The 57,671-nt window shown below is 58.8% G+C and carries 44 protein-coding genes (2 of these 44 cut by a window edge); 28 read left to right on the top strand and 16 right to left on the bottom strand.

Going from position 1 to position 57,671, the window contains the following annotated elements; all coding sequences use genetic code 11:
* Positions 1-364: the beginning of a M61 family metallopeptidase gene (locus B8783_RS17025; RefSeq protein ID WP_169711835.1), read on the bottom strand. It extends 1,385 nt beyond the left edge of the window; only the first 364 of its 1,749 coding nucleotides appear in the window; the start codon lies at positions 362-364; its stop codon lies beyond the left edge, outside the window.
* Between the two features lie 294 nt (positions 365-658).
* On the opposite strand from B8783_RS17025, the gene B8783_RS17030 reads away from it, so the two are divergent.
* From B8783_RS17030 to B8783_RS17055, 6 genes are all read left to right on the top strand, one after another.
* Positions 659-2,260, top strand: coding sequence for a M61 metallopeptidase family protein (locus B8783_RS17030; RefSeq protein WP_139792409.1), 1,602 nt, complete (start codon positions 659-661; stop codon positions 2,258-2,260).
* A 183-nt stretch (positions 2,261-2,443) separates the two neighbouring features.
* Positions 2,444-3,619, top strand: coding sequence for a pyridoxal phosphate-dependent aminotransferase (locus B8783_RS17035; protein WP_084421406.1), 1,176 nt, complete (start codon positions 2,444-2,446; stop codon positions 3,617-3,619).
* A gap of 15 nt (positions 3,620-3,634) precedes the next feature.
* Positions 3,635-4,954 carry an APC family permease gene (locus B8783_RS17040; protein WP_084421409.1) on the top strand — a complete coding sequence of 440 codons (1,320 nt, stop codon included), beginning with the start codon at positions 3,635-3,637 and terminating at the stop codon, positions 4,952-4,954.
* A gap of 201 nt (positions 4,955-5,155) precedes the next feature.
* Complete coding sequence (locus B8783_RS17045; protein ID WP_084421412.1) at positions 5,156-8,149, top strand: TonB-dependent receptor domain-containing protein; 2,994 nt, start codon at positions 5,156-5,158, stop codon at positions 8,147-8,149.
* Between the two features lie 88 nt (positions 8,150-8,237).
* A complete protein-coding gene (locus B8783_RS17050) occupies positions 8,238-9,716 on the top strand; it encodes a S10 family peptidase (protein WP_084421415.1) in 1,479 nt (492 codons plus the stop codon).
* Between the two features lie 6 nt (positions 9,717-9,722).
* Positions 9,723-10,676, top strand: a complete 954-nt coding sequence (locus tag B8783_RS17055) for an ornithine cyclodeaminase family protein (protein WP_084421417.1) — start codon at positions 9,723-9,725, stop codon at positions 10,674-10,676.
* On the opposite strand, the gene B8783_RS17060 is transcribed toward B8783_RS17055, so the two are convergent.
* Positions 10,668-11,927 (bottom strand): aminotransferase class V-fold PLP-dependent enzyme, encoded by a 1,260-nt coding sequence (locus tag B8783_RS17060; protein WP_084421419.1) that lies wholly within the window; start codon positions 11,925-11,927, stop codon positions 10,668-10,670. The two genes, B8783_RS17055 and B8783_RS17060, sit on opposite strands and share 9 nt — an antisense overlap.
* Before the next feature lie 200 nt (positions 11,928-12,127).
* Between B8783_RS17060 and B8783_RS17065 the strand changes: the two genes are divergently transcribed.
* Together B8783_RS17065 and B8783_RS17070 are read left to right on the top strand one after the other, a co-directional pair.
* The gene (locus B8783_RS17065) at positions 12,128-13,642 is read left to right on the top strand and encodes a S10 family serine carboxypeptidase-like protein (RefSeq protein WP_169711836.1); all 1,515 of its coding nucleotides are present in this window, start codon (positions 12,128-12,130) and stop codon (positions 13,640-13,642) included.
* On the top strand, positions 13,639-16,194 hold the full coding sequence (locus tag B8783_RS17070; protein WP_233355843.1) for a Rid family hydrolase: 2,556 nt from the start codon (positions 13,639-13,641) through the stop codon (positions 16,192-16,194). Before B8783_RS17065 ends, B8783_RS17070 begins: the two co-directional genes overlap by 4 nt.
* Here the strand turns inward: B8783_RS17070 and B8783_RS17075 are convergent.
* Positions 16,191-16,673, bottom strand: coding sequence for an Lrp/AsnC family transcriptional regulator (locus tag B8783_RS17075; protein WP_084421428.1), 483 nt, complete (start codon positions 16,671-16,673; stop codon positions 16,191-16,193). The two genes, B8783_RS17070 and B8783_RS17075, sit on opposite strands and share 4 nt — an antisense overlap.
* Before the next feature lie 218 nt (positions 16,674-16,891).
* On the opposite strand from B8783_RS17075, the gene B8783_RS17080 reads away from it, so the two are divergent.
* The gene (locus B8783_RS17080; protein WP_233355844.1) at positions 16,892-18,481 is read left to right on the top strand and encodes a S10 family peptidase; all 1,590 of its coding nucleotides are present in this window, start codon (positions 16,892-16,894) and stop codon (positions 18,479-18,481) included.
* Between the two features lie 75 nt (positions 18,482-18,556).
* Here B8783_RS17080 and B8783_RS17085 read toward each other — a convergent pair whose 3' ends face one another.
* From B8783_RS17085 to B8783_RS17095, 3 genes are read right to left on the bottom strand one after another with little or no spacing between them, the layout of a single operon-like run.
* Positions 18,557-19,993 (bottom strand): glycosyltransferase family 2 protein, encoded by a 1,437-nt coding sequence (locus B8783_RS17085; protein WP_084421434.1) that lies wholly within the window; start codon positions 19,991-19,993, stop codon positions 18,557-18,559.
* Positions 19,990-21,003 (bottom strand): HEAT repeat domain-containing protein, encoded by a 1,014-nt coding sequence (locus B8783_RS17090; RefSeq protein ID WP_169711837.1) that lies wholly within the window; start codon positions 21,001-21,003, stop codon positions 19,990-19,992. The genes B8783_RS17085 and B8783_RS17090 overlap by 4 nt, the downstream gene beginning before the upstream one ends.
* A 44-nt stretch (positions 21,004-21,047) precedes the next feature.
* Positions 21,048-22,178 carry a YaiO family outer membrane beta-barrel protein gene (locus tag B8783_RS17095; RefSeq protein WP_169711838.1) on the bottom strand — a complete coding sequence of 377 codons (1,131 nt, stop codon included), beginning with the start codon at positions 22,176-22,178 and terminating at the stop codon, positions 21,048-21,050.
* A 231-nt stretch (positions 22,179-22,409) separates the two neighbouring features.
* Here B8783_RS17095 and B8783_RS17100 point away from each other — a divergent pair, with 231 nt between their 5' ends.
* Positions 22,410-26,009, top strand: coding sequence for a PAS domain S-box protein (locus B8783_RS17100; protein ID WP_084421443.1), 3,600 nt, complete (start codon positions 22,410-22,412; stop codon positions 26,007-26,009).
* A gap of 125 nt (positions 26,010-26,134) precedes the next feature.
* Complete coding sequence (locus tag B8783_RS17105) at positions 26,135-26,545, top strand: response regulator (protein ID WP_084421445.1); 411 nt, start codon at positions 26,135-26,137, stop codon at positions 26,543-26,545.
* Between the two features lie 9 nt (positions 26,546-26,554).
* On the opposite strand, the gene B8783_RS17110 is transcribed toward B8783_RS17105, so the two are convergent.
* Entirely contained in the window at positions 26,555-27,241 is a 687-nt protein-coding gene (locus B8783_RS17110) for a TetR/AcrR family transcriptional regulator (RefSeq protein ID WP_084421448.1), read from the bottom strand.
* A 307-nt stretch (positions 27,242-27,548) separates the two neighbouring features.
* Here B8783_RS17110 and B8783_RS17115 point away from each other — a divergent pair, with 307 nt between their 5' ends.
* From B8783_RS17115 to B8783_RS17130, 4 genes are read left to right on the top strand one after another with little or no spacing between them, the layout of a single operon-like run.
* Positions 27,549-29,822, top strand: coding sequence for a TonB-dependent receptor (locus tag B8783_RS17115; RefSeq protein WP_084421451.1), 2,274 nt, complete (start codon positions 27,549-27,551; stop codon positions 29,820-29,822).
* Positions 29,823-29,836: 14 nt separating this feature from the next.
* On the top strand, positions 29,837-31,555 hold the full coding sequence (locus B8783_RS17120; protein WP_233355845.1) for a carboxylesterase/lipase family protein: 1,719 nt from the start codon (positions 29,837-29,839) through the stop codon (positions 31,553-31,555).
* Positions 31,552-33,138, top strand: coding sequence for an AMP-binding protein (locus tag B8783_RS17125; protein ID WP_139792448.1), 1,587 nt, complete (start codon positions 31,552-31,554; stop codon positions 33,136-33,138). The genes B8783_RS17120 and B8783_RS17125 overlap by 4 nt, the downstream gene beginning before the upstream one ends.
* A gap of 18 nt (positions 33,139-33,156) precedes the next feature.
* On the top strand, positions 33,157-34,824 hold the full coding sequence (locus B8783_RS17130; protein WP_084421457.1) for a carboxylesterase/lipase family protein: 1,668 nt from the start codon (positions 33,157-33,159) through the stop codon (positions 34,822-34,824).
* Positions 34,825-34,832: 8 nt separating this feature from the next.
* Here B8783_RS17130 and B8783_RS17135 read toward each other — a convergent pair whose 3' ends face one another.
* The 6 genes from B8783_RS17135 to B8783_RS17160 form a co-directional block, all read right to left on the bottom strand.
* Positions 34,833-36,392 (bottom strand): FG-GAP repeat domain-containing protein, encoded by a 1,560-nt coding sequence (locus B8783_RS17135; RefSeq protein WP_084421460.1) that lies wholly within the window; start codon positions 36,390-36,392, stop codon positions 34,833-34,835.
* A complete protein-coding gene (locus tag B8783_RS17140) occupies positions 36,389-37,732 on the bottom strand; it encodes a spinster family MFS transporter (RefSeq protein ID WP_084421463.1) in 1,344 nt (447 codons plus the stop codon). The genes B8783_RS17135 and B8783_RS17140 overlap by 4 nt, the downstream gene beginning before the upstream one ends.
* A 210-nt stretch (positions 37,733-37,942) precedes the next feature.
* Entirely contained in the window at positions 37,943-38,320 is a 378-nt protein-coding gene (locus B8783_RS17145; RefSeq protein ID WP_169711839.1) for a cytochrome o ubiquinol oxidase subunit IV, read from the bottom strand.
* Positions 38,317-38,940 carry a cytochrome c oxidase subunit 3 gene (locus B8783_RS17150; RefSeq protein WP_084421469.1) on the bottom strand — a complete coding sequence of 208 codons (624 nt, stop codon included), beginning with the start codon at positions 38,938-38,940 and terminating at the stop codon, positions 38,317-38,319. The genes B8783_RS17145 and B8783_RS17150 overlap by 4 nt, the downstream gene beginning before the upstream one ends.
* Positions 38,937-41,042 (bottom strand): cbb3-type cytochrome c oxidase subunit I, encoded by a 2,106-nt coding sequence (locus B8783_RS17155; protein ID WP_084421472.1) that lies wholly within the window; start codon positions 41,040-41,042, stop codon positions 38,937-38,939. The genes B8783_RS17150 and B8783_RS17155 overlap by 4 nt, the downstream gene beginning before the upstream one ends.
* Positions 41,039-42,013 (bottom strand): cytochrome c oxidase subunit II, encoded by a 975-nt coding sequence (locus tag B8783_RS17160; protein WP_199288165.1) that lies wholly within the window; start codon positions 42,011-42,013, stop codon positions 41,039-41,041. The genes B8783_RS17155 and B8783_RS17160 overlap by 4 nt, the downstream gene beginning before the upstream one ends.
* A gap of 674 nt (positions 42,014-42,687) precedes the next feature.
* Here B8783_RS17160 and B8783_RS17165 point away from each other — a divergent pair.
* Positions 42,688-45,177, top strand: a complete 2,490-nt coding sequence (locus B8783_RS17165; protein ID WP_233355847.1) for a TonB-dependent receptor — start codon at positions 42,688-42,690, stop codon at positions 45,175-45,177.
* Positions 45,178-45,255: 78 nt separating this feature from the next.
* Positions 45,256-46,107: an alpha/beta fold hydrolase gene (locus B8783_RS17170; RefSeq protein ID WP_084421475.1), complete on the top strand. Its 852-nt coding sequence runs from the start codon at positions 45,256-45,258 to the stop codon at positions 46,105-46,107.
* On the opposite strand, the gene B8783_RS17175 is transcribed toward B8783_RS17170, so the two are convergent.
* On the bottom strand, positions 46,104-46,517 hold the full coding sequence (locus B8783_RS17175) for a GFA family protein (RefSeq protein WP_084421478.1): 414 nt from the start codon (positions 46,515-46,517) through the stop codon (positions 46,104-46,106). The genes B8783_RS17170 and B8783_RS17175 overlap by 4 nt on opposite strands.
* Positions 46,514-47,191 carry a CoA transferase gene (locus tag B8783_RS17180; RefSeq protein WP_233355848.1) on the bottom strand — a complete coding sequence of 226 codons (678 nt, stop codon included), beginning with the start codon at positions 47,189-47,191 and terminating at the stop codon, positions 46,514-46,516. Before B8783_RS17180 ends, B8783_RS17175 begins: the two co-directional genes overlap by 4 nt.
* On the opposite strand from B8783_RS17180, the gene B8783_RS17185 reads away from it, so the two are divergent.
* Positions 47,124-47,930 carry an aldehyde dehydrogenase family protein gene (locus B8783_RS17185; protein ID WP_233355849.1) on the top strand — a complete coding sequence of 269 codons (807 nt, stop codon included), beginning with the start codon at positions 47,124-47,126 and terminating at the stop codon, positions 47,928-47,930. The genes B8783_RS17180 and B8783_RS17185 overlap by 68 nt on opposite strands.
* A gap of 88 nt (positions 47,931-48,018) precedes the next feature.
* Here the strand turns inward: B8783_RS17185 and B8783_RS17190 are convergent, their stop codons facing one another.
* Positions 48,019-48,699: a TetR/AcrR family transcriptional regulator gene (locus tag B8783_RS17190; RefSeq protein WP_084421484.1), complete on the bottom strand. Its 681-nt coding sequence runs from the start codon at positions 48,697-48,699 to the stop codon at positions 48,019-48,021.
* A gap of 429 nt (positions 48,700-49,128) precedes the next feature.
* On the opposite strand from B8783_RS17190, the gene B8783_RS17195 reads away from it, so the two are divergent.
* The 10 genes from B8783_RS17195 to B8783_RS17240 all read left to right on the top strand — a co-directional run.
* Entirely contained in the window at positions 49,129-49,920 is a 792-nt protein-coding gene (locus tag B8783_RS17195; RefSeq protein WP_233355885.1) for a fumarylacetoacetate hydrolase family protein, read from the top strand.
* Positions 49,920-50,858 carry an acetaldehyde dehydrogenase (acetylating) gene (locus B8783_RS17200; RefSeq protein ID WP_084421487.1) on the top strand — a complete coding sequence of 313 codons (939 nt, stop codon included), beginning with the start codon at positions 49,920-49,922 and terminating at the stop codon, positions 50,856-50,858. Before B8783_RS17195 ends, B8783_RS17200 begins: the two co-directional genes overlap by 1 nt.
* Positions 50,855-51,913 carry a 4-hydroxy-2-oxovalerate aldolase gene (gene dmpG, locus B8783_RS17205; RefSeq protein ID WP_233355850.1) on the top strand — a complete coding sequence of 353 codons (1,059 nt, stop codon included), beginning with the start codon at positions 50,855-50,857 and terminating at the stop codon, positions 51,911-51,913. The genes B8783_RS17200 and dmpG overlap by 4 nt, the downstream gene beginning before the upstream one ends.
* Before the next feature lie 34 nt (positions 51,914-51,947).
* Positions 51,948-52,844 (top strand): VOC family protein, encoded by an 897-nt coding sequence (locus B8783_RS17210; RefSeq protein ID WP_084421489.1) that lies wholly within the window; start codon positions 51,948-51,950, stop codon positions 52,842-52,844.
* Positions 52,844-53,728: a CoA transferase subunit A gene (locus B8783_RS17215; RefSeq protein WP_084421492.1), complete on the top strand. Its 885-nt coding sequence runs from the start codon at positions 52,844-52,846 to the stop codon at positions 53,726-53,728. Before B8783_RS17210 ends, B8783_RS17215 begins: the two co-directional genes overlap by 1 nt.
* Positions 53,729-53,740: 12 nt before the next feature.
* A complete protein-coding gene (locus B8783_RS17220) occupies positions 53,741-54,535 on the top strand; it encodes a CoA-transferase subunit beta (RefSeq protein ID WP_199288166.1) in 795 nt (264 codons plus the stop codon).
* Between the two features lie 12 nt (positions 54,536-54,547).
* Positions 54,548-55,462, top strand: coding sequence for an enoyl-CoA hydratase (locus B8783_RS17225; RefSeq protein WP_084421497.1), 915 nt, complete (start codon positions 54,548-54,550; stop codon positions 55,460-55,462).
* Positions 55,463-55,465: 3 nt separating this feature from the next.
* Positions 55,466-56,545 carry an NAD(P)H-dependent flavin oxidoreductase gene (locus tag B8783_RS17230; RefSeq protein ID WP_084421499.1) on the top strand — a complete coding sequence of 360 codons (1,080 nt, stop codon included), beginning with the start codon at positions 55,466-55,468 and terminating at the stop codon, positions 56,543-56,545.
* Between the two features lie 15 nt (positions 56,546-56,560).
* Complete coding sequence (locus tag B8783_RS17235) at positions 56,561-57,322, top strand: enoyl-CoA hydratase family protein (RefSeq protein ID WP_084421501.1); 762 nt, start codon at positions 56,561-56,563, stop codon at positions 57,320-57,322.
* 89 nt (positions 57,323-57,411) lie between these two features.
* Positions 57,412-57,671, top strand: the 5' portion of a protein-coding gene (locus tag B8783_RS17240; RefSeq protein ID WP_084421503.1) for an acetyl-CoA C-acetyltransferase. 895 nt of this gene lie beyond the right edge of the window; only the first 260 of its 1,155 coding nucleotides appear in the window; it begins with the start codon at positions 57,412-57,414; its stop codon lies beyond the right edge, outside the window.

Below are 57,671 nucleotides of genomic sequence, written 5' to 3' on the forward strand. Positions count from 1 at the left end.
GGATCCAGCGCCGGTCCTGACGGAAGTTTGACGGGTCTTCTGGATCTTCCTCAATCCGCATCGGGACACGGCCAAGATCGTCCATGGCGACGAGGCTCGCCGGATCGGCCAGCGCGCTCGGTGCCATCACGCGCACGATGGCCATGCTGAGGAAAGTCTCACCTTCATCGAGATCGGGTGCCGGAACGCCGATCGCCATGTCGATCGAGGTCACTTCTTCGCCCGTCAGAACCGGGGTGATCGTGATCGTCATCGGGGCAGCCGTGACGTCTGCTTCCTGGTCAGGTGAGGTCGTGCTGCAGGCGGCGACAAATCCGGCTGCGGCAATCATGAGCAGGCCGAGAAAGGGTGTGCGACGTGTCATGGTGGCTCTCGAGAAATCGTGTGGTCTCATGACGCTGATTTCTAATGGTTGGTACGCAACACGATCTACGCTGGATTAGGCACGACTATGGGGCTTCGCGGAAGATTTATGTCAGTGTTTAGCCAATCGCGCATCACTAAGCCTGGGAATTGACCTGCGAGAAAATTGTATTCCTGATCCGGGTCATCAGAAGTGAAATCATGCACAAAGGCAAAAGATGTCCAGATGTTCGAATAGGACATGCTTGCCCATGCTTTGCATGATGAGATCTGTCATAAAGCATATGAGGCAGGGATGGACCGACACTTTCGATTTTTCCGCAAGCAGCAAGCCAACGGTTTGAATTGCCGGGGCCTCGCCGGGGCGATCCTGTCATGTGGGCTTGCCGTCTCATGTTCGGTTCCGGGGGAGCCGGAGGCCGCAGAGCCGGTCATCGCAGCTGAGAAAGCACCAGAATATTCGCTCCTGTTGCGTCCGGAAGTCGATGGCGACGGTGTCGTCGAAGCCATCGGTGTGCATTCAACGCTGACGGGCGGATTGTCCGACGGTGAGGAGAGGCTGAAGCTGATCGCACCGGTCGTTTATGTGAATGTCGAGGGCATTGCGGACCGGATTACAGAGCTTGAAGTAACCGATGCCGAAGGCCTGGTCGAGTTCACAATAGAAGAGGATGACCCGGTCCCCGGCGGTTATCCCTATTTCCGGCACTGGACGGCGACCCGTCCGCTCAGCTTTCCGGTCACCATAGACTATCGCGCGCTTGTGCAGCCAGAAGGCGGCCCGTCGGGCCCGGCTTTCGGGATACGCCCGTCAGCGGGCGGCATCAGCGGCGCTGGTGCGGGCTTCATGATCGTGCCGGAAAATGCCAATTCGCTGACGTCTGTGCTGGACTGGGACCTTTCAGCCTTCGATGAGCCTTCGGTGGGGGTGACGACTTTTGGCGATGGACGCGCCGAAGTTGCGGGCCCTCCGACCTCGATCATGCAGGGCTGGTATCTGGCTGGTCCGGCTGAGCATTATCCCAATGACCTTTCGACGGGAAATTTCCATGCCTACTGGCTCGGCGATTTCCCGTTCGATGAATATGAGGAAATGGCCTTCACTGAGAAGATGTACTTCTTCTTCGAGGACTATTTCGAGCATCTCGATCCCGCACCAGACTATCGCGTCTTCATGCGTGTCCTGCAGACGCCGCCCTATGGCGGCGGCACCGCGCTTTCCAATTCTTTCATGCTGTCGCGTGGTCCTCTCCAGCCAGGTGAGACAGGAGACGAGACGCGCACCGTGTTCGTGCACGAGCTGCTGCATCAATGGACCGGATCGGTCGAGGGGGGCGCTATTGACGAGAACTGGTTCTCCGAAGGGCTGACGACCTATTACGAGCTGACGCTGCCCTTCCAGGCGGGCGAGACTTCACTTGATGACTATGTCGAAGGCCTCAACTGGCTCAGCCGCGGTTTCTACACCAATCCGGCCCGGGACTGGTCGATCGCTGAAATCAAAAAGGTCGGCTTTGATAATGGGGATATTCGGCACGTGCCTTACTATCGCGGGGCGCTTTATTTCGCCGATCTCGACTCCCGGCTGAAGGCTGCGAGCGGTGGGGGGACCGATCTGCATGACTTCATGACGGATGTGTTTGCAGCGCGGGAGTCCGGCGAGATTGTGCTCGATGCGGACAAGTGGCGTGAACTGGTCAGCGAAGCGACCGGCACAGATGAGAGCGCTTTCCACAAGGCTGTCCATGTCACGGGCAAATCGTTCTTCCCCGCCGCCAATGCCTTTGGCGACTGCGTCACTGGGGTGAAAACCAGTGTCGAGGTCGATGGCGAAGTGTTTGAGACAATGGAGTGGGCACCGGTTGAGGGCGTTGATCTGAATACCTGCCGCGGCTGACGAGGCGGAAAGATCACCGGTATGAGGCAAACATTCATCAGAACATTTATGCGCGCAGGCGAGCTTAGCCCTTGGCCTTTGCATAAAAAATCTTCTGGGCAGGTTTAGGTTGGCGTGAAGTCAGGATGACCGGTCAGGGAATCCGGGCCTCCTTAGGGTTGGCCAAGTCATGGGGTCGGAGAATTGGACCAGTATTCTGAAAGCGAGCAGGCTGAGTGGTTCAGCTATGCGCACTGGGTCCGCGATGCGCTGGCGCTGATGCGCTCTGGCACGCCCGGAAAGATCGGCCTTTTCGAAAGCTCGGTGCCCGAGCCGACAGCGATGCTGGCAAGCACGATCGCCAATTCGTTCAGGTTGGGGCCGCCCTCCTCGTATCAAAGCGTTTTTATGCGCAGCAATCCGGTCATCGTCGAGCATCTGGCGGAACGGTATCAGGTGCCGGCTGAAACGATCCATTGCACCACCGGGGCGACGTCAGGTGTGTCGCTCATCTATCGCTCGCTCCTGACCAAGGGACATATGGCGCTGATCGAGAAGCCCGGCTTCGACATCTTTACCAATTGCGCTCACGATGCCGACATCGAGTCGCACTTCTTTGAGCGCCAAGGTCCGGACTTCGCCATTTCTGTCGAGGCAGTGATCGCCAGCTTGAAGCCGCGGACAAAGATGGTCGTCATTAGCGATCTACATAATCCAAGCGGCAAATCGACCGGCAAGGAGACGCTCGAACGTCTCGCCGAAGCGCTGGATGAACGCGGCATCTTTTTGCTGATCGATGAGGTCTACTCGGACTATTGCGAAGTGTTCGAAGGGCGGATCGACCCGCACAAGCATTCCAATGTGCTGCGGGTGTCGAGTCTCACCAAGACGTTTGGTCTCAGTACGCTTCGGTGTGGTTGGATCATCGCGCATCCGGACCTTCTGAAGCCGATCAGGGTCCGCGCCGAGATGGCGGATTTCAGCGTTTCCAAACTTTCCCATTCGGTCGCCGCTCAGGTGCTTCTGGAGCATGAGCAGTATGATGGCTGGCGGCGCGGCCATATGGAAGCTGCGCGTCCAATGACCGAAGCGGCCTTGAAGGCGATGCAGGATGATGGCCTGATCGATATTTCACTGCCGCTTGAGGGCTGCATCTGTTTTCCTCGGGTGGTGGGTGTCGAGGATACCAATGCCCTGTCGAAATGGCTGATTTCGAACCACGGCGTTGTCGTCGTCCCGGGCGAATGCTTTGGTCAGGCTGGTTATGTCCGCATTGGGTATGCCCTGAATGAGGCGACGCTCGCGGAAGCGCTCAAGCGACTGGCGGCGGGCCTTGCCGAATACCGCGCGATTATGGAGAAGCGGGCGAAGATCGCCTGAATGCGGGGTTGCTGAATGCAGAAGGAAACCGAAGCGACAGGTGAGTTGCGCCGCGATGTCGGGCTGGCAGGTGTTATTTCGCTCGGGCTCGGCACGGCGGTTGGCGTGTCGGTCTTTTCTGTGCTGGCGCCTGCGACCGCGCTGGCCGGACCGGCCATGCTGGTCTCGATGCTGATCGCGATGGTGCCGATGATGGTTTTCGGCGTTGTCTATTCTTTCATGGGCGCTGCTGCACCGGTCACCGGAGCCTCATTCGAGTGGCCTCGGCGTTTTGTCCATCCGCTGCTGGGCTTCATGATCAGTTGGCTGCGTATATTGGGCAGCACGGCGGCGATGATTGTCCTGTCGCTGGTGCTCGTTTCATATCTCAACAGCGCGATTGCATTGCCGCTGAAGCCCGCCATGTTCGCCATTCTGCTGCTTGTCCTTCTGATGAACCTTTTGGGGGTCTCAGCGGCAGCGTTCGGCCAGACGTTGATGCTGGTTATCCTGCTGGCGACATGCGCGATCTTCAGCTTCGGCAGCATGCCATCGATTGAGCCTGCCTCTTTCACGCCCTTCGCCAGTGAAGGCCTCGCCGGTATTCTGGCCGCGATCCCGCTTTTGATCTCCCTCTTCCTCGGGATTGAGAGTGCGACGGAGATTGGCGGGGAGGTTCGCCGGCCAGAGCGCAACATTCCACTTGGTATTGCTCTTTCTGTCGGGCTGACGGCGATGATCTATTTTGGTGTGGCCGTCGCGGCTATCGGTGTCCTCGGCGCAGCCGGTCTGGCCGCCTCCGACGCGCCGCTGCTCGATGCTGCGTCGATCTCGCTCGGCAGTTGGGGAAAAGTGCTGATCCTTGTCAGCGCCACCGTTGCCATCGGAAGCTCGATCAACGCCACTTTCATCATCATGTCGCGGTTTCTTTATGCGATGGCGAAGGCCGGAATGCTGCCTTCTATTCTCGCAAACGTGCATGAGCGCACAGGTGTGCCGCGCCCAGCGATCTTCCTGGCGTTCGTGCTTTGCTGTTTCGGCTTGTTTATGCCGAGCAATCTCGTCTTCCTGTTTCTGGCGGTGAATATTCCGACAATCCTGAAATATGGATCGACCTGCCTGTCCTCCATCATGTTGATGCGGCGCGAGCCGGAGCTTTATGAGGCCTCGACCTTCAAGCCTCCGCGCGCAGCAGTCGTGGGCTTTGCGGTGACCGGTATCGTGCTTGGCGCGGCGATCATCGTCCTTGGATGGTCGGCGGACTGGAGGCCTTATGCGCTACTGGGCGGCTGGGCCGTTGCAGGTCTTCTCTATTATGCTGCGGCGCGGGCTGCGCCGGATCAGCCGAAGGCCTGACGACAGTGCCTCAAAGGGCTTCGGGCGCCTGAAATAAATATGCTCCAGCGATACACTTCAGCATAAATGTTCCTCCCCGCTCCGCAGGGTCCCGGCAAATAGGTATAAAAAATCCGCCACCTGCTTCCTAAGCTGACTTTATCGGGAACAGCGGCGCGCGCGGGGCGCGAGCGCTACACCATAGAATAGAAGGGGTTGCAGATGTCGCGATATGCTATGATGCGGGGGCTGCTTGGAAGTTGTGCGCTGGTGGCAATCATGCCGGCGCTTGGGCTGCAGGCCACTGCCCAGGAAGAAGAAGTCATCACGACCTCTGAGGCCGATGCGGGTGACGATACAGCCCGTATGGACCTGGTGGTGACCACCGGGTCGCGCATCAAGCGCGAAGTGGCGTCAACGCCCGCACCTGTGACCTCTGTTGGCGAACAGGCCTTTGATGATCGCGGGTTCGTGACTGCCGCCGACGCGCTCAACGATATCACTTCGCTCAATCCGGATTTTAACCAGGCGGCCGGCGATGGATCGGCCAGCGGGTCAGGGCAGCAATTTCCAGAACTTTTCGGCCTCGGCGCTGGACGGACGCTGACGCTCGTCAACGGTCGACGGATGGTGACATCCTCCTCCGGTCTTGGCGATGCGCAGGTCGACGCGAACATCATCCCCACCGGGCTTATCGAGCGGATTGAGGTCGTTCAGGCCGGCGGCGCCGCGGTTTATGGTTCGGACGCCATTGCAGGCGTTATCAACTATATTCTGAAGGACGACTTTGAAGGCTTTGAAGCCGACGTTCAATTCACCGAAGGCGAGAATGACGCCTATAACGCACAGTCGGCGCGGATCACGGCGGGCACGAATTTTGACAATGGCCGCGGCAACGCAGCCTTCAACTTCGAAATGTCGAAGAGCCCATTGCTGCGCTTCTCTGACCTGCCGGTTTCGAACCGGTCGCGGATCACGCAGAGTAATTCCGCCGACACCGGCCCGAATGATGGCATTCCGTCCGTTTCCGAAGTGATGCCGGCCTATTTCTGGAACTTCAACGGCAATGGCGTCGTCTTCACCGCGCCCGCGCCTCCGCCTAACTTCCTGGCACGCGTCAACGGATCGCCGGTTCAGTTTTCACCGGACGGCTCCATCATTCCCTACGATCCTGGAAACATTCTCGGCATCCCATTTGCCGAAGGCGGGCAGGGGACCCGGTACAGCGATCTGGCGGGCCTTAGAACCGGTGTAGACCGGATGGTTGGCAACGCGATTGGTCATTATGATCTCACGCCGAACCTGCGACTGAACTGGGAACTGCTCTATGCTGACACCCAGGGTGAGAGCGTGCCACAAGGCTATGTGCGCACCGTGCTCAATCAGACCGACCCAGCGCTTGGCGCGATCTTGTTCACGCGGAACAACCCGTTCCTGACACAGGACGCGATCGACTCCCTCAGCCAGGCGAACCCCGGTTTTGCCTTTGGTGCGCCGCTCTGGCTGTCGCGCAACTTCTATAACGATCTCTTCCCGAGCAACGTCCAGGAGAACAAGACTGAGACTTGGCGTGGCATGGCGGAACTCGAAGGCGACTTCGACGCAGGAGACCGCAATTTCTATTGGACCGTGTCCGGCAGCTATTCAGAAGTTCTGGGTGAACAACGCGCCTGGGATGCGAATGTCGCGCTGTTCAATCAGGCCATCCAGGCAACCCGTGACGTCGACGGCAACATCGTCTGCGCGATCAATGCTGATAACGATCCGAGCAATGACGATCCAAACTGTGCGCCGCTTAACCCGTTTGGTGCCGGCAATATCAGCCAAGCGGCAAGCGAATATGTGTCGGTCCGTACGGGCAGCGACTTCGAGAACACCCAGATCGATTTCCTCGCCACGATTGGCACGGAACTGTTCCAGCTTCCGGCTGGCGGCGTCGATGCGGTGCTTGCCTATGAGCATCGCCGTGAAGAAGCGAGCTTTACGCCTCTGCGTGCCAACCAGCTTGGCCTGACAGGGACTGGGACGCTCGAAAAGCCGACCTCAGGTGAGTACAATACCAACGAACTGTCCGTCGAAGTGCTCGTGCCGATTGTTGGCGGCGACTTCACACTGCCGCTGGTTCAGGAACTCGAACTGTCCGGTACCTACCGGTTTGTCGACAACTCGATTGCCGGTGAGGAGTCCGTGTGGAGTCTCGGGACCCGCTGGGAACCAGTGGATGGCGTAACCGTCCGTGCGACCCGCAGCCGTAACTTCCGCGCCCCGACACTGACCCAGCTCTTCGCGCCGACGACGGTCACCGTGACCAATGCAGGCAACGATCCTTGCGATGCAGACCGGATCAATGCTGGGCCGAACCCGGCTGTCCGCCGCGCAAACTGTGAAGCCGAATGGGCCGCCAATCCTCAATATGGCGACCTTGCGACCTTCCAGGACCCGGCTGAGAACTTCTCGATCGCCGCGATTACCAGTGGTGGCAACCCGAACCTCGAGAACGAGGTTTCCGAGACGACCACCTACGGTATCGTTCTGGACCAGCTGCTCGTGCCCGGCCTGACCTTCTCGGCTGACCGCATCGAAATCGACCTTGAGGACGGCCTGTCGGCCTTCTCGAATGAAGACTTCATGGCGACCTGTTATGACAGCACGTCGCAACCGGCTGATATCTGTTCAGTGTTTACCCGGCTTCAGGCTGCAGACGGTTCCAACCCGGCTGGGACGGTCATCAGTGGTCGCTCAACCACCTTCAATGCCGGTCAGATCGTCTATCGCGGCGAGGTCTATTATCTGAACTATCAGTTCGACACCTCATTCGGCGATATCTCTCTTGGTCTCGAAGCCACGCACACGTCAGAACTCAGCACCTCTGTCACCGGCACGACTTTCAACCGGACGGACAATACGGTCGCTCAGCCTGATTGGGCTGGAAAGATCAACGCAGTCTATTCAACCGGACCTTTGCGGCTGACCTATCAGCTGAACTATCTGGACGAGGTGAAGGCACGTGAGGGCGCAACGATTGAGAACAATCCGAACCCGGTGATCGACTCCAACATCACGCATTCGGTCTCGGCCCTTTACTCGCTGGACAATGGCGTGACCTTCCGGGCTGGTATCAAGAACCTCACCGATGAAGAGCCGTCTTATCCGACGCTTGTTCATGGCGACATTCTGGGGCGGCGCTATTTCGCCGGCATGAATATCCGGTTCTAATGGGCGGATGAGACAAGAGCACACGACAAGACGCCCCTGTAGAGCGCGACCGGGCTTCGTCCAGACGCTGGCAATCGCCAGCGTCTGGATGACGGCTCCAGTTGTGCTTTCCGGCTGTGTGTCGGCCCCTGTTGCGCAGGCGCAAGCTCCGACGGAGGTTGCTGCTGAGCGGTTTCCTGCTGAGCGTACCGTTCCCGGAACCGGGACGTTTGGCGGCGAGGAGCTCGCCTATACCGCGGCTTTTGAATGGTTCGATATTGCGGGCACGGCTGACCTGCCGGGTGCGCGCCTAGCATCGGTGTCCTATGTGGCGGACAAGCTGGCGGGCGAGGCAGAGCGTCCGGTGCTTTTTGCGTTCAATGGCGGGCCGATCTCTCCCTCGCTTTACCTGCATATGGGCGCGCTCGGCCCGATGCGCGTCTCGGCGCCTGATGATCTTTCCGCGCCGGCTGAAGACTTTCGGCTCGTCGGCAATCCGGGCATGCCGCTTGATGTGGCCGATGTCGTGTTTTTCGATCCGGCCTCGACGGGATTCAGCCGTGTCGAAGAGGGCGGCGATCCGCGCGCCTACTACTCGGTCGAGGCAGATGCTGCGCAGTTCGTCAGCTTTGTGAAGGCCTGGCTGAAACGGCACGATCGAACCGGATCGCCGGTTTTCATCCTTGGTGAAAGCTATGGCACGATGCGTGCGGCTGAAGCGGCCGGGCAGCTGGCCGAAGCTGGGATGGCACCTGCAGGCGTTCATCTGATGGGGCAGGCGGTGAACATCATCGAATATGCCCAGCGCCAGCAGAACATCATTTCATTCGTGGTTTCCATGCCGACGCTCGCCGCGATGGGCTGGGTTCAGGACAAGGTTGACCGCAAGGGGCGGGACTTCGACACATTCGTGGCGGACGCCAAAGCGTTCGGCGAGACCGGCTATCTGCTCGCCCTTTTTCAGGGCAATGAGCTGCCAGCCGAGCAAGCTTCGAAGATTGCTGAAAGTCTTGAGGAATATACCGGCATTCCGGCGGCCTGGTATCTCGACAATCGCTTGCGGATTACCAAGGAACAGTACCGTGTCGAGCTTCTGAAAGATGAGGGCAAGGTATTGGGGCGTTCCGACGGGCGTTATGTTGGGACCGATCCCGGTCGCGACCCTTCTGGCGTGCTTGAATCGGTCTACGTGTCGAGCTGGGCAGATTATATGGACCAGACATTCGGTATCGAAGTTGACGACACCTATGCCCTGAATGCGCCTGTGAATGGCCTTGACGACTGGGGCTGGGGCGCGTCTTCGCCCTTCGGGCATTTCGACTATAGCGCACGCCTCAAGAAGGCCTTCGACGCCAATCCGGATTTCCGGCTGGTGGTCGGCAATGGCTATCAGGATACGATGACGACGGTCGGGGCAGCAGACTATCTGGTCAAGCAGTCCGACTGGCCCGCTGACCGGGTGAAGCTTGCCTATTATCCAGGGGGGCACATGGCCTATTCGGTCGACAGTTCAGCCGAGGCCTTCGGCAATGATGTGCGCGACTGGATCACAGGCTCAGGCGATTGGGCGACGCCGCCCGGGGAGTAGGCCGCGATGATCTTTGTCGATGGGCCACGGGTCCTTGAACTTCTGACATATCGCGACTGTATTCCGGTCATGCGCAGCGCGATGAAGCAACTCTCGTCGGGTGAGACCGAGCAGATGCTGCGTCAGATCCTGCCACTCGATCGCGGGCGGATGTTCGGCGTCATGGCGGGCGCGATGGGCGCGGGTCATGCCTGGGGCTCAAAGCTCGTCAGCGTGACGCCTGAGCGCACCGATCCAACCATTCCATCGCATCAGGGCGTCCTGATCCTGTTTGATCCAGATCGCGGCAGCCCTTCGGCCGTTGTCGAAGCCGGCGCTGTAACGGCGATAAGGACGGCAAGCGCCAGCGCCATGGCGAGCGATCTTCTGGCGCGGCCCGAGGCTAGAACCCTGGCGATCATTGGGACGGGCGAGCAGGCCCACCACCATGCGCTCGCGATGATGGAGGTGCGCCCGATCAGGTCTATTCGGATCTGGGGACGCTCAGTCGAGCGCGCCGAGGCGCTGGCGGCCAGACTTGCAAGTCATCTGGGTATAGATGTGGCTGCTGCCAGTTCGGTTGGGGAGGCCACGCAGGACGCCGACATCATCTGCACGGTCACGGCGGCGAATGACCCGGTTCTGTCTGGCGCGAGCGTGAAGCCGGGGGCGCATATCAATGTGGTCGGCTCGAGCTTTGATGGGCCGCGCGAGATCGATGATGATCTGGTGGCCGCTAGCCGATTCTTCGCCGACTCCGCAGAGTCGGTGCGGGCACAGGGCGCCGAGTTTCGTCATGCCTTGAAGTCAGGCGCGGTGGATGATGACCATCTTCTAGGTGAGATCGGTGAGGTCGCGCTGGGCCGCATTGAGGGCCGCACCAGCCCGCAGGACATCACGATCTACAAATCACTTGGCCATATCGTGCAGGATATCTCCGCGGGCGCGCTGGTGGTCGAGAAGGCCACGCGGTCAGATTGAGCCTGTCGCCTCGAGGAAAGCGTCGACATCATCCATCGTGTTGAAGACAGACACTGTCGGCCGGAACCGGTTGCGCGACAGGGTCGTGGTGATGCCGCGTTCCTTCATGGCAGGACTGAGGCGTTGGCGGGCATTCTCAAGAACTGCCGTAACGATCGGCGTGCGCGCTTCGTCAGGCGTCATCACGTCAAAGCCCTGCGATTTCAGGCCCTCTTTTAGCCGTGTCGTGAGCGTTGTTGCATGCGCCTGGATGGTCTCGACTCTCACGTCGAGGATGTAGTCGAGTGAAGCATTGAGCAGCGCGATAACCGAGTGCGCATGTGTGCCGAGCGCGAACCAGCCGGCTGCGTCGTCAGAGAATTCGTAGTCGACGGGCGTGTCGCCGGGCGGGTCGAAAGGATAGAGGTGTGTGGTGAAAGTACTGATGCCGTAATAGCCGTAATTTGTGCGCGTGAGCGCTTCCATCGCGCCCTTTCGGACATAAAGAAATCCGAGGCCAAAGTCGCCCATCAGCCATTTGTAGGTGGCGGTCGCGGCGAAATCGACGCCGCTCGCATGCAGGTCCACGGGGACGCAGCCAGCAGCGTGAATGATGTCGGCATAGACAAGCGCGCCGCGTGAATGGGCGAGGTCGCAGACGGCTTTCAAATCGTGCTCAAAGCCATTCACTGTTGAGACGAGCGAGAGTGAAACCAGCTTCGTTCCAGGGGTTATCGCCCGATCGAGATCTTCCAGTCGGATACGGCCATCGACCGCCTTCACCCAGCTGACCTCGTAGCCTTGTCTTTCAAGCTCACCGTAGAGCGGGAACGAGCCGAAGAAGTGAAGTGAATCCGTGACAATTTTTGCGCCCTGCTCAGGCAGGCCCAGCGAGCGGACGATGGCCTGCTCACCGGCTGTCGTGCTTTGCACATAGGTGATCTCGCTGGGGTCAGCGTTCACGAGGCGGGCAAATTTCTCGATCGGGCCATCACTGTTCAGGCTGTAGTCGCTTGCCGGGTCAAACGCTGCGCGGTGTTTGATATAGGCGTCCAGAGACGCGCTGGCAGGTTTGCTGAAGGGGTGTTGTGACCCGCTATTGAGATAGATGCCCTTGGGAGAAAAGTTCGCGCGGTCCGGGAGTATGATAGTGCTCGGGTCCGGCGCAGCGGGCGCCATTGGCGCCGTCTCTGCCGCGACGGGCGTGCGACATGCGGAGCCGGCAAATGCGGCTGCGGCGAGAGTCAGGGCATTGCGGCGTGTGACTTTCATCGGGATCTCCCAGATTCGTTTGACCCGACAACACTAGACGCGGTTTCCGGGTAATCGCATTTGAAGTTCATGTCTTCAAAAGGCAAAGCGAATTGATCATTCCCAGACGGCGACCCTACCGCATGGATTTGCCACCTCGTCTGAGGCGGGCCGTCAATTAGGCATAGGAATCCGTGCTCTGCTGGCGGACAATGCCACTCATGATGAAATCGTCTGCTTTGAAGAGGCTTGGCCTCGTCTCCGCCCTCAGTGTGTTTTCGGTCTCGGCCGCTGTTTCGGCGCAAGTCGCCGAGCCAGATACGGCTCAATGGACACACGTCCAGAACGGCGAGGTCTTCACTGTGGATAATGGGCCCGGTACCGGCGCGCTGTCGTACCGCGTGCACTGGGATGAACTGGTCCTCAATGAGGAGGTGAATGGGAAGGCCTCAACGATTTCAGGCACTTCCTATTTCTGTGACTGCGGCGAGAGGGCCGACCGGCCGGTGATGTTCCTCTTTAATGGGGGGCCGGGAGCGTCGTCCTCCCCGCTACACTTTGCACTCGGTCCAAGGCTCCGCGGCGAGACGGGGGCGCCATTCGAGAGCAATGCGGACACGATCCTGCCACTCGTGGATCTGGTTTTTATTGATCCCGTCGAGACGGGCTATAGCCGGGCGGCGTCAGACGATGGCGAAAGCCGGTTTCTGGGCGTTGCGGGCGACGTTGAAGCCGTCGATGCATTCATCCATGCGTGGACTGTCGAACATGGCCGCGAAGCTTCGCCCGTCTTTATTACAGGTCAGAGTTATGGCGGATTTCGCCTCTCGACCCTGACGTCGAAGCTGGAAGACATGGACGTTGCCGGACTGGTGATGGTGTCGCCTGCGATCAATATGGCCGCCGATAATGGCGACGAAACGAGTGTCTTCACCCTGCCGACCATGGCGGCTACCGCCTGGCGTTTCGGAAAGTCAGACATTGAAGCGGCAACCGAAGCAGAGGCCTGGGAGACCGCGAGGGCTTTTGCCGAAACCGGATACCTTGTCGCGCTTCAGCAGGGCGACTTGATCGGGGCAGCTGACAAGGTAGCGATCGCGCAAAAACTCGCCGGCATGACGGGGCTTTCGGTAGAGTTGGTCGAGGATAGCGATCTTCGCGTCGACATTCAGGATTTCCTCGAAAATGTCCTCGCCGATGAGAACAAGCTGGTCAGCAGGCTCAATACGGCCGTTACGCAGGAAAAGCGCCCACCAGCCAATCCTGACCGTCCGGACGGCGCGAATGACCCCTCGCTTGGCCTCGGCCGGTCGAACAAGATCATATCCGAAGACATCGGCGCGTATCTAAAGGCGATCACCGGATTGGAACGCGAGGATGGCTATCGCTCCCTCAATCTCGATGCGAACTTCGCGTGGGACTGGCGGGATGATGTCGAGGGCAATCCTTTCAGCTTCAGCGCTGCGCCGCGTCTATCGGCCTATCTGCGCGAGAATGAAGACGTCAGCCTGCTCGTCTTCGGGGGCTACCGTGACCTTGCTGTGCCTCTGCTGAAAACCCAGTACATTTTGACCCATAGCGGCCTGCCGCAGGACCGTGTGGAGCTTGTTGCCGTTGAGAGCGGACATTCGCCATTCGATGAAGATGGCACGCGTGCCGCCTTTGCTGACAGGCTAGAGGCCTTCGTAAAGGCGGCGCTTGATCGCCGCGAAGCAGGCCAAGGGGCTGGGCAATGAAAATTACTATCCGTGCACTGCTGATATCGGCCGGAATGGTTGCCGTTGCGGCGAGCGCAAATGCTCAGGACTATGCCTACACGCTGATCCAGAATGGAGAGGATGTTGGCTATCTCAAGGTCGACAAGGACGGCGCGACTGAACAAGTCGACTATTTCGTCGACAGCAATGGTCGTGGGCCAAAGCATAGCGAATTGATACGGCTCGACGAAGAGAGTGTCCCCGTATCATGGACCGTTGATGGGACCTCGCTCATGGGCGGCGAAGTGGCCGAGAGTTACTCGCGGGCTAATGGCGTTGCCGAGTGGACCAGCCAGGCAGATAGCGGCAAGGAAGCCATCGAAGAACCGGCGCTATATGCTGTCAACGATAACAGTCCGTGGGCGGACTATGTCTATGCCCGCGCGCTACTGAAGGATACGGACCATACGATGCCAGTCTTGCCGGCGGGGTCGATTTCGCTGGAAGAGGTTCGGCAGGTAGAGCTTGTCCATGATGGTCAGCCTTTGCAGCTGACGATCTATCGTTTGTCCGGCATCGACATGAACGCGTCGCTGATTGCGCTTGATCGCGATGGGGTTCTATTCTCGAACTTCTCCCTGATCCGGGAGGGTTATGAGAGCCTTCTGCCTGGGCTTCAGGAAATCTCGAGTGAGATATCCAATGAGCGCAGTCGGACGCTGGCGAGCACGCTGCGGCACACGTTCGACACGCCTTTTGCAATTGCGAATGTTCGTATTCTTGATCCGGCCGCGGGGGCACTTGGAGAGCCATCAACGGTTACGGTGGAGGGCCAGCGGATCAAGTCGATCACGCCCTACGACGCGACCGAAACGCTTCCTGCCAATATACCGGTGTTCGCTGGCGGCGGTGATACGCTGATGCCGGGCATGTGGGACGTCCATTCCCACGCTTCGAAGAGCTCCGGTCTCTATTACATTGCCGCTGGCGTGACCTCGACCCGCGATATGGGCAATGACAATGAATTCCTGCCACAGCTTATGCAGGACATGAAGGACGGCAATGCAATCGGTCCGCGCATTACCCCGGCCGGGTTCATCGAGGGGCGCAGTCCGTATTCGGCGCGTTACGGTATCATCGTCGAGAGCCAGCAAGAGGCGCTCGACGCGGTCGACTGGTATGCCGAGCGCGGCTATCCCTTCATCAAGATCTACAACTCTATGACGCCGGCTTGGGTGCCCGCCATGGCGGCACGGGCCAAGGCGCATGGCATGAAGGCGATCGGGCACGTGCCCGCCTTCACAAATGCTGACAATATGATCCGTGCCGGCTATTCGGAGATCACGCATATAAATCAGCTGATGCTCGGCTGGTTGCTCGCGCCTGATGAGGATACGCGCACGCCGCTCCGCCTCACCGGAATGGCACGCGGTGCGGCCCTGGACCTGAATGCTGAGAAGGTGAAGACGACCGTTCGCCTGATGCAGGACAATGATGTCGGCGTCGATCCGACAGCCGTTATTTTGGAACGCCTGATGATGAGCCGGGCCGGGACCGTGCAGGAAGGCGATGCCGCCTATCTCGATCACATGCCGATTGGCTATCAACGATATCGCAAACGCACCTTTGTCACCCTCGAGGATGATGCGGCAGACAAGGCTTATCGGGAGGGTTTCCAGCGTGTGCTCGATACGCTGAAACTGCTGCACGATGCCGGGATCCGTATCCTGCCGGGCACCGATGATGGCACAGGGTTTACGGTTCACCGTGAGCTGGAGCTCTATGCCAAAGCGGGCATTCCCAATGAGGATGTGCTGCGGATCGGGACGTCAGGACCGGCGGCGTATTTCGGCTATGGTGACGACCTCGGCACCATTGAACCGGGAAAACTGGCGGACTTTGTTCTGGTCGAAGGCAATCCGCTGGAAGACCTGTCGGCCATCCGGAATGGACGAATGGTGGTTAAGGACGGGGACGTCTATTTCCCATCAGAAATCTATGAGGCGCTCAGCATCGAGCCTTTCACCGAAGCACCATCGCTCGTGAGCAAGGTCGCCGATGAAGCAATTCCGGCCCGGTATGAGGGTGAAGACCTGCCCAAACTCGAATATTATCCGATGCAAGTCGGCGGGGTGCCGGTTGATCCGGCACAGCTGCCTTTCTCGGCGGCGGTTCGGGTCGGCGACTTCATCTTTCTATCGGGGCAGATCGGGCGCGGCGGCGAGACATTCGAGGACGATGCCCGCCAGGTCATGGATTCGATCAAGGCGCTGACTGAACGTACAGGCGCCAGCATGTCCGACATGTTCAAATGTACCGTGATGATCGACGACATGACGTTGTGGCCAGCCTTTAACGAGGTCTACAAGACCTACTTCGAGCCGGGGAAAATGCCGGCGCGAAGCGCTTTCGGCGCAGACGGTCTCGCGCTTGGCGCGCCCATTGAGGTTGAGTGCATGCTCTATGCGCCGCAGCCGAGCGCTGGTGTCCCGGGCGGGCAAGGGCCGGGCTTTCTCATCTGGCTGCTGGGTGGGCTTTGTGTCGTGCTTGCTGGTGTGACCGGTTTCCTTCTGGGCCGGAAGCCGGCCTAGAGCGCCATACTGCCGCGAACCGGGATCGCCGTGGTCGACTTGATTTCGCCAAGCGTCGCGGTCGAGTTGACGTTCTCGACGCCGGGCAGGGCGAGCAGGAAGTCCATGAGAAACTCCTGATACCATTTCATGGATTTCGCCTGGATCTTCATGAGAAGGTCCATCTCCCCGAAGATCGAATAGCATTCGAGGACTTCAGGTGTGTTCTGGATTTTCCGGCTGAAGGTCTCACGCTCTTTATCGGTCAGTTTGGCGACCTTCACATAGGCAAAGATGTGAAGCCCGTAGCCGAGTTTTTCACGATCCAGGATGGCGACTTGCTGCTTGATGTAGCCTTCGTCCTTTAGCCGCTGCAGCCTGCGCCAGCAGGGCGATTGTGACAGCCCGACAATTTCGGCCAGCTCTACGGTGGACACGGAGCAGTCTTTCTGGAGCTGCTCGAGGATCTTGATATCAAATATCGACAATTCTTCGCTCATGCGGTTAGCTTATCTGCTTTCTGGCAGAAAAACAGGACATGAATGCAACACTTTCGGAAAAAGTGCCTAAGTTAACCGGTGGCATTTGTGGTCATTTGGTGAGTGTCCCGAATAGATTTTATCGCTCATCGCGGTCGAAACGCCCAATTCGGATAGTTTATCTCCGCCCGGCGCTCTAATCTGCTGGGACTGATAATCACAACCACGCTGGGGCAGCCATGTTGAAGTCCGTTTCCGGGTACCTGAAAATCATGAGTTGTGCGTCGGTTGGAATTGGCCTTCTGGCAGCCTGCGCCACCGCGCAAGCGTACGATATTCCGGTTTCGGAGAAGCCTCTGGCGGAAACGACGGCGCCTGTGGAGGCGACGGCTGACGCGCACGAGCCGGGCCTTTATCGCAAAGTCACGCAGCATGAGATCACGGTGAACGGCCAGCGCGTGACCTATGATGCGATTGCGGCTGAGACCCTTCTCTCGGATATGAATGGCGCGCCGACGGGACGGATCTTTTCCTTCACCTATCTGAGGACCAATGATCCGGCACCGGACCGCCCGGTTCTGTTCGTCTTCAATGGAGGGCCTGGCTCTTCATCGCTCTGGATTCATATGGGTGCGATCGGCCCGAAGCGGGTTCTTCTGGATGCCGAAGTCAATCCATCGAACGTGCCGCCTTTCGGGGTTGAGTCCAACCCGGACTCCGTCATCGACGTTGCAGATATTGTCTTCATTGATCCGGTTGGGACCGGCTTCAGCCTTGCTGAGCCGGACGTCGATCCGGCGACCTTCTGGGGCGTCGATGAAGACGCGGACTCCGTAGCGCAGTTCATCGAGCTCTGGCTCAGCGAATATGGCCGCTGGAATGCCCCGAAATATGTTCTTGGCGAGAGCTATGGCACGCAGCGCGCATCTGTTCTGCCCCGGGCGCTGATGGGCAGTCCGATCTACAATGGTGTGATGCGGGGGATAACGCTGGACGGCATCATCCTGCTTGGCACAACGCTGGAGGGACGAGGTGGCCCCGAACCGACGGCGCATGAGGCTGCTGAAGAGCTCGCGCGTAGCCTTCCCGGCTTGGCGGTGACAGCCTTCTTTCATGGGCAATCGCAGGCCGGTTTCGATGATGTGGGCGACTTGTTCGATGCGGCATCGGAATATGCGAAAGGACCCTATAGCCAAGCGTTGATGAAGCTGTCTGACGGAACGCTCAGCGATGATGAGCGTCAGGACGTCATCGACGAGCTTGAAACATATACGGGGCTTTCTGCGGCTGAGATCGGCGATGACCTTGTGGTCGATGAGCGCGAATTTGCAAAACTGCTTCTGGCTGACGGCGGACAGGAAGTCGGTATGTATGATAGCCGCTACACACTGCCGCTTGCGAATTCCGGCAATGATCCGGTCGCCGATGACCCCGCGATGGGACAATACGTTCCAGGCTTTGTTGGGGCGTTCAACCAGATGCTAGGCGAGACGCTCGGCGTGGAGACCGGCCGGCCCTATATCGCGATCCACTGGAAGGACTTGTTGCCTGCCTGGAATTGGGAACGGCGCGGCGTGCTGCCGGGGCAAAGCTATGCGGTCGACCTTGCCTGGTCCATGCGGCGCAATCGTGATCTCCGGCTCTTCGTGGCCTCTGGCTATTATGATCTTGTCACCACGCCCGCCGATGCCTTCGCGCAGATCGCCGGGGCCGGATTGCCGCTCGACCGCGTCCGGTTCGAGAATTACGCCTCAGGCCACATGCTTTACCTCGGAGGAACCGGGGATGAGTTTGCAGAGGATTTGCGGGAGTTCATGACCAACAAATAGGTCTGTCCGGACGAAAAATGCGTTGGCAGCTGACCGTGAGCCCCGGGGGCGTATGGATCGATCTTCAGGCCAAAACTACTGCCCGGTGGGCCCGGGGCGGCTGAAACCTTTTCGGGTCATTTCGCCCCATTCAGTTTTGCCGCGCAGGAACTGCCAGAAGCCGCGGATCCGCCAGATATTGTTGAGCTGCCGATAGCCAAAGTTTTCGAGCACGGCGATTGCGCCCAGCTTGAGGAGATCACTCACCTTCTGCACCCGTCGCAAACTGCTTTCCTCCAGCACAAGCGAGAAGACGCTGATCATGATGCCGAACATGAAACTGACCCCAAGAAACGCCAACAAATAGGGCAGCGAAAGAAGGCCGGTCGCGTAAAATAGCGGGATCAGCATGTAGCCCAGGATTTCGACAATCGGACCGAGTACATCGACCAGTATGATATTGGTGAAGCCCAGGCTGCCAACGCGCCCATAGCGCGGGTTCAGAAACATGTCCCGGTGCCGAAAAAAAGTTTCGACTGAACCACGCAGCCAGCGCTCGCGCTGGCGGCGGAGTGTGCGCATATCTTCAGGCGCTTCGGTCCAGCAGATCGGTTCGGCAATATAGGCGATGCGATAATCGCGTTTCTGTTGGCGAAGATGTTTATGGAGCTTCACGACAAGCTCCATGTCTTCGCCCACTGTATCGGTCGAGTAACCGCCGACCTCGACGACCACACCACGCCGGAACAGGCCAAAGGCCCCGGAGATAATCGTCAGGGCACCGATGTCGCTCCAGGCAAGCCGCGCCATCAGGAAGGCGCGGACATACTCAACCGTCTGAAAAAGCGCCAGAAGGTTGTTGGAGAGACCGGTTGAAATCACACGGCCATCTTCGATGCGGCAGCCATTTGCGAGCCGCACGGTACCGCCCACGGCGATAACCCGGCTAGGGTCATCAATGAACGGACGGACGGCGCGCAGTAGCGCGTCACGCTCAAGTACGGAGTCCGCATCCATCGAACAGAAAATCGGCGAACGCGAGACGTTGATCCCAGCATTCAGCGCATCTGCCTTGCCGCCATTTTCCTTGTCGATGACGAGCAGGCTCGGGTGCATTTTTGAGCCATAGATGCCACGAATTGGCGCGTGTTCGAGTTGCTGGTCACTCGCGCGTGAGATCGGCTTCAGGTCAAAAGCCGAGATCAGCTCTGCAAGCGTGTTGTCCTTCGAGCCGTCATTCACAACGATCACTTCGAAACATGCGTATTCCAGCGCCAGCAATGAGCGCACGCTCTGAACGACGCTTCTTTCTTCATTGTAGGCAGGACTGATGAGGGCGATGGGGGGCGCCAGGTCTGCATAGCGTCGCCAAAGCAATGCCGAACGGCGCACCAGCGGCTGGCGGGTCATGGCGGCCCACGCGATCAGAAGCTGCGCGACGTAGAAAAAGTTCTGGATCAGGCCCACCGTGATTACAAAGATTGTAATCCAGGCCGCCGCCGTCATCAGGGTTGCTTCGCCGACGATGTTCATGCTGCGGCACGTTCTGATAAGACCAGGCTTGCCGTTTGTTGCGCCCGCTGCGAAGGGTTCTGCAGGGCGGCGGCTTCGAGCAAAAGACGGCTATCGGCGCCGAGTTCCAGCATGGCCGCGGCAGCTCTGAACCGGACGTTCCAGTCGACATCCGACAAGAGCGTTTCAAGCTTGTGGGCATATTCCGGCATGACGACATTGCCGACAGCTTCGGCTGCTTCCGCGCGAACTTCGCTATTCTCATCACGCAGGGCTGCTTCGATGATTGTACTTGCGATCGGCAGTCCAAGACGGCCCAGCGCCTCTATCGCGGCGGCTCGGACGCGCGCGCTTTTGTTCTGGGTGCGGGCTTCGAGCACAGGAATGGCGTCATATACATCGCACCGACCAAGCGCCTCGATCATCATCGATTGCAGGCCGTCATCATCGACCCCCATGCCAACGCGCCGAATAAGAGGCTCAGGATTATCCCGCGCGAAGAACTGGAAGATCGCGGCCATTTCCAGTGGGGCCTCGAGCTCACGCAGGTCGAACCGGGGTAGAATATCAGCAAGATCGGGCTTCTGTCCCAGGGCAAGAAGTGAGCGTGTCGCAGCGACTTTCACGGGCGTCGGCGCCTTGCTTTCAAGCACGTTGAACAAGGCAACCTTGACCGTATCGGTATCAAAGAAGCCCAGGGTTTCTGCGGCGACGCGGCGGTACTTATTGTTACCACCATGCAGCGATTTGATGATTTCCGCTTCAGCGCCGGCGTCCAGCAACGCATCCACCGCATGCTGAAGATCACTGCCGCGTACGAGCGAGGTGTACTCCAGGAAAGTTTGAGTAAAGGTCGCGCGACTTCGGATCATCGGCGTGAGTTTGCGAACGGCTTCGTCATGGTCCTCGTTCGCCACAAGCAGCGCATCTATCGTCTCATTGTGGATGCGTTCGCCCCGCGTTTTAGCCTTCCGGGAAAGATATCGATGGACGACCAGAAGGAGAAATGCGGCGATTGATATCGCAGCCATCACCAGGGATGCTGTCCAGAGGCTCAGGAGAAGGGCGTCCGACATCAGAAGGTGACGCTGGTAGAAACGACAATCCCGGTACGGTCATAGGCTGAGCGCGTTTCGTGCACGAGATTGATCTGAAACGATTGTCGGTCGCTGACAGACTGACGCCAGGCGAGCACGGCAGATTTAACATCAAGCGTGATCCCGTCAGACGTTTCCGGCGCATCCGCATAGGTGAGAAGGATGCGGCTGGCGGGAGCTGCCTGCCACTCGCCTTGAAGCACATAGCCCCGGCGCGTGTCGCCTTGTTCATCGGATAGCAAAATCAGGCTTCCGCCCAGTCGAAATGTATCGCTGGCGAAAGGTTTTGCGACGCCGAACTTGCCGCTCTGGACGACCCCGGCAGGATATTGGGCATACCGAAAATCTGCCGAAGCGCGGAGGGCATCAGTTGGGTCGGTTATATCCCCGATGAGAGCTGTCAAACCGGTGGATACGGCCCATTCAGGCCGGAAGATGGCATCTGGCGCGCCGCCTGCCGCCAGGTATCCGGTAAAGCGGGGGGACAGACGCGAGCCTGCCCGGCCTTCGAGATAGACATCGGAGGTATTGAAACGATCAGCGTAATCGACAAGCAAGGTGTAGCTTTGGCCGCTGCCGGTCTGGTATGTCGCGGCACCTGACAGCTCAGTCCAGTCTGGCAGGCTTTGCGTCAACGTGCTGCGCCCGACAGCCAGATCCAGCCGCCATGCCGAGGTCTGATCGGTTTGTTCGGCTGTCTCGATACGTTGGCGAAGCGCAATCGTGTCCGGCGTCTCCACCATTCCGGACAGGCGGTTCAGCGCCGCATTATTGCGCCCCTCATACCAGTCGAGCCGGGCCAGGGCGAGGTCTGCATCTGTGTAATCTGGCGCGATTTGCAGCGTTCGGTTCAGAGCCTCGCGCGCCTCGTCGAAATCGCCTTGCGCCGAGTGTGCGAGGCCAAGCTGGAGCCACGCATCAGCGTTTTCCGGATATTCTGATGTCTCCGCCAGAAGCAGGGCTTCGGCATCATCAAACCGGCCATCGAGACGGGCTTCTGTGGCTTGGTCAATCCGGCTTTTTTCTTCCGCGACGGCGAATGGTGCTGCAGCAGCGTAGCCGAGCAGCGCCGACGCGATGAAAACTTGTTTGCCCCAGAGAGCTGCCACGAAAGTCCACCTTTCCCAAAGCGTGGAGGTTACCGACAACTGATTGACGCGAGATTACTGCAAGTTGAGCGATTTGCAGTTGCGATGGCGCCTGGGCTGACAATTTCGTCTTTCGATTCAGGGGCCAGGACGGATGCCACCGAAATTTCAGGGTCGATAAAGTGAATTGAAACCAAACCGGTGTACGCCTCTGCGGTTCTCCCACGTGCGTGGTGTAATCAGAGGCTGAAAATGACGAAGTCTGCTCTCGAAGCGTCAAAGGCACCAATTGCCTGGCTTGCAACCAAGTCTGTACTTAAAAATTGCCTCGGCCTGCTGCTCGTCGCCGTGGGGGTGTTCGCGCTGACGAACCTCTCAATACACCTGACGCGGGCACAGGGAAATATTGCGGCGATCTGGCCTGTAAACGGTGTTGTTCTTGCCTTGATGCTGTGGCGGTCAAAGCAATCGTGGCCCTACATGCTTGCGGTCCTTGGTGGTATCATCTTCCTCGCGAACACTTTGTCCGGTGACGAACTGGTTCTGTCGAGTTTCCTCTCGCTCGCCAACGTTGTCGAAGTGTTTCTCGTCGCGCAGTTATATGTGCTTGGTCGCCGCTATAGTCTGATCAGCCAGCTAGGTCTGTTGAAGCTGTTTGGGGCAGCAACAGTTGGCTGTCTGATCTCGACACTGCTTGCAGTGATCGGCCTGGCGCTTATCGGCTCAAACATCCTTCTGCATGAGGCCATCATCTGGCTGAGTGCTGACATGCTGGGGATTGTGCTGTTCACGCCCGTCGTCAAAGGGATCGTCAGTCGATCGACCAAGTTCGATCTCTTCAAGTTCAGTCGAGACCAGGTGCTGACGTTCTGTCTGGCCTGCGGCGTGGCATTTCTGGTCTTTGCGCAGTCGGACTATCCATTCCTGTTCTTCGTGCCACCAGCACTTGTTGCTCTTGCGTTTACAAGCGGCATCAGAGGCTCTGCCTTCGGTCTGCTCGCGACAGCCGCAATCGCGCTTCCCTTCGCCTTGAGTGACCGGGGGCCGACGTCTCTGATGGACGCAAGCATGGAGACCAAAATCCTGGTTCTTCAGGCCTTCTTGATTGTGAATTCCGTGCTGACGTTTGCTGTTGCGGGCGCAGTGACACAACGCCGGCGACTGATGTCACACCTTCGGCACTCTCAATATCGGCTCAAACGAAAGACACTCGAACTCAATGAAATGCTCGGTAAAGCCCGGCTTGCCGAGGTGATGTCGAAAGTCGGCCACTGGACGCTGGATACCAAAACGAATTCCGTCTTCTGGTCGCCGGAAGTTTTCACGATTCATGGCGTCGATCCGGAGGAATTCGATCCAAATTACAATGTCGCCGTGGGGTTCTACGCGCCAGAAGATCAAAAGCGCATTGATGCGCTCGTTGCGGAGGGCATTGCAACCGGCCAGGGTTGGGAATTCGAAGCAACCTTGATCCGAAAATCTGACGGCGAACACCGTATCGTCCACTCCATGGGCGAATGCCAGACTGGTCCAGACGGAACGGTCGATCTTGTCTTCGGCGTTTTCCGCGACATTACCGACGAACGGCGGCTTCAGCGGGACCTTCGCAGACGCGAGGCCCATTATCGCCTGATGGCTGAACACTCGACAGACATTGTTCTTAATTTCGACCTCGATGGGACGGTGAAGTTCGTCTCGCCGTCCTGCCGTGTCCTTGGTATCAATCCCGAAGACGCGATTGGCAAACCAGCGCAGAACTTTGTCTTGCCTGAAGATCGCGAAATAGCGGCCCAGGCCGTTCGCGAACTTATATCCAATACGGATGAGTCCCGCCCGACCAGAAGCGAACATCGCGCCCCGAAAGCGGGCGGCGGTTATATCTGGCTGGAAAGCAATCCGACGCTCATACGTGACGAGAACGGCGTGCCGCGGTCTGTTGTGTCGTCCTATCGCGACATCACCGAACGTAAGCTGATGGAACAGCAGATGGCGGAAAGTGAGCGCCAGTACCGTATGCTTGCCGAGCATTCGACCGACATCGTGCTGCAAACCACGATCGGCGGCGTGATTACCTATGCGTCGCCAGCGTGCAGAAAGCTTGGCGTGACGCCGGAGCAGGCCGTCGGCATGCGCACCCTCGATTTTGTGGTTCCGGAGGATCGCCCTGCCGCCATAGCGGCAAGCCGGATGAACTTTGCAGGGAAAGAGCCAAGTTCTGACTTCCGAAGAGAATTCCGTGTGCAGACGATTGATGGCCAAATCGTCTGGCTTGAGGGCAACCCCAATATCGTTCGTGATGAAGTCGGCAAACCAGTTTCGGTCATCAATACGCTGCGAGATGTCACGGACCGGCGCGAACGTGAAGACATGCTGGCGGCCGCACGCGAGGAAGCTGAAGCTGCAGGTCGCGCAAAAGCAGAGTTCCTGTCGAATATGAGCCACGAAATTCGCACACCTTTGAACGGTGTGCTTGGCTTTACTCAGCTCATCGCACGCACCGATCTCGACGCCGACCAGAAAGAGTATCTCGAGCGCATCCAAAGTGCGGGGCGGATGTTACGAGAAATCGTGGATGATGTTCTCGACTTCTCCAAGATCGAGGCTGGCCGGTTCCAAATTGAAGAAAATGCGTTCTGTGTTCGAAGCGTCGTCGAAGATGTGATCGATCTTGTTGATGCCGGACGTAAGACCAAATCCGTCCCCATCAGACGGCATATAGATCCGCTGGCTGATATGAGCATTCTCGGTGATGAGACGCGTGTGCGCCAGGTGCTCACCAATCTGATTGGCAATGCCGCCAAGTTCACCAAGCAAGGCCACATCGATGTCTCGGCAGAGATTCGCGATGACAAGCTGAGAATCACGGTCGCAGATACCGGTATTGGCATTTCGAAGGATAGCCTTCGCCACGTATTTGAGGGGTTCCGACAGGCCGACTCTACAGTGTCGCGGAAGTTTGGCGGCACGGGACTGGGGCTCAGCATCAGCCGCTCCCTGGCAGAACTTATGGGCGGCGACCTCAGCATGGAAAGCGAGGAGGGCAAAGGCACGCGCGTCACGTTGACTATACCGGTCAAATTCTCAGACGAGAGCGAGACTGTTGCCCCAATTAGTCCTGCTAAGACCAAAACACGCGAAGCCGCCACGATTGTCGTCGTTGATGATGTCGAAGCTAATCTGAGCCTGATCGAACTGGGGCTGCGTCATACCGGTCACCATCTGGTGACGTTTGAATCGGCTCGCAAAGCCATCGACTTCATCCGGGATGAGGAGCAGGTAGACCTCGTTCTAATGGACATTCAGATGCCCGGCATGGACGGGTTGAGTGCGACGCGCGCAATCCGCGCTATGGCGGCGCCAGATTGCAACGTCCCAATCATCGCGCTGACAGCGAATGCGATGGCGTCTCAGATCGCTGAATACAAGGCTGCCGGAATGGACGATCATTTCGCCAAGCCTATCGATCTCGACCTGCTTGAGAGTGTTGTGGAGCAGCATCTTGGAGCCTCTGGCCGGCTGGAATCCCGGCGCTCCTCTGCGCAAGAGGATGAGGTGTCTGAGAGCGACGAATGGGCAGCGCTTCGCGCGGAGTACGCCAGGTATCTGAATTCGCTGGGCGAGCAGTTCTCTGAAATCCTGGGCTCGGGCAGCCAGAAAGACGTTGCCAGACAGGTTGAGCGGTTGGCCCATGCAATTGCCGGAACGGCAGGCAGTTATGGATTTGACGACATCTCCAAAGCCGCGTTCGATCTTGAGACACTGGCGCGATTGGCAGCAGATGAAGCTGAGGCTGATATAGATATCGAGGATGGCGTAAAGGCGTTTCTCGATCTCAGCCAAGGGGCCGCGTAACCCGCGCTGAAATCCCCCAAGGTCTTATCAGTTTCTTTCTGGGCGTCTCGAAATTGCCAGGCAGCTAGTTACCGCAGGTTTACCGAGACCGTATAGGTTCGAATGGAAGATGCAGGAGCAGCACTATGTCAAAACCGAAAATCCTAGTCGCAGATGACGATCGCATGCTTCGTGCTCTCCTGTCTCACAAGCTGAAAGCTCTGGGCTGCGACATCGTCGCGACAGAAAACGGCAAAGAGGCGCTCGAAGTACTGGAAAACGAGTCGATCGATCTCGTCATCCTTGATGGCATGATGCCGATTATGGATGGCACCGAAGCGCTTCAGCGGATGCGCGCCAATCCGAAGACGGCCGACCTTCCGGTCATCATGCTGACCGCCCGGCGGCGCGAGGAAGACGCGATTCTCGCACTCGAAATGGGCGCGACGGACTATATTTCCAAACCATTCAATCCCGACGAATTGATGATCCGTATTCGTCGCTGGCTGAACGGATCCGGTCAGAACCAGGCCGGTTCTGTCAGCTCGGTAAGCTAGTCGACACCTTTATTTTGAGGGCTTTTTTCTTTCTGCGAGTTCGCGGAAGCCGCCGGCCATGAAGGTCGCCATGCGCTCCTTGACGGCTTCGAAGTCGTCTGATTTGCAGAGCCCTTCAGACAGTCGATCGATCCGTCCCGTGCGTCCAAGCGTCAGCATCAGCGCGCCGGTGACGAAGTGATAGCCCCAGAACAAGTCTTCTCTCGAACACTCCGGCAGGGCCTTTTCAAGAAGGCCGATGAGCCGCAGAACAACCTGATCGAAGTGAAAATCGAAGAGCGCGCCGCCATAAGGCGTGTTTGACGATTGCGCGCCCATCACGCCGTAATTCTTCCAGCCTTCTCCGCCCTGGCTGTAAAGATCGAGGTCAGTGTCCAGAAAGGCGCGCAACGCCCCCTCGACCGTTGGCTTTCCGCCCGTCGCCTCATCATACTCATCCAGCGCCTTCATCCGCAAAGAGCTCGTCACGCCTGCCCGCCGCGCGACGACGGCATCGAAGACGCTCTTCTTGTCGTCGAAATAATAGTTGAGCAATGTGTGGTGCACCCCGACACGCTTGGCGATGTCCTTCAACGTGACGCCATTGAAGCCGCCTTGCGCGAACAGATATTCCGCCTCATCCAGGATTTGCTCCGTGGTTTCGGCGCGCTGCTCGGCCTTCGTCATTCTACGGCGTTTGGGGGCGGTCTTCGTCATTCGGTCAATCAGCCATCTGCTTAGGGTTTATCTGGTCAATGGCCAATTGTGCGTCGTGTCAACGTCACGCAAGGGAACATCCATCATTGGCGACAGTTTGCCGGGTTTCATCGCACTCAAATCGAATCGTTCGAAATCTCGATCAGAACGCAGTTTCACCACAGCTAATAGTCATAGACCCACACTCATAAGACACAATCGGAATAATGTTCATTATCGCAAGAGTGAATTTTATTGACATCGCGTTTTTTCTGGATTTCTATCCCCCCAACAAGCGGGAAAACCTGCAGGCCTTAGGGAGGAAAATATGACTTTACGCTTCAAGACATCGGTATCGGCAATTTCGCTTATTGCGCTCGGCTTGCCGGCATTTGCACAGGACGCTGCAGTACCTGCGACCAGCGATCCGAATTCAGAAGGCGAGGCACGCCAGGAGCGTGTGATCGTTACATCAACTCGCCGCGAACAGAGCTTGCAGGACGTGCCGCTCGCCGTGACGGCCTGGCAGCAGGATGCGCTCAGCGAGAAGGGCATTGTCAGCTATGACGGTCTTGCGCGCGAAACGCCGGGCATCGTGCTCAACCAGCCCACCGCGAACTTCAACACGATCACAACGCGCGGCATCGCGACGAATGGCTATGGCGCAAACCTTCAGGCCGCGACCGCCATTTACATCAATGAGCTGCCTATCTCGAGCAATGGTAATTCCACTATCCTCGACCCGACGCTTTATGATGTTGAACGCGTCGAAGTCCTGCGCGGCCCACAAGGGACGCTGTTTGGCGCGAACTCGCTGTCCGGCGCCGTCCGTATCCTGACAAAAGCACCGAACCCGAATGAATTTGAAGCCTCCGCCCTGGTCGACTTCGGCCTTGTCGACGGCGACGCGCTTCGCCAGCGCTATAATGGCATGGTCAATTTGCCGTTGATCGAGGACAAGCTTGCCCTGCGGGTCGTCGGTTTCTACCGAGACGAAGATGGCTGGGTCGACAATCTGGGCACCGGGATCGAGGGCGCGAACTCGCTCGAAGCGATTGGTGGCCGCGCTCATCTTCTCTGGGAACCGACCAGCAATTTCGATCTTGGTTTGCTGATCATCCATGAAGACAACAAGCCAGCCGATTCGGCGCTGACCAACCCAAATCGAGGCGAATATATCCGCTTCACCGAGCGGCCAGATCTCTTCCAGTCGAACTTCACCAGCTACAATCTGACGGCCAATTATGAGATGGACTGGGCGACGCTGACCAGTTCGTCGACCTATTCGAAAATCGACGGCAAATTCATCGTTGACCTGGCTGGTACGTTCAATCAGGCCATTCCATTCGCGCTGGACGCGGTTGGATATGACGAGAACTTTGTGCAGGAGGTTCGTCTGGTCTCTGCCGATGGCGGCGACTGGGACTGGACGCTTGGCGGCTTCTATTTCAACAAGCGCCGCGATATCGATTATGATTACCGCTCGTCCATCGACTTCCTTCAAGCGCGCAATCTGACGGGGCTGCCGGACGAATATTATCAAAGCTTCGCAGGATATTTCGATGCGATCGAATCTGCAGCGTTTGGTGAGCTGACCTACCGGTTCTCTGATCAGTTCTGGGTAACGGGCGGACTTCGGTACACGGAAACCTCAGTGCAGTCCCACACGCTGCCGGGCGGGTACAACTCGAACTATCTGGCTGTCGCGCTTGGCGGTTTCTCAAATGTGGCGCTGACCGTTGTTCCGGTTGTAGCTGTCGATGGACTGAAGGTCGAAGCTGACAATATGTCCTACAAGGCGAGTGCCTCGTGGAAGCCGATGGAAAATCTGACGACCTATGCGTCGGTAGCGACGGGTTTCCGCTCGCCGGTGGCCAACGCCAGGGCTGGTGCGGTCAGTCTTGTTGATCCGACCGATCTCGTCATCCCGGATGGCGCAGACTCAGACGAGCTGATCAACTACGAAGTCGGTATGAAGGGTACCTTCCTGAACGGGAAGCTCACGTCCAATCTCGCGGCCTATTACATCATCTGGTCAGACATCCAGGTGCAGGCCAACCGCCTCTCCGATCAGGTTCAGTTTGCGACAAACATTGGTGAAGCTGTCAGCCAGGGCCTCGAATTTGAGGTTGGCTACTATCCAGGCAACGGACTTAGCCTGTTCGTGAACGGCTCCATCAATGACACCGAAATCACCGAGCTCACACCAGCGGAAGCTGCGATTTCAGGCGCGGAGCTTGGCCTTCAGCTTGCAATGCCCAATTTCCAGGGTGCGGCCACAGCGCGCTACGACTTCAATATCGGGGACATGGATGCATTCGTGACGGGGACGGCGGCTTATGTGGGCGATTTCCCGGCCATGCTTCCGAACGTGCCGGGTCAGCCAAATGTGCCAGCACCGACGTTTGACTATACCGATGCCTATACCGTCGTGAACCTGCAGGCTGGCCTTTCCAGGGACAACTGGCAGGTGACCGGATATGTCGAAAACCTCTTCGACGACAATTCGATCACTTACGTCCACCCCGAATCCTTCCTTGACGGGCGGTATGCGCGCCAAAGGCCGCAGACCTTTGGTGTCCGTGTGAGCGTTGAATACTGATCGGGGGCAGGACTGTGCTGAATGTTGGAAGAATGCTGGGCGGTGGCAGAACGCTCCCCGGCATCGGCAAGGTAATCGCCTGGTCGATCCTTGCATCGGCAGTGGTCTGGCAGGCCGGTTGTGCGGCGCGTGATGGATTGCAGGCGAGCGTTGGTACGCTTGAACCCGCGGCCATTACGACTGCACCGGTCGGCTCGCTTCAGGGTGAGGCTGAGGATGGGGTCTCGATCTATCGTGGCATCCCGTTCGCGCTCGCCCCTGTCGGCGAGCGACGCTGGGCTCCGCCGGAAGCCTTTCCAGACTGGGAAGGGGTTCGCCAGGCGACAGAATTCGGCGCGGCCTGTCCGCAGCCCGGCGCCCGCCCGGGCAGCATCTATTATGAGCGGCTCGATGAGGTGAACGAGGACTGTCTCAGTCTCAATGTCTGGGTGCCGGACGGCGCAGAAGACGCGCCCGTCTTCGTCTGGATCCATGGCGGCTCGCTCGTTACCGGCGCCGGCAGCCAGGCGATGTATGACGGCGCCGCACTTGCCCGCGAAACGGGTCTCATCGTCGTTACCATCAATTACCGCCTTGGCGTCCTCGGCTACCTCGCTCATCCCGCGCTCAGCGCCGAGTCGCCGCAGAATATCTCCGGCAATTATGGCCTGAAAGACCAGGCGGCGGCGCTGAAATGGGTGAAGCGCAACATCGAAGCTTTCGGCGGAGATCCGGACAATGTCACCGTGGCAGGCGAGTCTGCTGGAGCGCTCAGCGTGGTCCTGCTCATGGTCTCGCCTGAAGCGCGGGGCCTGTTCGACAAGGCGATTGCTGAGAGCGCCTATATGGTCTCGATGGCGCCTCTGAGGGGTACGTTGAACGGCCATCCTTCGGCTGAAGAGGCGGGCGTCGCCTTCCAGGAAAAGGCTAAAGCGGCCTCGCTCGCTGAGCTGCGTGAGATGGACGCCGACAAGCTGGTCTCGATTGCCGGGCGCAACGGTTTCGTCCCGTTCGGCGTCATTGATGATGTCTGGCTGAAAGATCAGATGCCAGCGACTTTCGATAAGGGGGAACAGGCGCAGGTGCCGGTGCTGGCAGGCTTTAATGAGGGCGAGATCCGCTCGCTGCGCTTCCTGCTGCCACCCGTGCCGGGCAGCGACGCCTATGAAGCCGCGATCCGCTCAAGCCATGGCGAGCTCGCAGATCGCTTCCTTGAGACCTATCCGGCTGATAATCCGGAAGCCAGCATGCTCGCGACGACGCGCGATGCCATGTATGGCTGGACGGCAGAGCGCCTCGCCGCCTCGCAAACGGCCGCTGGTCAACCTTCCTACTTCTACTTTTTCGATCATACCTATCCAGCCGCCGACAAGCTCGGCCTTCGCGCCTTTCATGCGATGGAAATCCCGTATGTCTTCGGCACGCTTTTCGACATTCCTGAACCCTGGCCGCAGGCCCCGCGTAAACAGTCCGAACGCGATCTGATGAAAGCGATGATGCAGTATTGGGCGAGCTTTGCGCGGACGGGCGTCCCGTCGGCTGAAGGCGCGGCGGACTGGCCGGCCTATGGTGAGAATGCCACCGGCATGGTGTTCTCTGACACGCCCAAGGCCTGGCCGGGCCTTGCCCGCGCGCGGTTCGAGCTTCACGAGGCAATTGTCTGCCGCAGGCGCGCCGATGGCAGCCTTCAATGGAACTGGAATGTCGGCATTATTGCTCCGCCGCTGCCACCAGAGGTGTCCACGTGCAACTGACCGACGGCGCCATGCAGGACTTTGCGCTGACCCTCGATCGCATGCTCGATCACGCCGCGAAGTGGCATCCCGAGAAGGACGTCGTGACACGCCTGGCCGATGGCAGCCTTTCACGCATCGGTTATCGCGACCTGCATGAGCGTGCGCGTAAAGTATCAAGCGTTCTCAAGGAGCTGGGCATGCAGCGCGGTGATCGCGTGGCAACGCTTGCCTGGAACAGTCAGGCCCATATGGAGTGCTGGTACGGCATCATGGGCCTCGGCGCGGTGTGCCATACGCTCAATCCGCGCCTTACCGCCTCACAGCTCGCCTGGATGATTGGCCAGTCGGAAGCCCGTATCCTGATCGTCAGCGGAGATCTCCAGCCGCTTGCCGCCGAGATCGTGGCAGAAGCCGGATCGATAGATCATGTGCTGGTCATTGACTTGGTTGGTCCGGACGGCTGCGCGGATGTCGAACTGACCAAGCCCCGTAGTCTTGAAGCCCTGCTGTCAAAGGCAAGTTCTGACGATGTTGTCTGGGGCGACTTTCCGGAGACGACACCGTGCGGCCTCTGCTTCACATCGGGCACGACAGGCCTTCCCAAAGGCGTCACCTATACGCATCGCGGCAGCTATCTCCACACGCTTCGCCAGCTGCAGGCCGATGTCAGCGGGCTCAACTCGCACGATGTCGCCTTACCCGTCGTGCCGATGTTTCATGCCAATGCCTGGGGGCTGCCTTTTTCGGCCCCTGCGACCGGCGCGCGACTGGTCTTCAGCGGTCGTCAGGCCGATGGGGCGACGCTCTCTGATCTGATCATCAGCGAAGGCGTCACCGTTGCCATCGGTGTGCCGACGCTCTGGCTGGACGTGTTCGACCATCTCGATGCGAACGGGTTGGAGGTGCCGAGTCTGAAGCGTATCATGGTTGGAGGTGCACCGATGAATGCGGCGCTGATGCGCCGGATTGAGGAACGTGGCATCTCAGTGCAGACGACCTGGGGCATGACGGAACTGTCACCGCTCGGCACAGCCACGCCGCCGGGAGATGAGCGTTCGCCGGATACAGCCGGCCGCCCGGCGCTCGGCATCGATCTGATGCTCGCCGATCATGAAGGCGCGCCGCTCGTCGAGCAGCGCGGTCAGGAAGGCCATCTCTGGGTTCGAGGGCCGTCTGTCGTCGAGCGCTATTTCGGCCAGTCTGAAGTGGCCACGCGCAATGGCTGGTTTCCGACAGGCGACCTCGCTCAAATCAGTGAGGACGGACAACTTTTCATTACAGGCCGCGCCAAGGACCTGATCAAGTCAGGCGGTGAATGGATCAATCCGGCCGAAATCGAGGCACTTGTCTCCGACCTGCCGGAAGTCGCCTTTGCCGCCGTGGTTGGGCGCGCGCATGACAAATGGGGTGAACGCCCGGTGCTGCTTGTTCAGTTCCGTGAAGGCGAAACCCTCGCAGACGACAATCTGATTGAGGCGCTAAAAGGCAGCGTGCCGTCATGGTGGTTGCCGGACGATGTCATCCGCGTGCCGGCCATGCCGCTTGCCGGAACCGGCAAGATCGACAAAATCCGCCTCAGGAGCCTTTACGGCTCAGCCTGACGCACAAGGAGCTGACAAATGACCAGACGGACATCTGCCTTGATAGCTATGAGCCTCGCTGCGCTCGCCCTGTCAGGATGCTCAAACCCGGACACACAGTCCTCCCAAGCGGCGCTGACAGAGGAGCCCGCTTCGGCGGCGCCTCTTGTCAGCGTCGCGCAGGGAGATGTCGAAGGGGTCAGCGAGGACGGCATTAATGTGTTTCGCGGCATTCCGTACGCCGCGCCCCCTGTCGGAGACCTGCGCTGGGCGCCGCCCGCAGCCCCCGCGGCCTGGGATGGTGTTCGCGATGCAACTGCCTTCGGGCCGAGTTGCATTCAGCCGCCCGTGCCGCCGACGAGTGTTTATAATGATCCGCCTGAGACCTCATCTGAAGACTGCTTGTCGCTTAATGTCTGGGCCCCGGCAGACGCTGAAGACGCGCCAGTAATCGTCTGGATCCATGGCGGGTCGCTACGCATTGGCGGGGCGGCGCAGCCTGTCTATGACGGCACGGCCTATGCTGATCGAGGCGTTGTCTTCGTCTCGATCAATTACCGCCTCGGCGTGCTTGGCTGGCTCGCGCATCCAGGCCTCATGGCCGAAAGCGAAGAGGGCCTGTCGGGCAATTACGGCCTGATGGATCAGATCGCTGCGCTCGAATGGGTTGAGGACAACATAGAAGCCTTTGGCGGTGATCCGTCCAACGTTACCGTCATGGGCGAATCCGCAGGCGCGCTCAGCGTGAGCTATCTGTTGACGAGCCCGCCAGCGGAAGGCCTTTTCGACAAGGCAATTATCGAGTCGACCAATACGCGCAATTTCGCTGAGCTTGGACATGCAGCGTACGACTTGCCGGCTGCAGAGGCAGAAGGCGCCGATCTGTTCGACAAGCTCGGTTTCGACACGCTTGAGGCCGCGCGGGAGGCTGATGCGCAGTATCTGATTAATCGCACAACGCTGGCAGGCTATGCGCCGGCCGGGACGGTCGATGGTAAATATGTGCCGCGCCAGCTCAATGAGTCGTTCGACGATGGCGCGTTCGCAAAGGTTCCCGTGCTTGCCGGATTCAATAGCGGCGAGGCGCGCACCTATCGGATGCTCCTGCCGAAGAAGCCGGACTCAGCCGAAGCTTATGAAGCGGCGATCCGCGCGCGCTATGGCGATAAGGCGGATGCCTTCCTCGCGCTTTATCCATCCGATGACATGGAAGAATCCATGCTGGCGGTGAATAGAGACAATGTCTTTGGCTGGTCCACAGAACGCATTGTCCGTAGGGCAAGCGAAGCTGGCCAGCCGGCCTATTTCTACGTCTTCGATCACTGCTATCCGACGATGGCAGAGCGCGGACTTTGCGCCTTCCATGCGAGTGAAGTCCCCTTCGTCTTCGGGACGGTCGGTGACCTTGAGTCGTATCCGGCAGAATGGCCCAAGCCGCCTGTCGAGGAAGCTGAAGCGCTATCGTCTGTGCTCGTGGACTATTGGGCGTCATTCGCCGCGACCGGTGAGCCTGAAAGCGCGAACGGTCCTGATTGGGCGCCCTACAACGAGGACGAGGCCTATCTTCATATTGGTGACGCGCCAGAGCTGCGGAACGACGCTTATCCCGGAATGTTCGAATTCCATGAGGCGCTTTATCAGCAGCGGCGAGAAGCGGGCGAAGGCTGGTTCATGCGCGTCGGGCTCGGCGCTGAGCCGCTCGAATAGACGAGAGTCTAGTCCTTCGCTGCCTTGTTTGGCGCTATCAGGGTTACGGAGGTCTCGTAATGGCTGGCCCAGTCGCTTGGCGGCAGGGGCAGGGCGCGGCTTTCGCTCTCGCGAGCCGGCGTGAAAGCTGCTCGCGGCTCGGTTGACCGCACCTGTTCAAGCCAGACCACCCCGTCGAATTCGCCGCTATTGCCCCGCGTCGTGACGATATCCAGATCGCCATCACCGTCCATGTCGGTCGCAATGAAAGCGTCGTACATGCCGCGCACGCGCCGCGAAATATCGTGGCGTGTCCAGTCGGCGGCCGGGTCGCCCGTATTTTCGAACCAGGCGATCCGGCCGACGCTTGATGATGCTGTGACGCTAGGTTCGTCATAGTCCCGCGACGCGCCGGTATAGCCGCCTTTGAGAATGTTGAGGCCGGAATAGCCGCCGGTGATGGCGTCGAGGTCTCCATCGCCATCAATGTCTGCGAGTTCGATGCCGATGACGACGTCCGGCAGGATGTCGCCGATGCGATGGTAGACCCATGGATCGTCAAGGGTTTCGGGCTGTCTCAGCCAACCAAGGGGGGCCATCAGAGGTGTGCCATCGATGGGCGAAGGTGTCTCATGCACGGCGACTGCAAGGTCGAGGCGCCCATCATTATCAAGGTCGGCAAAATCACTCTGGAAGCCGTTCGAGGTGCCTTTCCAGTTTTCAGGTACATCGAAACCGGGGACAATGGCGATAGGGTGGGGCGTTACCTCAATACCGCCACGTTTACGCGGGCCAGTATTTTCAAGGATCGTCATGGTCTGATGCAGACGCGCGGCGGCGAGCACATCAAGGTCGCCATCGCCGTCCACATCGACCGGCATCGCCGTGTTCGGGACCACCTCGCGTGACAGGACCTGTTCGCGCCAACTCGACGGATCAAGCGGATCGCCGTCGATCCGGAAGAGCGAGGTTGGTCTTGCCGCAGACAGGAGCGAGGGATCGATGATATCTGACGCGCCCTTGTTCGCGCCGAGGACATCCATTCGCCCATCGCCATCGACATCTGCGATAAAGGTACGCAGCCATGAGCCACGGTCTTGGGTCAGCGGCGGAATGAGGCTTTGCCAGGGCTCGGACCGTGCGGCCTCTCCGGGGTTTTCGAAATAGATGAGGTGCGCCTCTTCGCAGGCGGCGACGAGGTCAGGCCAGCCATCGCCGTTGAGGTCGCCAATCGCAACGTCCTCAATGGCGGCGACCTCTGCGTCTTCGCCGACTGTGACATTGACCCAGACGTCTGTATCATCTGTGGCAAAGGCAATGCGCAGATGATTGGAATCCTCATGTACGGACACAATGTCGGGTCGTCCGTCGCCATCCATGTCGGCCATTTGCAGCCCGTCGCCGCCGCGGATCGGGAGACCGCCATTGGTGCCTTCGTCGTCGATACGGTGCTCGACCCAGGATATGAACTGCCCGTCAGGCGCCTGCGCCGTGGTAGGCGTCTCTGCGACGGTCAGCACCTGCGGCGGGAGGTGGGCGCACGCCGTTAGCGCCAGCACCAGCGTGGACGCGCCCGCGCGCCGTATCATAGTGGCCGCCTTGCGATGTCCGCGGTGACTTTTCTTGCCGCCAGTATGTAGTGGATGACCGACCATATCGCTGCGATCGTACCACAGATCACCATGGCAGTGCCAAGTGGAGCCGCCATCCCGTTCTGCGTGAACATGTCACTCAGGAAACCGACAATGACAGGGCCGATACCGAGACCGATGAGGTTCAGCACAAAGAACAGAACGGCCGAGGTCAGCGCCCGCATCCGCCCGCTGACAAGATTATGAGAGACGGCGAGCACGGCACCGAGATAGGCCGCTGACAGGAAGTGGAAGGGCGCTGTCATGATCAGCGCAAAGTACATGTGACCAGACAGGAGGATCGCCAGCTGGACCGGTACCAGAAGAGACGTCAGGATCGCCGGGACCCAGAGATACCAACGCACATCCTTCGCTCCGAATTTGTCGGCCATCCAGCCGCCAAAGAATGACCCAAGCCCGCCACCAAAGCCGGTGGTGAGCGCCATCCAGGCCCCGATCGTGCCGATATCGAGCTCATAGGTGCGCAGGAAGTAGGAGGGCAGCCAGTTGCCGATGCCATAGATGATGAAGGCCTGCAGGCTGGCAGCAAGCGCAATGTGGCGGAAGGAGATGCGGGTCCAGAGCAGGCGAGCGACGTCCAAGATGGGTGGGGCTGGCTCGACCGCTTGCTCGTTGCCCTCCGACCAGCCGCGAATGGGCTCGCGCACAGTGAAGAAGACGAGAAGGGCCATGAAGATGCCCGGCAACCCAACGACGAAGAAGGCAAGCCGCCAGCTGAAAGCATTAGCCAGGAAGCCGCCCAGGGCAAAGCCGATCAGGATGCCGATATAGATGCCGATGGAGTAAACCGAGAGCGCGAGCGCCCGGTTCTTCGGCTTGAAGATGTCCGAGATCATCGAGTGAGCAGGGGGGCTGCCACCGGCCTCCCCAACACCGACGCCGACCCGCGCGAGCAGAAGGTGCGCATAGTTCCCGGCCAGGCCGCACATCGCGGTCATGGCGCTCCAGATCGTCAGCGCGAGCGCGATAATGGTTCGGCGGTTCCCCTTGTCGGCCCATCGGGCGATCGGAATGCCGCAGATCACGTAGAACAGTGCAAAGGCGAAGCCGGTGAGCAGGCCAAGCTGGGTGTCCGACAGGTTCAGCTCAGCCTTGATCGGCTCCTGCAAGATGACGAGCAGTTGCCGGTCCACGAAGTTGAAGATGTAAACGACCGTCAGGACAGCTAGAACGTAGTAGCGGTAAAGCGGCCTGGAATAGGGCGTTCTAGGCGCTTCCGCCTCTGCCTTTGTCGACGCTTCGCTGGCACCGGCTGCGCCGGACACATCACTGCTCATATTTCCTCCCGCGGGCGTCATTGGCCCATCGATTTTCAAGTGACCGCAGACGACTGAAACGCGTCCTTTCAGGCGGCGGAAAGATATTCGCTCATGCGTGAGTGAAGTCAAGTTCTGTCGGAAAACTTGTGACGACGCGCGCCAGTTAGCACGCGGGGTTGATGCGGTTTTGCGGTTGGCGATTGGGGGTGTTCAGCCGGCGGGAACGGGTTAGGGAGCGTGTTCGTCCGGTGCGCTATGGGCCGGCTGGCTATCGTGCATGCGTCCATGCAAATCCGAGAGAATCCAGAGCGTTCCACACGCCATGATCGCCAGAAGGCTTGTGGAAAAGAGAACCAGAAGAAGGTCTTCCCGCGACTGGTTTCCCGAGAAGCTCAAATGCAGGAAATTACGCAAATGCGTGGCCACCTGAAGCAGCGCCGCGATACAGACGATGGCAATCTTCAGCGTCGTGGATAGATCAGACAGTATGGCGGCGAAGGCAATGGCGGTCAGAACCGCGCTGATGACAAAGCCGACCGCATAGCTGCGCAGCTCATGCGAGGCAGTGTCTTTGGGGTCTAACTCTCCGGTATTGGGTTTGGTCATGCGAGTGGCACCAGAAAGACGAAGGAGAAAATACCGACCCATATAAGGTCGAGGAAATGCCAGAAGACGCCCAACATGGAGAGGCGAACCTTCACTGTATTATCGAGCCCCCTTGTGCTGATCTGAGCAATCATCGCAGCGATCCAGAGGATGCCGACGCTGACATGCAGGCCGTGGAGGCCGACCAGCGTCCAGTAGGCACTCAGCCAGCCGCTTGCCTGCGGAATGCCGCCCATCTGCGCCTGGCTGATGAAATCGCTGACCTCAAAGAAAACAAATCCAGCCCCGAGCAGCGCACTGATCACGAGCCAGAGGACAACCTTGTTTGCGCCGCCGTCATATTTCACCGTCAGCGAAACGCCGCCATAGGCGACCCCGCCGAGCAGAAGCAGGCCGGTCTGTATCGCGACACTCTTTATATCGAACAGTTCTTGCGGCCCGGGGCCTCCGGCGAGTCCCACGGGGTTCAGATAGGCTGCATATGTCGCAAACAGGATGCCGAAGATGATGAGATCGCTCATCAAAAAGACCCAGCAGCCGAAGACGTTTATTTCCGCCTTCTCATTGGCTTCGGTTTCATGGTCGCCAAGGTTCAGGCCGGGATATAGTCCGTTGCTCATCCGGCAAACTCCGTGATGTCCGGCACACCTTTGTTCTGCGCGGTCTCTTCTTCGGTGCGCCGCGCGGGGGTGAGCCCGGCGACTTGTTCGCGGAACGCCTTGTCGGCCCGCTCAACTTCCTCGGCGGGCACGATTACCGGTTCGACAACCTTCATGCCACGCCAGAAAAGCGCCGCGAACATTGTGAGGAGGCTTGCGATGGCCAGCCACCAGATATGCCAGGTCATGGCGAAGCCGAGTATGAAGGCGGCGCCTGCGAGGATCACACCGAAATAGGTGTTGGCGGGCATTTCGATATCGACGTATTCGTCCGGACCCTTCCATGGGTCGCCGGCGCGTTTGGCGGCGCCCCAGTCATCGCGCGCGGTTACGACAGGAATGCGCGGGAAATTCCATTCAGGCGCAGGCGCCGGGCTGGACCATTCAAGTGTGGCGCCATTCCATGGATCGCCGCCGGGTACGGCAAGCTGCTCCCGGTTTCGCCAACTCGTCCAGAAGGTCCAGAACAGGCTGGCGAGGGCCGCCAGCATCAGGACGCCGCCAAATGCCGCGAGGTACATCCACGGCATGAATTCGGGGTTCTGGAAGGTCGGCGAGCGCCGCGGCATGCCCATAAGACCCAGCACGTAGAGCGGCATGAAGGTGAACAGGAAGCCCCCGACAAAGAGATAGGCCGTGCGCCGTCCCCATGTCTCGCTCAGTCGAAAGCCAAACGCCTTGGGAAACCAGTAATGGATGCCCGCCAGCATGCCGTACAACACGCCCGGAATAATCACATTGTGGAAGTGTGCGACCAGGAAGGTTGAATTGTGGACCTGGTAGTCAATCGACGGATTGGCCAGGATGATGCCGGAAAGTCCGCCGATGACGAACAGCATGAAGAAGCCGACGAGGTAGACAATCGGCGTGGTAATCCTGATGCGGCCTCGCCACATCGTTGCCATCCAGTCATAGACCTTCACGCCAGTCGGGATGCCGATAATCATCGTCGCAATACCGAAGGCGATGTTTACGGACGCGCTGGAACCCATGGTGAAGAAGTGGTGCAACCAGACGGTAAAGCTGATCACCGAGATGCTCATGCTGGCGATGACCAGCGAGGTGTAGCCGTAGAGCCGCTTGCCGGAAAAGGTCGATGATATTTCAGAGAATACGCCGAAGGCTGGCAGGATGAGGATGTAGACTTCCGGGTGGCCGAACATCCAGAAGATGTTGGCATAGTTCATCATATTGCCGCCGGCGGTATTCGTGAAGAAGTGGAAATCGGCATAGCGATCAAGCAGCAGCATCGTGCTTGAGACCGTCAATGCCGGCATGGCGTAGATCAGCATGATCGCGACGCAGAGAGACGTCCAGCAAAAGAGCGGCATGCGCATGAAATGCATGCCCGGCGCCCGCTTCTTGAAGATCGTGACGGCAAAATTCAAGCCCGTCAGCGTCGACCCGATGCCAGAGATCATGATCGCCCAGAGCCAGTAATCCACGCCTTCGCCGGGGCTGTATTCCTTGCCGGTATAAGGCGGATACATGGTCCACCCGCCCGTTCCGAACTGGCCAACCAGCAGCGAAATCATGATCAGGCCTGCGCCTGCAGCGGTCATGCCGAGGCTGACTTGGTTCAGCACGGGGAACGCCATGTCGCGCGCACCCAATTGCTGCGGCAGTACGAAATTGATCAGTCCGATCAGGAGCGGCATTGCGACGAAGAAGATCATGATCGTCCCGTGCGTGCTGAAGAGCTGCGCGAAGTGATCTGGCGCGACGAGGCCGCTTTCCGGGCTCGCCAGTGTGCCGAGCGCTGTCGCCTGATGGGCGCGCATCACGAAGCCCTCAATGACGCCGCGGGCCAGCATGACCAGCGCCAGCACGATATACATGATGCCGATCTTCTTCGCGTCGGCAGAGGTTAGCCAGTCCCTAAAGAGGGGCTTCCACCAGCGCATCCATGTCAGAAGCGCGACCGCACCGATCGCGCCGACGACGAGAACGGTTGCCGCACCGGCGCCAATGATGGTGCTGGTCGTGACCTTGTCCAGAAGGTCAGTATACGGTGTAATGTTCCAATTGAGGTTGCCGAAGATCGGGCTGGTGTGTTCGGTCATTCGCGATCTCCACCACCTTGTGCGGGCAGGCCGGTGCCGCCGAGTTCGTCTGTGGTATCAGCTGTTCCTGGTCGATGATATTTCTTTACGACCCGTTCGAACAAGGCGCTGTCCGGCGCGCTGAAATAGAGCGGGGTTGCTTCCCGGCTTAGTCCCAGATCTGCACGGGCGTCAGCGAGTACGGACCTTTGCCGCAACACTGCATAAGTTGCATCATCCAGCGGTGCGGCATCGCGGGCGCTTGAAACCCATGCTTCATACGGGTCTGGCTCAAGCGCGATCACGGTAAATTTCTGCCTCCCAAACCCGGCGCCATTGAACTGTGTGTTTTCGCCCTCGGCCGATCCGGTGCGGGTGGCGGCGAAGTTGAGCTTGGTCGTCATGCCGGGCATTGCGTAGATCTGCCCCGTCAGCGGAGCGATCAGCATGCTTTGCATGACGGTGTCTGTCGTGAGTGTGAGTTCGACGGGTCGGCCCACAGGAATAGCCAGTTCGTTGACGGTCGCGACGCCTGCATCCGGGTAGATGAAGACCCATTTCCAATCGAGTCCGATAGCTTGAACCTGCAGCGGGTTTTCCCCAACCGGCTTGTAAGGATCGAGTTTATTGGTCGAATACCAGAGCCAGCTTGCCAGCACGATCACGATGATGACCGGGACGCCCCAAAGCACGAGTTCAAGTTTGTTCGAAGACTCCCATTCAGGCGTATAGCGCGCCGTCTCTGAGCCTAGCCGGTAGCGCCACAATAGCAGCGGAACGCCGATGAGAACTGGAAGGATCACGATCATGGTGATTGCGATGACACGCATCAAATGCGTGGCCTGCTCTTCAGCGACCGGCCCCATTGGCTGCAGAAAGGATTCGTTTGCCGAGGTCACCGCCATGGCAGATTCTGGCCAGATGGTGAGGGTCATCGCCAACGTCAGGCCTGCAGCGGCGGCCAACAGGCGGGTGGTGTTAAGCGGTCTCATCGGTCTCAAATGTGCAGACTGGGGATAACTGGCTGACAGTGTGAATAGGCGGCCCTTTAAGAAGAGGCAAACCCCTGGCCTGTCCAGCATTATCGCCACCCTTCCTCTCCACCTCATCAGATAGGGTTTGCGGAGCCACTTCTTTTGGGGTGAACGAGCAAAACGTCCAGAAGGGTAAAGTGTGAAGTCGAACATTGGAATGTGATCGTCGCTGGACTGGAAGCGCCGGCGTGCTGCATCCGGATCTGGTCTGCAAACCCGGGCGTGCGTGATCGTTCTGCCGGGCAATTTCAAGCCCGTCTTTACTGGAAGCGTGACCAAAGCGCAGATCATGAGTTCGAGACAGATGATGCGAGTGACGCTTCGAAATACGTTGAGTGATTTGCGGACACTCCGAGAAGAAGTCGCAAAGCGATAGTGCTTTCCCAGCCTACAAATCTTGATAGTCAAGAACTCGGGATTTGAAAAAAATCTATGGTCATGAGTTAGCGCGGTCCGCCCGATTCATTCCTTTCAAAGTTGGATTGTACGGCAGCAATGCCTGACAACATTGTCAATTCATGGATTTCAAAGTCGATTGACGAAGAGGTGCCGCGAGGATATGCACAAAAAACCTTATAGCGTTAGATAAAAGACGCAGGCCAGTACCTTGGGAGGAATTAATGGCAAAACGGATGAGTGATAACGTGTGCGTGGGGCGCGAGCTTCGCGCAGGCGCTGGCAGCATTAAGGCTGTCCTGCTTGGGACCGCAGCGGCAGGCATGATCTTCTGGGCGGCGCCGGCAGTTGCGCAGCAGGCCGATGAAGCGAGTGCAAGCGCTTCCACTGAATCCACAGTCTCGGCTGAAGAAGCGGCCCGGCTCAAACGGCTGGGCGTCGTGACCGTCTCGGCGCGTCGGCGCGACGAGCGGCTGCAGGACGCCCCTGTCGCGATCACGGCTTTCAGCGGCGAAACGATGGCAGACTACAACATCACCGATGTGACGGATCTGGCGACCCAGGTTCCGTCCATGGTGGTCGGGCGGGCATCATCTGGCTCTTCTGCCAGCGTCTTCCTCCGCGGTGTCGGCTCGACCTCTCTTTCTGCCGGCTTTGATCAGTCGGTCTCTTTCAATCTCGATGGTCTTCCCATGTCGCGTGGCCGCGAGATTCTATTCAGCCAGTTTGATGTGAAGCGGGTCGAAGTGCTCAAGGGGCCTCAGGCGCTGTTCTACGGCAAGAACACGACGGGTGGCCTCATCAGCGTCATCACCAACGGGCCTGGCGATGAATTCGAGGCTGGCGGCAAGGTCGGCTATGGGTTTGAAGCAGAAGACTTCTACACAGAGGGCTATGTTTCAGGGCCGATATCAGACACTTTTGGGGCCCGTCTGGCTGTGCGTTATCGCGATGCTGAAGGGGCTTTTGAGAATTCGGCGGCGCCTGTCTATCCTTCGCCGCTTGGATTTGATCGGCGTAACCAGGGCAAGCGCGGGGGTGCCGAGACGTTCGCTGGTCGGTTGACCCTCGATTGGCAGCCGACAGACATCTTCAATCTCGAGCTTAAGCTTGGCACGACCCAGAATGAGGATGGCGGCGCCACCGATTATCTTGAACGGGTGTGCGGTGCCGGCCGAACAACGCCAGCGTCTGCCAATGGCATTCCACCCAGCCCGAATGCCGATTGCCGTATCAATGGGCGGACCGATGTGTCCTCGCTTCCGAAGGAAGTGGCGAATGCCGGTTATCGCTATGCGCGCGACGGTCGGACCTATTCAGACCTTGAAAGCAACACTGCGATCCTGACCGCAGAGCTTTTGCTTGATCGGCTCGATATCACGTCGATCACGTCCCATTACGACTTTGTCCAGACCGACCTCAACAACGTGTCCGGCGAGGCTTACCCGGCTTCTTTCAGCCAGCTTGCTGATTTCGAACAAGTGTCTCAAGAGCTTCGCTTCCAGACCAAATTCGACGGTCCGCTGAATTTCCTGTTTGGCGGTTTCTATTCTGACGCTGACTTCGTGTTCAACACGGACGCTTACATCTTCCCCGTGCCGCCTGATCCGGTCACCGGGACATTTGTCACGTTCAGTCGCGACAATGGTTTTGAGGGACAGACGTCATCACTCTTTGTGGAAGGTACGTGGAATTTTTCAGATCAGTGGGAGTTGTCTGCCGGCGCGCGCTGGAGTCGGGAAGAGCGAGACTCTTACCAGGAGTCTCGTGCGGCCAATATAGCATTTGCGGCCGCGTTCCCCGGAGGTCTGAGGCTTGATGATGATTTTGAAGACGAGAATGTCTCGCCACAAGTCACGCTGCGCTACCAGCCTTCGACAAATGTCTCCTATTACGTTGCGTATAAGGAAGGCTTCAAATCAGGCGGCTTCAACATTTCCCAGACCCTGACCCCGGCGGCCAACAAAGCGGCTGGCGAATTTGACAGTGAAACCGCAAAAGGCTTCGAGGCCGGCGTCCGGTCAATCCTGTTCGACGGCCAGCTTGCATTGAATGCAACCATTTATGACTACCTTTATGAAGACCTGCAGGTGCAGCGTTTCGACCCGATCACGGTTGGACAGGTCGTCGACAATGCCGGTGAACTTTCAACGACCGGCATCGAGTTTGATTTCAATTGGCTGCCTCGCAGTGTTGATGGGCTGACCATTCGTGGCGCATTTGCCTATAACGATGCGGACTACAGCGATTATATTGGTCAGTGCTATGCCGGTCAGACAATCGCCGAGGGCTGTGATCAGGTCCTGGTCGGAACAGCATTTACGTCCCAGGATTATAATGGCCGCACGCCGCCTAAGGCACCTGAAACCGCCGGCCGCATCGGTGCAACCTACGAGTTCCCTGTATTTGGAGGTTGGAACGCGTCTGTAGGCGGCGATCTGACCTATTCCAGCGAGTACAATTACACCGACACGCTGCGTCCAGACTCCATTCAGGACGCCCACACCAAGTTCGATGCGACAATCGCCCTGTCGACGCCGGATGATCGGTGGAGAATTGCCTTGATTGGTCGGAACCTGACAGACGAACTGATCGCAACCAGTGCCAACGACGTTCCCTTTTCAGGGGGTGTCGGTACAGGTACGACGACGGGTCTCGTGAGTGACCTTTCGGCGATCGTGCAGAATCCGAAAGAAATCTTCCTGGAGGTTTCGACCCGGTTCTAATTCGATCACGTCCGGGCCTTATGAGCCGGGGCCTCCTTTTCCGGGAGGCTCCGGTTCAGTTTTTTGGAGGGCTTTATTATGAGTGAGCGCCGCGAATTCATTGCCGATGACGGGGTTGGCCTTGTTGCTGACATTGCCGGTCCTTCTGATGGTCCGACGATCCTGCTGGCGCATGGGGGCGGACAAACGCGGCATTCCTGGTCACATGCAGTCAGCCTGCTTGCTGGTGCGGGCTATTGCGTCATCAATTTGGATGCGCGCGGCCATGGAGAAAGCGGCTGGTCGCCGGACAATCGCTACCCCCTTGAACGCAGATGGAGTGATATGGCGGGGGTGATTGCTGAGCAAACAGGACCGATCGGTGTCGTTGGGGCCTCGATGGGTGGCGGCACGGCACTCTTTGGGCTGACCCACTCATACCGGCCGAACGCCCTCGTCCTCGTCGACATCGCGCCGAATTCCGAGCGGGCAGGCATGCAGCGTGTCAGGGATTTCATGGCGAGCGGTGTGAACGGATTTGCATCACTGGAAGAGGCGGCCGCGGCCATCGCCGCCTATAACCCGTCGCGCAAACGCCCGGCCAGTGTTTCCGGCCTCAAGCGGAAATTGCGCCAACGCGACAATGGCCGATGGTACTGGCATTGGGACCCCGGCATGCTCGAAATCGATATCGACGAGGAGCGGGCAAAGATGGCTGAGACCTTTGATGCCCTGAAGTCCGCGACATCTGTTCCGGTTCTTCTTGTGCGCGGTCTGGAGAGTGATGTCGTCACCGAGCGGACGGTGGATGAGTTCAAGGCGCGTATTCCAGATATCGAAGTCGCGGATGTGAGCGGCGCTGGACACATGGTGGCCGGCGACCGCAATGATGCTTTTAATGACGCTGTGCTTGGCTTTCTGCGGCGGCACATGCCGCCGTCGGCCAGCTAGCTTCCTGGGGCATTCCCGGGAAATTTTACGGCCTTGTCGCTGATCTCGACCCAGGGCTGGGCGCTGTCACACCAGACATGGACCGCTGGCTTGAGCCAGTCAGTATCGTCGAAAGTCCCTGCTTTGATGATGATCGCATCGGGGTTTGCGGGTTGCGCTGAAAACATGGCTGATCCGCAATTGGGGCAGAATTTCCGCTCGAGCGCGGCCCCGCTGTCGGCGGTATCCTCATAGGTTTTAAGCTCGCCATTGATCTCGACTGCAGCGGTAGGCGCAAGGGCGATCACAGAGAAGGCGCTCCCAGCCTGACGCTGGCAATGTTTGCAATGACAGACGGCCGTCACGATGGGGTCGGCTTTCAGCCTGTAGCTGACCTGTCCGCAAAGACACTGTCCTGTTCGTTCGGTCATTGTTGCTTCTCCTTCTGATTATCTAATTCTGCACGGATTTCATCACTGTGTTCGCCAATGCGGGGCGGTGGTCGGTGGCCGTCATTTCTGCCGACCGCGTAGCGAACAGGGCTGGCCATGTCATACCAGGCGCCCTCGCTCGGGTGCTCACGGCGGTTGAAGAAGCCGGTGGCCTTGAGGTGCGGATCGTCCAGCATGTCCGCCATATCGCGTACCGGCATGCAGGGGATGCGCGCGGCCCGGAAGCGTTCGGTCCAGTCGGCTGTCGTGCGGGTCGGAGTGAGTTCGGCCAGACGCTGATAGAGCCGGTGCTGGTTGACATATTGCTCCTTTATCGTCTGAAGGCCCGGCTGTTTGAGGAATGCTGGGTCCCCGAGCACATCGAAGACGATGCGCCAGCTATCCGGAGTGTAGGGCACAATGCTGATATAGCCATCGGAAGTCGGGAAAGGCTGCCGGTCTGGATCGATTTGACGGAAATAACACGCGTCTGCATTGGGCGGATCAAAGGTGAGACCGCCGAGATGTTCTGCCAGCATGAATTGGGTGAAGGCCTCGAACATGGGGACCTCGACGAACTGGCTCTCACCGGTGCGCAGCTTATGGATGACGTCGCACGAAGGCTTTGCCAAAATCTCCTTCACGGGGTCAACCGCGACCGGCAAGCGCGTCATGGAGTCGGCTTCCAAGGATCTCAAACGCGTGACGCTGGAACTTGGTGGAAACGACGCGGCCATCGTTCTTCCGGATGTTGATGTCGACAAGGTCACCGAACAGTTATTTGCGGGCGCTTTCGGCAATACGGCTCAGATCTGCGTTGCGACCAAGCGGTTGTACGTCCACGAAGACATCTATGACGCTGTGCGGGACAAGATGCATGCGCTTGCCAAGGCCTCTCCTGTTGGTGACGGAAGCGCGCAGGGCAACATGTTCGGACCGATCCAGAATAAATCCCAGTATGAGCGCGTCCTTGATCTTATGGAGGACGCGAAAAAGCAGGGGCTGACGATGCTGTATGGAACTGACGTTCCTGAGCAAGGCTATTTCATTCCGCTCACCATCGTGGACAACCCGCCTGAGAGCTCGCGCGTCGTTCAGGAAGAGGCGTTCGGCCCCATTCTCCCGATGATGAAATTCTCAAGCATCGACGAGGTGATCGACCGGGCGAATGACACCGAATACGGTCTTGCCGGGGCTGTCTGGTCCGCCGATATCGACAAGGCTGTTGAGATTGCCAATGAGATGGAAACCGGCACGGTCTGGATTAATCAGAACCTCCAGTCGACACCACTGACCCCGCTCGCTGGCCACAAGCAATCTGGCATCGGTGCCGAAAACGGCATCTACGGTCTGCGAGAGTTTACGCAGCCGAAGTCGGTCTACATTCCTAAATCAGCCGACGCGGTGAAGTAGGGGCTCCTCTGCTTCGCGAAGTTCGGGGATTTCCGGGATATCCGCTCTTCGTGCGGCTTTGCTGATGCCGCGGGAGCAGGCTGAAGCATCAGCCTGCCGGCACAGTCCGGGCGATACCGAGGCGGCGCGCGCGCTTCTTCTCGTCTTCGGTAAGTTTCTTCGGGGTCTTCGGATAGTGCCGGAAGCCCCGTAGAAATGCGGTTACCGTTTCCTCGAACAATTCCTCGTCATCATGCGGATTTGCCTGAACGGCGGCTCTGAGATGCGGAAGTTGCTCAAGTTGGTTTTCGGGCATGAGCTCGACACCATAAGAGCGAGCCGCTGCTTCAAACAGCGCGGACGCATAGGTCAGCTTCTCAGTGCCCTCCATGATGACCATGTGGGTTTCTGGAGGATAAGGGCACATCGAAATCCAGAAATCATAAGCGCCGAGCAGAATACGCCGCGGGAAGAACTGTAACAGGAGCGGTGCCGCATTTGGATGACGCAGGATCGACCTGCGCGTGGATTTGCAAAGACGAACCAGCGTTTTTTCCCAGTCGTTCTCATCAATCTTTGGCGGGTCGATATCCCGAAGCATGATCAGAGCGACTTCTGCCAGAAGTTCGTTCTTGTCCTTGAAATGATAGTAGAGCGATGGGGCCTTCACGCCGAGCTGCTTGGCAACAAGCTCCAGGCTGAGCTTGCCTAGCCCATGCGCATCGATGACGTTCAGCGCTGCGTTTGCAGCGCTGTCTCTCGATATCAGGGACTTCGATGGCCGGCCCATACCCCTGCCTCCAAATCTTACAAATCAAGATTTTGTTTAAATCGTACGGTCGTAGGTTTCAAATGCTTATGCGGATTGGTCGCAAAGATACCTGACCAGGATGGGGCAGCTAAGGCGGCCTAGCGACGCCGCGCAAACGAAGTTCGTCAGACAAGCCTGAAATTTTCTGACCTTTTTACATTGTGGGCACACGGAAAATTCTATTTGCGTATAAAAAGCACAAAAAAACTACGAAAATAATTTACATGACGCTCCCGTTAGGCTTACATTCGTTGTGAAAGTGCCGCGGGAGGGTGTTTGTGGAAAAATCGCAAAGACGAAAAGCTGAATGGCGTGGGAGTTGCGATTCTGGCTGTCTCCGCGACCAGCGGCCAGAATACGCTCTTGCCGCCGGATGGCGCGGGCATTGCGACGACAAGGTTTGTTGTCGTGGCTGATCCGCATCCTGATTTTGATCCCGCCAAGGCGGGTGAACGCCTATGGGCGGCGCTCAAGTCACGTGTGCCCGTCGCTCCCCTGATCGATACATGGCCGGGCATGACGATCGACGAGGCGTATGCGGTGTCTCTAGCCATGCTGGAGGCACGCAAGGCTGAGGGCGAATGCGTGGTCGGCAAGAAGATTGGCGTAACATCGAAGCCCGTGCAGGACATGCTGAGCGTCCATCAGCCAGATTTTGGTTTCCTTACCGATGCGATGCATGTGCAGGGCGGGCGTGTCGACTGTTCGAAATTGATCGCGCCGCGGGCGGAGGCGGAGATTGCCTTCAGGCTGAAGTCCGACCTGCAGGGTCCCGGTGTCACCGCGCAGGATGTGCTCGATGCGACGGAGAGCGTGATGGCGTGCTTCGAGATTGTCGACAGCCGCATCAGGGATTGGAAAATCGCGATTCAGGACACGGTTGCCGACAATGCCTCGTGTGGTGTCTTCGTGCTCGGTGATGTCGAGGCCGACCCGTCGGGGCTCGATCTCGCGGGCCTCAAAGCTGTCGTGACGAAGAACGGTCAACCGCTGTCGGAAGGCTATGGGTCGGCCGTTCAGGGCGCGCCGGAGAATGCCGTGGCCTGGCTGGCCAACACGTTGGGGGCTTACGGCATCCCGTTCCTTGCCGGCGAAATCATCCTTTCCGGATCTGTTGTGCCGCTCGAGCCTGTCGGGCCGGGCGATGTCATGGATGTCAGCATCGATGGTCTCGGAACCTGCCATGTGGAGTTTGTGTGATGGGTAAAATCAAGGCGACACTGATCGGGTCCGGCAATATCGGAACCGATCTGATGATCAAGCTGGCGGAAACGTCCGACCTGATCGAGCCGGCACTGGTCGTGGGGATTGATCCGGATTCGGAAGGGCTTGCCATGGCGCGCGCTCGAGGAATTGCGACGTGTCACACGGGCGCGGACGGCGCCGTGGCAATGCCGGAATGGGCCGCTTCCGATGTCGTGTTTGATGCGACCTCGGCCTATGTCCATGGCAAACATGATGCGCTGACGCGGGCGCAGGGCAAGGTCATGATCGACCTGACACCTGCGGCGATCGGGCCATATTGTGTGCCCGTCGTGAACATCGACGAACACCTCGATGAGCCGAATGTGAACATGGTCACCTGCGGCGGTCAGGCTACAATCCCGATGGTCTATGCCGTCACACGGGCGAGCCAGTCGGTGCCCTACGCCGAGATTGTTGCATCGGTCTCTTCCCGGTCTGCAGGGCCTGGAACGCGCGCGAATATCGATGAGTTCACGCAGACGACCGCGCGCGGCATCGAAAAGGTCGGTGGGGCAGGCTTTGGCAAGGCGATCATTATCCTGAACCCGGCCGAACCGCCGATGCTGATGCGCGATACCATCTACGCGCTTTCTGTCGGCGGCGACGAGAAAGAGATCGAGGCCTCCGTTGAGGCGATGGTGGAGGATGTCCGCTCCTATGTGCCCGGCTATCGTCTGAAGCAAAAGGTCCAGTTCGAACGCTTCGGTGCGAACAATCCGGTTCGAATTCCGGGACTCGGTGAATTCGAAGGCGTGAAGACCACCATCTTCCTCGAGGTCGAAGGGGCCGGCCACTACCTGCCAAAATATGCCGGAAATCTCGACATCATGACGTCGGCGGCAATGGGCACGGCCGAGCGCGTCGCCGTGCGGAAATTCGGAGCCACAAAATGACTTCCCTCAGCAAGGGCCGGATGAATGATCCGGTCAACGAGAAGATTTTCATCCAGGACGTAACGCTGCGCGATGGCATGCATGCGATCCGCCACCAGTACGGTATCGAACAAGTGCGCGCGATTGCGAAGGCGCTCGATGAGGCGGGTGTCGATGCCATCGAGATTGCGCATGGTGACGGCCTCAATGGCGGGGCGTTCAATTACGGCTTTGGTGCACATACCGACTGGGAGTGGATCGAAGCGGTTGCGGATGTCGTCAAGAAGGCGACGATCACGACACTGATCCTGCCGGGTATCGCGACGGTCGAGGAGCTGAAGCAGGCCTACCGGCTCGGCGTGCGCTCGGTACGGGTTGCGACCCACTGCACCGAGGCAGACGTCTCAAAGCAGCATATCACCATCGCCCGCGAGCTAGGCATGGACACGATCGGCTTCTTGATGATGAGCCACATGTCCGAACCGGAGAAACTGGCCGAACAAGCTGCGCTCATGGAAAGCTATGGCGCAACCACGGTTTACGTGACGGACTCAGGCGGCGCGCTCGATATGGATGGCTATGCCGCACGTCTTCAGGCCTATGACCGTGTGCTGAAGCCGGAAACGGACCGCGGCGTGCACGCCCACCACAATCTGTCGCTTGGCGTCGCGAACTCTATCGTGGCGGTCCAGAATGGCGCGCGACGGGTCGATGCGAGTCTTGCGGCCATGGGCGCGGGGGCTGGCAATGCGCCTCTGGAAGTCTTCGTCGCCGCTATCGACCGTAAGGGCTGGAAACACGGCTGCGATGTTTTCAAGCTGATGGATGCGGCAGAGGAGCTCGTGCGCCCGCTGCAGGACCGCCCGGTCCAGGTCGACCGCGAGACGCTCTCGCTTGGCTATGCCGGTGTTTACTCCTCATTCCTGCGGCATGCCGAAAAAGCGTCCAATGATTATGGCGTCGATGTCAGGGAAATTCTCGTTGAACTGGGGAGCCGCCGGATGGTGGGCGGCCAGGAAGACATGATCGTCGATGTGGCCCTTGATCTTCTGAAGCAGAAGGAGGCCGCCGAATGACGGACAGCCAGAAAACAATGATGGGGAGAAGGATATGAGCGGAGCCCAACTCGGTTATGTGCGATTTGGCGCACAGGATCCCGAACAATGGAAAACGCTTTTGTGCGACATGCTCGGCATGCAGCTCCTTGAGGGCTCAGCGGACGAGATGATCCGCATGAAGATGGACGACCACCCTTTCCGTTATCTGATTGAGCCACACGAAGAGGACAAGCTCCTTGGAATGGGCTGGGAGCTCTCCAGCCAGGCAGAATGGGACGCGCTTCTTGATCGCCTGTCGGGTGCGGGTGTCGAGGTGCAAGACGGAACGACCGACGGAGCTGAACTTCGCTGCGTGACGGCCTATGCGACGGCATCAGACCCGGACGGCAATCCGCTTGAGTTCTATTATGGCCGTACGGGGATGGGAAAACCCTATGAGCCGCAGCTCGACATCAAGGGCTTCATGACACGCCACATGGGCCTCGGTCATATCGTCATTCCGGCGCCGCAGCAGGATACAACACACGCCTTCTATCGCGACCTGATGGGCTTCGGGCTGAGCGATATCCTGACGCTGCCGCCGATGTTCGAAGAGGGGCCAGAGCAGCGCATCGTGTTCATGCATGGCCAGAACCCGCGCCATCACTCGCTCGCCCTCTACAATTTTCCGATCCCATCCGGCTGCGTGCACATCATGGCCGAGGTCGGATCGCTCGATGAAGTCGGCCAGGCCCTAGACAGGGTGAAGAAGGCTGGCTTGCCGCTGCTCGCGTCGCTCGGCCGGCACGAGAATGACGAGATGGTGAGTTTCTATGTGTTCGGTCCGGGCGGGATCGCCGTGGAGTTCGGCTATGACGGGAAGACCATCGATCCGAAGACTTACAAGGCCACAAGTTCCACGCTCGGTGACATCTGGGGCCACGACTACCAACTCTTTGGAGGGCAGTGATGAGCACGCTCGACAAGACCGCAAGCCTTGCGGAGCTAGCTGGTGAGGTCCGAAATGGCATGACCCTTGGCATTGCCGGATGGGGTGCCCGCCGCAAGCCGATGGCGTTCATCCGGGAGCTTCTGAAGACCGATGTGAAAGACCTGACGGTTGTTTCCTATGGTGGGGCCGATGTCGGGATGCTGGCGTCGGCCGGCAAGATCCGCAAGCTGATCTTTGCCTTTGTGTCGCTGGATGCAATCCCGCTGGAGGCCCATTTTCGCAGGGCCCGGCAGGCCGGTGAATTCGAGGTGATGGAGCTGGATGAGGGCATGTTCCAGGACGGCCTCAAGGCCGCGGCGAAACGCTTGCCTTTCATGCCAACACGCGCCGGGATCGGGACAGATATCGTTCGTCTCAGCCCGCAGCTAAAATACATTCAATCGCCCTATGAGGATGGCGAGACTCTCATCGCCATGCCGGCTCTCAATCTCGATCTTGCCGTTGCCCACGTGAACGAAGCCGATCGCCAGGGCAATTCCTGGATTGCGGGGCCTGATCCGTTCTTTGATGAGTGGTTCTGCCGAGCAGCTGAGCGCTCATTCCTCACCGCTGAGCGAATTGTTGAGACCAGTGCTTTCGACGATCCAGCAAAGACCGTCCGCATGCCGATCGAGCGGTCCCTGGTTGAGCGGGTCGCCGAGGCACGCTTTGGGGCGCATCCAAGTTCCTGCAGCCCCGACTATGGCTTCGATCTGGCGCACCTCAAGGCCTATTCCGACGCGACGGGGGAGGCGTGGGCCGGCTATCGCGGCGAATTCGTCGATGGGGTGGATCTCGACAGCTACGTCGAGAAGGTCGGCGGGCCTGACGCGATTTCGTGTCTTCCAATGCCGGTATTTTAAGGAGCGCATGTGATGAGCGATACCGATTATTCTCTTGCCGAACTTTGCATCGCTGCCGGCGCTGAGTGCTTCCGTGATGAGGGCGAAGTGATGATCACGGTGATCGGCCTCGTGCCGCGCATTGCCGGATCGATCGCCAAGGCGAGCTTCAATCCCGGCCTGATGATGACCGACGGTGAGTACTTCCTCGTCTCCGAGCCAGTGCCTGTCGGGCCGCGCGACGGCTATGAGCCGAAAAAAGAAGGCATCATGAATTATGAGCGCGTGTTCGATATTGTCTCTCGGGGGCAGCGCCACTGCTTTGTCGGCCCCGTCCAGATCGACCGCTTCGGGCAAATGAACATCTCAGTCATTGGCGACTATGCCGCGCCAAAGGCGAGCCTGCTTGGCGCGCGGGGATATCCCGGCAACTCAATCAACAACCGCAATTCGATGTTCGTGCCCTCGCATACGACGCGTGCCTTCGTCGAGGGCGAGGTCGATATGGTCTGTTCGGCCGGATACAATCCAGAGCGCTATCCGGACGGCAAGGTCGGTAAATATGTCGACCTGCGCCGGATCGTGACCAATCTCTGCGTCATGGACTTCGGCGGCAAGGATAACGCGATCCGCGTGATCTCTCTGCATCCGGGTGTGAGCTTCGAGGAAGTCCAGGACAATACGGGCTTTGAGCTGGAGCGCATCGACGGGCTCGCAGAGACGACGGCCCCAACAGCCGAGCAACTTGCCCTGATCGCCAAATTTGATCCGCACAACCAGCGGGCAACCGTGTTCCGGGGCAATCCGCCCGGACGGCGGGCGAGCTGAGGAGGACGTCCCATGTCGGATGACAAGAAGCCAATGGATCTGGAGATCGTAGATGCGGTCAAGAAGGATGTCGTCTACGAGGAAGCCGAACCGGTTCTTTATGAAACCCGGAATCATGTCGCGTACCTCACGCTGAACCGGCCGACGCTGTACAATGCGCAGAACAGCCAGATGCTTTATGCGCTGGATGATGCCTTCTACCGCGCGGTTGCTGATGACAGCGTAAAGGTCATCGTCCTGAAGGCGGCAGGAAAGCACTTTTCTCAGGGCCACGACATCGGCACGCCGGGCCGCGATTTTGACCTTAGCTTTGAGCGCCGCGAGCTTTACTACGACCATTCTAACAAGCCGGCAGCCGAGAAGGCCTTTGCCCGTGAACAGGAGGTTTATCTCGGCCTCTGCAAGCGCTGGCGGGATCTGCCGAAGCCCACGATTGCGCAAGTCCACAAGGGCTGTATCGCTGGCGGGCTTATGCTCGCTTGGGTGTGCGATATGATCATCGCCTCCGACGATGCCTTCTTCCAGGACCCTGTCCTGACCATGGGCTTTCCAGGCGTTGAATACTTTGCGCATTGCCATGAGCTCAACGTCCGCCAGGCCAAGGAATTTCTGTTCCTAGGCGAGCGGATGAGTGCGCAGCGGGCCTATGATATCGGTATGATCAACCGCGTCGTTCCGCGCGACGACCTCGATAGCGAAGTGACGGCGATCGCTGAAAAGATGTCGCGCCAGCCACGCCTTGCGCTCGCGCTGGCCAAGCAGGCCTGCAATCACATCGAACAGCTGCAAGGCAAGAATACCGGCATCGACGCGGCGTTTGGCTACCACCATTTTGCCCATGCCCAGAACTCGCTGGCCAAGGGTGACTATATCGCCGGGCACAATCTCGAGAGCATGGCGAAGTCCAACAGGGCGAAGCAGGGCTAGCAGATGGCGCTTCACTTCTCCACACCGCTGACGGAACGCCTTGGATGCCGACTGCCTGTCATTCAGACAGCCATGGGTTGGGTCGCGACGTCCAAGCTGGTGAAAGCTTCGACGGCGGCAGGGGCGTTCGGCTTCCTTGCGGCGGCCGTGATGTCGCCGGAAGAATGCGAAGCGGAGATCGAGGCGATCAAGTCGGTTGGCAGCGCGCCATTCGGGGTCAATGTCCACTCTTTCCAGACCGGCGTCGATCGCATCATCGACATGTGCATTGATCACGAAGTCGGTGCGATATCCTATGGCCGGGCGCCATCCTCGAAAATGATCGAGAAGGTGAAGGCCAAGGGCATCGCCTGCGTTCCGACGATCGGTGCGGCAAAACACGCGAAAAAAGCAGTTGAACTCGGCGCCGATATCCTGGTTTGCCAGGGTGCGGAGGGCGGGGGCCATACCGGCGCGACGCCGACCTGGCTGCTGCTGGCCCAAGTGCTGGAGATGGATCTTGGCGTGCCAGTTGTGGCCTGCGGCGGCTTCAAGGATGGACGCGGACTGGCGGCGGCACTGGCTTACGGCGCAGACGGGACCGCGATGGGGACGCGTTTCATGATGACGTCGGACAGTCCGACCCCGGAGGAAACCAAGACGGCCTACCTGGCGGCGGACGTGACGCGCATCCCGGTCTCAGTGAAGCTCGATGGCCTGCCCCAGCGCATGGTGCTGAACAGCAAGCTGGAATCGCTCGAGAAAGCGTCCGGCCCGGGGCTACTGGTGCGCGGGCTCATCAACGGCATGCGGTTTCGCAAGGAGATGGGCGTCACCCTGCCGGACATGCTGAAATCGGCTTGGACAATGGCCCGCAAGAGCGACCTGACCCTGGGCCAGACGCTCATGGCGGCCAATGCGCCGATGATCATCCAGAACGCCATGGTCAAGGGCCACCCCGATGACGGAGTCCTGCCGAGTGGTCAGGTCGCGGGCCTGATCAATGACCTGCCAAGTTGCGCAGACCTGCTTGCCTCCATCGAGGTGGAAGCGAGCGAGCGGCTCAATGCCATGCAGGCGAAATTCCCGACCGCGGCTGAATGAAGAAGGACGACAAGGATGCCTTTCAAGACAAGTGTTTCTGACCGTATTGCGGAGATTGTTTTCGACCACCCGCCGGTGAATGCCTTTACCGGGGCCATGTGGATGGAACTGCCGGAGATCGTTACCGAACTCGGCAAGCGGCCGGATGTGCGATGCCTCCTGATCCGGGCCGAAGGGCGGGGGTTCTGTGCCGGCGTTGATATCAAGGAACTGCAGCAGAATTCGAATGCCATCGTGGAAGTGAACAAGGGCAACTTCCTCACCTTCAAGGCTATCCATGAGTGCGAAGTGCCAGTGGTCGTCGCGCCGCATGGCTTCGTGATCGGCGGCGGCATTGGCATCTGCGGCGCGGCCGATGTGATCATCGCCGCCGAAGACTGTTTCTTCTCGCTGCCTGAAATCGATCGGGGGGCGATGGGAGGAGCGAGCCACATGCAGCGTATTCTCCCGCTGCCGAAAGTTCGCGCGGCCTTTTTTACGGGCGGAAAAATACCGGCCGCCGAAGCCTATCGGCTTGGCGGGATCGAGAAACTTGTTCCGCCGAAGGAGCTTGTCGCTGAAGCGCATGCCTATGCTGGGGTCATCGCGTCGAAGTCGCGTGATGCTCTGCGCATTGCCAAGCAGGCTCTCAACGGCATCGAGCCGTTTGATGTCGATCGTAATTATCGCTGGGAGCAGGGCTTCACGTTCGAAATGTATATGCACGAGGACAGTCAGGCGGCGCGAGACGCCTTCGTCGAGACTGGCAAGGCAGCTGACTTCAAGGACAAGAGCTGATGCCAGCGGTCCCGCTGCCTACGGAGCGGTGCGCGTTCGTCCGGCACGCCCGATCCAAGATTTAGAGTTTCACAGTTCAGGAGGGCCGGATGGCCGAAGCCTATATCATCGATGCACTGAGAACCCCGACCGGGCGCCGCAAAGGGTCGCTTGCACATGTCCATGGAGCAGATCTTGGCGGCTTCGTGCTGAAGACCCTTGTCGAGCGCAACGACGTACCTGCCGAAGCCTATGAAGACGTCGTGTTTGGGTGCGTTGACACGATCGGACCTCTGGCGGGCGACATTGCCAGGACGTGCTGGCTGACGGCAGGTCTGCCGCTGCATGTGCCGGGAACGACGATCGACCG

The sequence above is a fragment of the Henriciella litoralis genome, assembly GCF_002088935.1.
Taxonomy (GTDB): domain Bacteria; phylum Pseudomonadota; class Alphaproteobacteria; order Caulobacterales; family Hyphomonadaceae; genus Henriciella; species Henriciella litoralis.

What these genes read in the sequence shown, in the direction of transcription:
- B8783_RS17030 (WP_139792409.1), top strand. Translation starts at nt 659, where the DNA reads ATGGACCGACACTTTCGATTTTTCCGCAAGCAGCAAGCCAACGGTTTG.
- B8783_RS17040 (WP_084421409.1), top strand. Translation starts at nt 3,635, where the DNA reads ATGCAGAAGGAAACCGAAGCGACAGGTGAGTTGCGCCGCGATGTCGGG.
- B8783_RS17045 (WP_084421412.1), top strand. Translation starts at nt 5,156, where the DNA reads ATGTCGCGATATGCTATGATGCGGGGGCTGCTTGGAAGTTGTGCGCTG.
- B8783_RS17050 (WP_084421415.1), top strand. Translation starts at nt 8,238, where the DNA reads ATGACGGCTCCAGTTGTGCTTTCCGGCTGTGTGTCGGCCCCTGTTGCG.
- B8783_RS17055 (WP_084421417.1), top strand. Translation starts at nt 9,723, where the DNA reads ATGATCTTTGTCGATGGGCCACGGGTCCTTGAACTTCTGACATATCGC.
- B8783_RS17060 (WP_084421419.1), bottom strand. Translation starts at nt 11,927, where the DNA reads ATGAAAGTCACACGCCGCAATGCCCTGACTCTCGCCGCAGCCGCATTT.
- B8783_RS17065 (WP_169711836.1), top strand. Translation starts at nt 12,128, where the DNA reads ATGATGAAATCGTCTGCTTTGAAGAGGCTTGGCCTCGTCTCCGCCCTC.
- B8783_RS17070 (WP_233355843.1), top strand. Translation starts at nt 13,639, where the DNA reads ATGAAAATTACTATCCGTGCACTGCTGATATCGGCCGGAATGGTTGCC.
- B8783_RS17075 (WP_084421428.1), bottom strand. Translation starts at nt 16,673, where the DNA reads ATGAGCGAAGAATTGTCGATATTTGATATCAAGATCCTCGAGCAGCTC.
- B8783_RS17080 (WP_233355844.1), top strand. Translation starts at nt 16,892, where the DNA reads ATGTTGAAGTCCGTTTCCGGGTACCTGAAAATCATGAGTTGTGCGTCG.
- B8783_RS17085 (WP_084421434.1), bottom strand. Translation starts at nt 19,993, where the DNA reads ATGAACATCGTCGGCGAAGCAACCCTGATGACGGCGGCGGCCTGGATT.
- B8783_RS17090 (WP_169711837.1), bottom strand. Translation starts at nt 21,003, where the DNA reads ATGGCTGCGATATCAATCGCCGCATTTCTCCTTCTGGTCGTCCATCGA.
- B8783_RS17100 (WP_084421443.1), top strand. Translation starts at nt 22,410, where the DNA reads ATGACGAAGTCTGCTCTCGAAGCGTCAAAGGCACCAATTGCCTGGCTT.
- B8783_RS17105 (WP_084421445.1), top strand. Translation starts at nt 26,135, where the DNA reads ATGTCAAAACCGAAAATCCTAGTCGCAGATGACGATCGCATGCTTCGT.
- B8783_RS17110 (WP_084421448.1), bottom strand. Translation starts at nt 27,241, where the DNA reads ATGACGAAGACCGCCCCCAAACGCCGTAGAATGACGAAGGCCGAGCAG.
- B8783_RS17115 (WP_084421451.1), top strand. Translation starts at nt 27,549, where the DNA reads ATGACTTTACGCTTCAAGACATCGGTATCGGCAATTTCGCTTATTGCG.
- B8783_RS17130 (WP_084421457.1), top strand. Translation starts at nt 33,157, where the DNA reads ATGACCAGACGGACATCTGCCTTGATAGCTATGAGCCTCGCTGCGCTC.
- B8783_RS17135 (WP_084421460.1), bottom strand. Translation starts at nt 36,392, where the DNA reads ATGATACGGCGCGCGGGCGCGTCCACGCTGGTGCTGGCGCTAACGGCG.
- B8783_RS17140 (WP_084421463.1), bottom strand. Translation starts at nt 37,732, where the DNA reads ATGAGCAGTGATGTGTCCGGCGCAGCCGGTGCCAGCGAAGCGTCGACA.
- B8783_RS17145 (WP_169711839.1), bottom strand. Translation starts at nt 38,320, where the DNA reads ATGACCAAACCCAATACCGGAGAGTTAGACCCCAAAGACACTGCCTCG.
- B8783_RS17150 (WP_084421469.1), bottom strand. Translation starts at nt 38,940, where the DNA reads ATGAGCAACGGACTATATCCCGGCCTGAACCTTGGCGACCATGAAACC.
- B8783_RS17155 (WP_084421472.1), bottom strand. Translation starts at nt 41,042, where the DNA reads ATGACCGAACACACCAGCCCGATCTTCGGCAACCTCAATTGGAACATT.
- B8783_RS17160 (WP_199288165.1), bottom strand. Translation starts at nt 42,013, where the DNA reads ATGAGACCGCTTAACACCACCCGCCTGTTGGCCGCCGCTGCAGGCCTG.
- B8783_RS17165 (WP_233355847.1), top strand. Translation starts at nt 42,688, where the DNA reads ATGAGTGATAACGTGTGCGTGGGGCGCGAGCTTCGCGCAGGCGCTGGC.
- B8783_RS17170 (WP_084421475.1), top strand. Translation starts at nt 45,256, where the DNA reads ATGAGTGAGCGCCGCGAATTCATTGCCGATGACGGGGTTGGCCTTGTT.
- B8783_RS17175 (WP_084421478.1), bottom strand. Translation starts at nt 46,517, where the DNA reads ATGACCGAACGAACAGGACAGTGTCTTTGCGGACAGGTCAGCTACAGG.
- B8783_RS17185 (WP_233355849.1), top strand. Translation starts at nt 47,124, where the DNA reads ATGACGTCGCACGAAGGCTTTGCCAAAATCTCCTTCACGGGGTCAACC.
- B8783_RS17180 (WP_233355848.1), bottom strand. Translation starts at nt 47,191, where the DNA reads ATGACGCGCTTGCCGGTCGCGGTTGACCCCGTGAAGGAGATTTTGGCA.
- B8783_RS17190 (WP_084421484.1), bottom strand. Translation starts at nt 48,699, where the DNA reads ATGGGCCGGCCATCGAAGTCCCTGATATCGAGAGACAGCGCTGCAAAC.
- B8783_RS17200 (WP_084421487.1), top strand. Translation starts at nt 49,920, where the DNA reads ATGGGTAAAATCAAGGCGACACTGATCGGGTCCGGCAATATCGGAACC.
- dmpG (WP_233355850.1), top strand. Translation starts at nt 50,855, where the DNA reads ATGACTTCCCTCAGCAAGGGCCGGATGAATGATCCGGTCAACGAGAAG.
- B8783_RS17210 (WP_084421489.1), top strand. Translation starts at nt 51,948, where the DNA reads ATGAGCGGAGCCCAACTCGGTTATGTGCGATTTGGCGCACAGGATCCC.
- B8783_RS17215 (WP_084421492.1), top strand. Translation starts at nt 52,844, where the DNA reads ATGAGCACGCTCGACAAGACCGCAAGCCTTGCGGAGCTAGCTGGTGAG.
- B8783_RS17220 (WP_199288166.1), top strand. Translation starts at nt 53,741, where the DNA reads ATGAGCGATACCGATTATTCTCTTGCCGAACTTTGCATCGCTGCCGGC.
- B8783_RS17225 (WP_084421497.1), top strand. Translation starts at nt 54,548, where the DNA reads ATGTCGGATGACAAGAAGCCAATGGATCTGGAGATCGTAGATGCGGTC.
- B8783_RS17230 (WP_084421499.1), top strand. Translation starts at nt 55,466, where the DNA reads ATGGCGCTTCACTTCTCCACACCGCTGACGGAACGCCTTGGATGCCGA.
- B8783_RS17235 (WP_084421501.1), top strand. Translation starts at nt 56,561, where the DNA reads ATGCCTTTCAAGACAAGTGTTTCTGACCGTATTGCGGAGATTGTTTTC.